Annotated in this window: 51 protein-coding genes (1 of these 51 running past the window's edge); 41 read left to right on the top strand and 10 right to left on the bottom strand. The window is 33.5% G+C overall.

Annotated elements, in window-relative coordinates; genetic code table 11:
• Positions 1-151 precede the first annotated feature (151 nt).
• The 21 genes from ACT3CE_RS12695 (at position 152) to uvrC (ending at position 27,721) form a co-directional block, all read left to right on the top strand.
• Entirely contained in the window at positions 152-325 is a 174-nt protein-coding gene (locus ACT3CE_RS12695; protein WP_444710142.1) for a hypothetical protein, read from the top strand.
• A 58-nt stretch (positions 326-383) separates the two neighbouring features.
• On the top strand, positions 384-1,556 hold the full coding sequence (locus tag ACT3CE_RS12700; protein ID WP_444710143.1) for a hypothetical protein: 1,173 nt from the start codon (positions 384-386) through the stop codon (positions 1,554-1,556).
• 135 nt (positions 1,557-1,691) lie between these two features.
• Positions 1,692-3,962: an outer membrane beta-barrel protein gene (locus ACT3CE_RS12705; RefSeq protein WP_444710144.1), complete on the top strand. Its 2,271-nt coding sequence runs from the start codon at positions 1,692-1,694 to the stop codon at positions 3,960-3,962.
• A gap of 173 nt (positions 3,963-4,135) precedes the next feature.
• Positions 4,136-6,343: a peptidase domain-containing ABC transporter gene (locus ACT3CE_RS12710; protein WP_444710145.1), complete on the top strand. Its 2,208-nt coding sequence runs from the start codon at positions 4,136-4,138 to the stop codon at positions 6,341-6,343.
• Between the two features lie 153 nt (positions 6,344-6,496).
• Entirely contained in the window at positions 6,497-6,748 is a 252-nt protein-coding gene (locus ACT3CE_RS12715; RefSeq protein WP_444710320.1) for a four helix bundle protein, read from the top strand.
• 64 nt (positions 6,749-6,812) lie between these two features.
• Positions 6,813-8,102 (top strand): HlyD family secretion protein, encoded by a 1,290-nt coding sequence (locus tag ACT3CE_RS12720; RefSeq protein WP_444710146.1) that lies wholly within the window; start codon positions 6,813-6,815, stop codon positions 8,100-8,102.
• Positions 8,103-8,135: 33 nt separating this feature from the next.
• Complete coding sequence (locus tag ACT3CE_RS12725) at positions 8,136-9,092, top strand: ROK family protein (protein WP_444710147.1); 957 nt, start codon at positions 8,136-8,138, stop codon at positions 9,090-9,092.
• Between the two features lie 103 nt (positions 9,093-9,195).
• Positions 9,196-10,185: a DUF3187 family protein gene (locus tag ACT3CE_RS12730; RefSeq protein WP_444710148.1), complete on the top strand. Its 990-nt coding sequence runs from the start codon at positions 9,196-9,198 to the stop codon at positions 10,183-10,185.
• 11 nt (positions 10,186-10,196) lie between these two features.
• Positions 10,197-10,565 carry a YccF domain-containing protein gene (locus ACT3CE_RS12735; RefSeq protein ID WP_444710149.1) on the top strand — a complete coding sequence of 123 codons (369 nt, stop codon included), beginning with the start codon at positions 10,197-10,199 and terminating at the stop codon, positions 10,563-10,565.
• A 383-nt stretch (positions 10,566-10,948) separates the two neighbouring features.
• Positions 10,949-12,433, top strand: coding sequence for a lipopolysaccharide biosynthesis protein (locus ACT3CE_RS12740; RefSeq protein WP_444710150.1), 1,485 nt, complete (start codon positions 10,949-10,951; stop codon positions 12,431-12,433).
• A 98-nt stretch (positions 12,434-12,531) separates the two neighbouring features.
• Positions 12,532-12,963, top strand: a complete 432-nt coding sequence (dut, locus tag ACT3CE_RS12745) for a dUTP diphosphatase (protein ID WP_444710151.1) — start codon at positions 12,532-12,534, stop codon at positions 12,961-12,963.
• Between the two features lie 105 nt (positions 12,964-13,068).
• Positions 13,069-14,073, top strand: a complete 1,005-nt coding sequence (locus tag ACT3CE_RS12750) for a sugar phosphate nucleotidyltransferase (RefSeq protein WP_444710152.1) — start codon at positions 13,069-13,071, stop codon at positions 14,071-14,073.
• 7 nt (positions 14,074-14,080) lie between these two features.
• Complete coding sequence (locus tag ACT3CE_RS12755) at positions 14,081-15,859, top strand: tetratricopeptide repeat protein (RefSeq protein ID WP_444710153.1); 1,779 nt, start codon at positions 14,081-14,083, stop codon at positions 15,857-15,859.
• Entirely contained in the window at positions 15,849-16,715 is an 867-nt protein-coding gene (locus ACT3CE_RS12760; protein WP_444710154.1) for a DUF4292 domain-containing protein, read from the top strand. The genes ACT3CE_RS12755 and ACT3CE_RS12760 overlap by 11 nt, the downstream gene beginning before the upstream one ends.
• Before the next feature lie 8 nt (positions 16,716-16,723).
• Entirely contained in the window at positions 16,724-17,950 is a 1,227-nt protein-coding gene (locus ACT3CE_RS12765) for a murein hydrolase activator EnvC family protein (RefSeq protein WP_444710155.1), read from the top strand.
• 22 nt (positions 17,951-17,972) lie between these two features.
• A complete protein-coding gene (locus ACT3CE_RS12770; RefSeq protein WP_444710156.1) occupies positions 17,973-21,266 on the top strand; it encodes a hypothetical protein in 3,294 nt (1,097 codons plus the stop codon).
• Complete coding sequence (locus ACT3CE_RS12775; RefSeq protein ID WP_444710157.1) at positions 21,259-21,666, top strand: ATP-binding protein; 408 nt, start codon at positions 21,259-21,261, stop codon at positions 21,664-21,666. Before ACT3CE_RS12770 ends, ACT3CE_RS12775 begins: the two co-directional genes overlap by 8 nt.
• On the top strand, positions 21,667-22,092 hold the full coding sequence (gene ybeY / locus ACT3CE_RS12780) for an rRNA maturation RNase YbeY (RefSeq protein ID WP_444710158.1): 426 nt from the start codon (positions 21,667-21,669) through the stop codon (positions 22,090-22,092).
• Positions 22,093-22,242: 150 nt separating this feature from the next.
• Positions 22,243-24,120: a tRNA uridine-5-carboxymethylaminomethyl(34) synthesis enzyme MnmG gene (gene mnmG / locus ACT3CE_RS12785; protein WP_444710159.1), complete on the top strand. Its 1,878-nt coding sequence runs from the start codon at positions 22,243-22,245 to the stop codon at positions 24,118-24,120.
• Positions 24,121-24,251: 131 nt separating this feature from the next.
• On the top strand, positions 24,252-25,892 hold the full coding sequence (ade, locus tag ACT3CE_RS12790) for an adenine deaminase (RefSeq protein WP_444710160.1): 1,641 nt from the start codon (positions 24,252-24,254) through the stop codon (positions 25,890-25,892).
• Positions 25,893-25,918: 26 nt separating this feature from the next.
• Positions 25,919-27,721: an excinuclease ABC subunit UvrC gene (uvrC, locus tag ACT3CE_RS12795; RefSeq protein ID WP_444710161.1), complete on the top strand. Its 1,803-nt coding sequence runs from the start codon at positions 25,919-25,921 to the stop codon at positions 27,719-27,721.
• A gap of 49 nt (positions 27,722-27,770) precedes the next feature.
• Here uvrC and ACT3CE_RS12800 read toward each other — a convergent pair whose 3' ends face one another.
• Positions 27,771-28,754 carry a lipoate--protein ligase gene (locus ACT3CE_RS12800; protein WP_444710162.1) on the bottom strand — a complete coding sequence of 328 codons (984 nt, stop codon included), beginning with the start codon at positions 28,752-28,754 and terminating at the stop codon, positions 27,771-27,773.
• A 159-nt stretch (positions 28,755-28,913) separates the two neighbouring features.
• Between ACT3CE_RS12800 and dtd the strand changes: the two genes are divergently transcribed.
• The 6 genes from dtd to ACT3CE_RS12830 all read left to right on the top strand — a co-directional run bounded on the left by dtd (position 28,914) and on the right by ACT3CE_RS12830 (position 34,079).
• The gene (gene dtd, locus ACT3CE_RS12805; protein ID WP_444710163.1) at positions 28,914-29,366 is read left to right on the top strand and encodes a D-aminoacyl-tRNA deacylase; all 453 of its coding nucleotides are present in this window, start codon (positions 28,914-28,916) and stop codon (positions 29,364-29,366) included.
• Positions 29,366-29,698, top strand: a complete 333-nt coding sequence (locus ACT3CE_RS12810) for a nucleotide pyrophosphohydrolase (RefSeq protein ID WP_444710164.1) — start codon at positions 29,366-29,368, stop codon at positions 29,696-29,698. The genes dtd and ACT3CE_RS12810 overlap by 1 nt, the downstream gene beginning before the upstream one ends.
• Positions 29,699-30,513: 815 nt before the next feature.
• Positions 30,514-30,663 (top strand): hypothetical protein, encoded by a 150-nt coding sequence (locus ACT3CE_RS12815; RefSeq protein ID WP_444710165.1) that lies wholly within the window; start codon positions 30,514-30,516, stop codon positions 30,661-30,663.
• A 45-nt stretch (positions 30,664-30,708) separates the two neighbouring features.
• Positions 30,709-30,876, top strand: a complete 168-nt coding sequence (locus ACT3CE_RS12820) for a T9SS type A sorting domain-containing protein (RefSeq protein ID WP_444710321.1) — start codon at positions 30,709-30,711, stop codon at positions 30,874-30,876.
• 278 nt (positions 30,877-31,154) lie between these two features.
• A complete protein-coding gene (gene deoC / locus ACT3CE_RS12825) occupies positions 31,155-32,054 on the top strand; it encodes a deoxyribose-phosphate aldolase (RefSeq protein WP_444710166.1) in 900 nt (299 codons plus the stop codon).
• Between the two features lie 138 nt (positions 32,055-32,192).
• Positions 32,193-34,079, top strand: coding sequence for a PAS domain S-box protein (locus ACT3CE_RS12830; RefSeq protein ID WP_444710167.1), 1,887 nt, complete (start codon positions 32,193-32,195; stop codon positions 34,077-34,079).
• Between the two features lies 1 nt (position 34,080).
• On the opposite strand, the gene ACT3CE_RS12835 is transcribed toward ACT3CE_RS12830, so the two are convergent.
• On the bottom strand, positions 34,081-35,067 hold the full coding sequence (locus ACT3CE_RS12835) for a polyprenyl synthetase family protein (RefSeq protein ID WP_444710168.1): 987 nt from the start codon (positions 35,065-35,067) through the stop codon (positions 34,081-34,083).
• 201 nt (positions 35,068-35,268) lie between these two features.
• On the opposite strand from ACT3CE_RS12835, the gene ACT3CE_RS12840 reads away from it, so the two are divergent.
• From ACT3CE_RS12840 to polA, 3 genes are all read left to right on the top strand, one after another.
• Positions 35,269-35,568, top strand: coding sequence for an ArsR/SmtB family transcription factor (locus tag ACT3CE_RS12840; RefSeq protein ID WP_444710169.1), 300 nt, complete (start codon positions 35,269-35,271; stop codon positions 35,566-35,568).
• Between the two features lie 45 nt (positions 35,569-35,613).
• Complete coding sequence (locus ACT3CE_RS12845) at positions 35,614-36,060, top strand: 6-pyruvoyl trahydropterin synthase family protein (protein ID WP_444710170.1); 447 nt, start codon at positions 35,614-35,616, stop codon at positions 36,058-36,060.
• Between the two features lie 153 nt (positions 36,061-36,213).
• Positions 36,214-38,985 (top strand): DNA polymerase I, encoded by a 2,772-nt coding sequence (gene polA, locus ACT3CE_RS12850; protein ID WP_444710171.1) that lies wholly within the window; start codon positions 36,214-36,216, stop codon positions 38,983-38,985.
• A 441-nt stretch (positions 38,986-39,426) separates the two neighbouring features.
• Here polA and ACT3CE_RS12855 read toward each other — a convergent pair whose 3' ends face one another.
• Entirely contained in the window at positions 39,427-39,807 is a 381-nt protein-coding gene (locus tag ACT3CE_RS12855; RefSeq protein ID WP_444710172.1) for a MotA/TolQ/ExbB proton channel family protein, read from the bottom strand.
• 234 nt (positions 39,808-40,041) lie between these two features.
• Between ACT3CE_RS12855 and ACT3CE_RS12860 the strand changes: the two genes are divergently transcribed.
• Positions 40,042-40,806: a LytR/AlgR family response regulator transcription factor gene (locus ACT3CE_RS12860; RefSeq protein WP_444710173.1), complete on the top strand. Its 765-nt coding sequence runs from the start codon at positions 40,042-40,044 to the stop codon at positions 40,804-40,806.
• Positions 40,807-40,977: 171 nt separating this feature from the next.
• On the opposite strand, the gene ACT3CE_RS12865 is transcribed toward ACT3CE_RS12860, so the two are convergent.
• The 6 genes from ACT3CE_RS12865 to ACT3CE_RS12890 form a co-directional block, all read right to left on the bottom strand.
• The gene (locus tag ACT3CE_RS12865) at positions 40,978-42,663 is read right to left on the bottom strand and encodes a S41 family peptidase (RefSeq protein WP_444710174.1); all 1,686 of its coding nucleotides are present in this window, start codon (positions 42,661-42,663) and stop codon (positions 40,978-40,980) included.
• 282 nt (positions 42,664-42,945) lie between these two features.
• Positions 42,946-43,143 carry a membrane protein insertion efficiency factor YidD gene (yidD, locus tag ACT3CE_RS12870; protein ID WP_243421796.1) on the bottom strand — a complete coding sequence of 66 codons (198 nt, stop codon included), beginning with the start codon at positions 43,141-43,143 and terminating at the stop codon, positions 42,946-42,948.
• Positions 43,127-43,573 (bottom strand): ribonuclease P protein component, encoded by a 447-nt coding sequence (locus ACT3CE_RS12875; RefSeq protein ID WP_444710175.1) that lies wholly within the window; start codon positions 43,571-43,573, stop codon positions 43,127-43,129. Before ACT3CE_RS12875 ends, yidD begins: the two co-directional genes overlap by 17 nt.
• A gap of 103 nt (positions 43,574-43,676) precedes the next feature.
• Positions 43,677-44,435, bottom strand: coding sequence for a uroporphyrinogen-III synthase (locus ACT3CE_RS12880; protein ID WP_444710176.1), 759 nt, complete (start codon positions 44,433-44,435; stop codon positions 43,677-43,679).
• Positions 44,436-44,472: 37 nt separating this feature from the next.
• Positions 44,473-45,468: a DUF4271 domain-containing protein gene (locus ACT3CE_RS12885; RefSeq protein ID WP_444710177.1), complete on the bottom strand. Its 996-nt coding sequence runs from the start codon at positions 45,466-45,468 to the stop codon at positions 44,473-44,475.
• Between the two features lie 106 nt (positions 45,469-45,574).
• Complete coding sequence (locus tag ACT3CE_RS12890) at positions 45,575-46,378, bottom strand: 5'-nucleotidase, lipoprotein e(P4) family (protein WP_444710178.1); 804 nt, start codon at positions 46,376-46,378, stop codon at positions 45,575-45,577.
• Between the two features lie 152 nt (positions 46,379-46,530).
• On the opposite strand from ACT3CE_RS12890, the gene ACT3CE_RS12895 reads away from it, so the two are divergent.
• The 5 genes from ACT3CE_RS12895 to pepE all read left to right on the top strand — a co-directional run bounded on the left by ACT3CE_RS12895 (position 46,531) and on the right by pepE (position 52,107).
• Positions 46,531-47,016 carry an RNA polymerase sigma factor gene (locus ACT3CE_RS12895; RefSeq protein ID WP_444710179.1) on the top strand — a complete coding sequence of 162 codons (486 nt, stop codon included), beginning with the start codon at positions 46,531-46,533 and terminating at the stop codon, positions 47,014-47,016.
• 10 nt (positions 47,017-47,026) lie between these two features.
• Positions 47,027-48,079 (top strand): hypothetical protein, encoded by a 1,053-nt coding sequence (locus ACT3CE_RS12900; protein ID WP_444710180.1) that lies wholly within the window; start codon positions 47,027-47,029, stop codon positions 48,077-48,079.
• Positions 48,080-48,144: 65 nt separating this feature from the next.
• Positions 48,145-49,221, top strand: a complete 1,077-nt coding sequence (locus ACT3CE_RS12905; protein WP_444710181.1) for an outer membrane beta-barrel protein — start codon at positions 48,145-48,147, stop codon at positions 49,219-49,221.
• A 122-nt stretch (positions 49,222-49,343) separates the two neighbouring features.
• On the top strand, positions 49,344-51,338 hold the full coding sequence (locus ACT3CE_RS12910) for a tetratricopeptide repeat-containing sensor histidine kinase (protein WP_444710182.1): 1,995 nt from the start codon (positions 49,344-49,346) through the stop codon (positions 51,336-51,338).
• A 58-nt stretch (positions 51,339-51,396) separates the two neighbouring features.
• Positions 51,397-52,107, top strand: a complete 711-nt coding sequence (gene pepE / locus ACT3CE_RS12915; RefSeq protein WP_444710183.1) for a dipeptidase PepE — start codon at positions 51,397-51,399, stop codon at positions 52,105-52,107.
• A 55-nt stretch (positions 52,108-52,162) separates the two neighbouring features.
• Here pepE and ACT3CE_RS12920 read toward each other — a convergent pair whose 3' ends face one another.
• Positions 52,163-52,930: an exodeoxyribonuclease III gene (locus ACT3CE_RS12920; RefSeq protein ID WP_444710184.1), complete on the bottom strand. Its 768-nt coding sequence runs from the start codon at positions 52,928-52,930 to the stop codon at positions 52,163-52,165.
• A 147-nt stretch (positions 52,931-53,077) separates the two neighbouring features.
• Between ACT3CE_RS12920 and rsgA the strand changes: the two genes are divergently transcribed.
• From rsgA to ACT3CE_RS12945, 5 genes are all read left to right on the top strand, one after another.
• Complete coding sequence (gene rsgA / locus ACT3CE_RS12925; RefSeq protein WP_444710185.1) at positions 53,078-54,004, top strand: ribosome small subunit-dependent GTPase A; 927 nt, start codon at positions 53,078-53,080, stop codon at positions 54,002-54,004.
• Between the two features lie 25 nt (positions 54,005-54,029).
• Complete coding sequence (locus ACT3CE_RS12930; RefSeq protein WP_444710186.1) at positions 54,030-54,797, top strand: TIGR00266 family protein; 768 nt, start codon at positions 54,030-54,032, stop codon at positions 54,795-54,797.
• Positions 54,798-54,857: 60 nt separating this feature from the next.
• Complete coding sequence (gene mnmH / locus ACT3CE_RS12935; protein ID WP_444710187.1) at positions 54,858-55,889, top strand: tRNA 2-selenouridine(34) synthase MnmH; 1,032 nt, start codon at positions 54,858-54,860, stop codon at positions 55,887-55,889.
• Between the two features lie 341 nt (positions 55,890-56,230).
• The gene (locus ACT3CE_RS12940; RefSeq protein WP_444710188.1) at positions 56,231-57,328 is read left to right on the top strand and encodes a sensor histidine kinase; all 1,098 of its coding nucleotides are present in this window, start codon (positions 56,231-56,233) and stop codon (positions 57,326-57,328) included.
• 198 nt (positions 57,329-57,526) lie between these two features.
• Positions 57,527-57,671, top strand: the start of a protein-coding gene (locus ACT3CE_RS12945) for a YceD family protein (protein WP_444710189.1). Its footprint extends 383 nt past the window's final position; the window shows 145 of its 528 coding nt (coding positions 1-145); its start codon is at positions 57,527-57,529; its stop codon lies off the right edge, out of view.

The raw sequence follows: 57,671 nt of genomic DNA on the forward strand, positions 1-57,671 counted from the left end.
CACGAAACGAAGTTCGATGAAATCAATCCTTTCCCGTTCTCAACCCGGAACGATTTAGGTAGCTGAGCTACTCTGATTAAGGGCAAAATTAGCTAAACGGGAAGAACTATACAGGTTTGTGCGGGGAAGGGCTATTTTAAAATTTATTGAAATGAAAAATTTAGATTCTAAGTTGTTTGAGAAAAATCAGATTAAAAAAGAAGAATTAACACATGTTTATGGTGGAGGATGTTCAACTCCTGCTGGTCCTGCCTATAATGGTGATGTAAGATTTAAGGATTTTGTCTATGACAATGGTAAAATAGAATATACAAGAGTTAGTTAATATCTGTTTCAATCACCTGGTATTATATAATATCAGGTGATTATTAAAAAATATACTTATGAACAAATTTAATTTTTTCCTCTTCACTGTTGTTATTCTATTGTTTTTAGGATGCAAAGAAGAAAATTACATTACCTATCACCAGAATAAAATCAATGCTAACCTACATTTGATTAATAAGCAATTCGATTCGGCACAAATCGTTTTCGATGATATTTTCGATAAGTATCCAAAGCATTTTTATAAAGACATTCACAATGCATGTCTTTGTGCTATTCAACAAGGGAAATATGACAAGGCATTAGACTATGCAAAAGAGTTGGTATTACATGCTTACGAAATGAGTGACTTTGAAAAATATTATTTTACCAATTTTAGAAACAGCCAAGAGTGGAATGAATTTGAAGAGGAATACCCGGAATTAAGAAAAAAATATCTAAAGAAACAGGATTATAATTTACGGGATATCTACTACAAAATGTCTATAAATGACCAACAAGCTGCTAAAAAATATGGTACTACTGATGCGAATAAACTTTATAATGCTTACTATACTAATGCGAAAGAATTATATGATTTATATAAAGAGCATGGATTACCAAACTTTCTAAGAAATAATGATACTTTAAATGTTGGGTATATGGTGCTTTTTAGACATTATTTCGGAATGAAAAATGTCGTTAATAATTCCGATGAGTTAAAGATTAAATTTCAACACCTGAACTTTGATTCTTTAAGTTGGTCTGGAATCTTAAAGCAAGAACTACAGAAAGGGAATGTAAGTCCTGAATTCTATTCACAGGTTATAGCCTATCAAGACCCTAAAAAGCCTTTTGGAAAGTGTGCGATTCGATTGGATTTTAAGACAGAACGTGTTGAGTTGTTTGCTCCATTATCTGATGATAAAGCAGAGTGGGTTAATAAAAACCGTTATGAAATTGGACTGATGCCTTATGTAGAATCAAATAGTGATATGCTTAAATCCACTTGGTATGCGGAATATCCTTTTAAAGAAGTTAAGCAAGCATATGCAGAATGTGATTCTTGTAAGACCTTTACTGATTACATGGAGTTGAAGTATATTGTTGAAAATGAAATCAGGTTAAAATATGAAACTGAAGATATTTCTAATGGCTTTTTGTTTGAAAATTACAATGGTATAAACGAGGTTTATTTAGAAAATTTTAATGAGTACCAAAAAAACTTAGTTAGCAATGATATTGGTTATTAGTCAAAATTGTGATTTAAGTACAGATAAGGTTATAGAATGGTTCGGTTATTACCCAGTGCGGCAGCGTGGGGATTTCCCTGATCCAAGATGTCCTAAAGCACCCGCTATTGAAAATATATTTTATATAGATTAACTATGAAACGGACCTTAGTTTTATTACTCCTAATTTTACCTTTTTTTTGTATTTCCCAGAATGTTGAATTTACTGGAACAATTAAAGGGAATAAAATAGATATTGACTGTGCTACAATAAGTGTGTATAATCTACCAGATTCAGTTCTTGTAGGAAAGTATCTGTCCCAAAAAAATGGAGCATTTAATATTAAAATAGACAGTTTCACAGAGCAGGTTTTATTGGTTTTTGATCATGTAAGCTTTAAGAAAAAGATAATTACTTATGATATTGATAAAAAAACCATTGTTAAATTAGGGGTAATAAACTTAGAGTCTAAATTTTATAGAATAGATGAAGTAAATGTTAGCCCCGAAACTTCTTTCATTAGAAAATTAGATAGAGAAACTTATGTTTTTTCAGAGAATGATAAAATCAACTCTAACACAGTTTTGGATTTAATATCAAAAGTACCCTCTATTCAAACAAATAAATCTAGTAATTCAATACAAATAGAAGGTTCTAGCAGTGTTCAAGTATTTTATAATAATAAAAAGGTTGATTTTAAATTCATACAAGGAATAATGCCATCTACCATTGCAAAAATTGAAATACTAAACAATCCCTCCTCAAAGTATCTTTTCGAAAATAATACCGATAAGATTATAAATATTATTCCAATATCTGATATTAAATATGCGCATAATATTTTTCTCCAATTAAGTTCAGATCTCAATAACAGGTACAATAATTCTAATCTAAATATTGATGTCTATAAAAATAAATTTAGATTCTTTTTAAAAGGTAATTATTGGTACAGAAATGTTCCAACTAAAAAAACTGAAAGTATAAAATTATCTTCTGGAGAAAGGTTGACTTCATTAATCAATGTTAAAACCAAAAAAGAGAAGGATTATGAATACTGGTATGGGATGGATTATCTTCACAACCGAATTAGTATTAATATCACAGGATATTGTTCTAACTATCCAACAAAAACAAATAGTGAAGATAAAACATTCGATTCTTCTTCACTGACAAAAGATATCAATAATCAAATGAATAATAAGTTGCACACTTATAAATATTCATTATTTACAACATATAAGATAAATGATAACGGGGCAAAACTAAGTTCTGAGGTTAATGTTTATAACTCCGAGTCAAATTACAAGAATAGATTTTCTGATAATGCTATGCTCGAAGACAATTTGGTTGATCACAATAAAGAGAAAAAATCGTATAGTTATCAATTAGATTTTAATTACCCTATTGCACACTATTTGAGCTTAAAGTGTGGGAGTTCGTACTATAGTAATGAAGCGGAATTTAGGAGTATATTTTTAGAATCTAAAGATGAGAATAACCTCCAAAAATTCAACTCTTATATTGACTTTACCTATTTAATTAATCAAAAAATTAAAATTGGAATTGGAGGTAATTTCATGAAGAGATCATATGAGTATAATAGGATGGGTTATAATGATTCTTACTTTCTGAAAGGACTATTGCTTGAGTACCGAAATAGTAAAACGTCAAAACTCAACATACAATATAAAAATAGGATAAAAACTCCGGAATTATATCAATTAAATCCTAATCAAACATTGGAGGGTGAAGTGTTTACAAAGGGAGATCTTGGTTTAAAGCCAGAGAAACAAACTTCCTACAAGATTGGCTACACAAATCATAAAAATAGAAGTTATTATCTCTCCACAAGTATCTTCTATAAAAAGATGTCAGATCATCTATCGAAAACATTTTCTATGGAGGATAAAACTCTAATATTAAACTATAACAACATTCATAAAAGGGTTGATTACGGGTTAACGTTGTTTTATCGAAAAATATTTAGCAAAAGACTAAATATTGTTTTCAGGTCTAATATAGGTAAGCAGTCATTCTATACAAAAACAAATAAGTCGAACTCTGGCTATAGCTTAGGGTATAATATAAATTTGGAATATAACATTAAGAAATTAGAATGTTATTTTGGGTTTACTTCACAAAAGAAAAACTACTTAAATTTTGGTTCGATTACTAGTAGTTGTTTAATAGATGGTGGCATTACTAAATCAATTGGTCGCAGTACTTCTATAGGTGTTAATTTTTTAGCGCCAATTCCAAAGTATAAAACAAAATACAATTATAGTTCATCTGAATTGAAAATTAAATCTAAAACTACAAGTAAAATTGGTTTTATTTATGTGAAATTAAATTATAGAATATCCAAACTCAATAAAATTAGTAAGAAGATTAATCGCTCTTACAATTGGGATAAAGATATGTACTAGGTAAATGATATTTTTTAAATTGTGGATATGCAACAAAACCAATTGTAATAAAGTTTATTTGTAAGTTTGTCATATAGAATTCTTAAAATAAGGTTGAAAATTCAATTTTCAGCTTTTACTAAGTTCAAGTTTTATAATCAATTGATTTGTTTATAATTGACTGATCCTAATCTATGAAGAAAAAATTTCCTCACTTTCGCCAGTTGGATGCCATGGATTGTGGCCCGACTTGTTTGCGCATGATTGCCAAACATTATGGCAAGAGTTTTACCCTGCAAAATTTGCGCGATAAATCGCACATTACCCGCGAGGGAGTTTCCATGTTGGGCATTGCCGATGCGGCCGAAAGTATTGGTTTAAAAACAATGGGTGTTCGCATTTCGTTTGAACAATTAGAAAAAGATGCACCATTGCCGGCCATTTGTCATTGGGGACAAAATCACTTTGTGGTGGTACACAAGGTGGAAACAAAACGAGGAAAAACTACGGTTCATGTTGCCGACCCGGGTTCTGGTTTATTAAAATTTACCAAAGAGGAATTTTGTAAGCAATGGGCAAGTACACAAAGTCAGGGCGAACTAAAAGGTTTGTGTTTGTTAATAGAGACCACACCCGATTTTTACAAGCAGAGCAACGAGGATGTTTCCAACAAAAAGAGCATTGGATTTCTCTTGCGTTACCTAAAACCATACCGCAAATTCATGATTCAGTTGGTGCTGGGCATGCTGTTTGGATCTTTGTTGCAGCTTATTTTTCCGTTTCTCACACAATCGGTTGTCGATGTTGGTATCAATACCCAAAATTTGAATTTTATTTATTTGGTATTGATCGCTCAGCTGGTCCTGTTTATTTCCCGAATGTCGGTGGAGTTTATTCGTTCCTGGATATTACTGCATATTTCTACGCGGATTAATATTTCTTTGATATCCGATTTCCTGATTAAGTTGATGAAACTCCCAATTGGTTATTTCGATATCAAAATGATTGGGGATTTGTTGCAGCGAATTCAGGATCATACACGAATTGAGGATTTTCTTACTTCTTCAACCTTAAATGTACTGTTCTCGATGATTAATCTGGTGATTTTTGGTGTTGTTTTGGCAATATACGATTTGCAGATATTCCTGGTTTTTGTTTTAGGTTCAGCTTTATATATTATTTGGGTGAATCTGTTTTTACGAAAGCGAAGAGAGTTAGATGGTAAGCGATTTGCACAACTATCGAACAATCAGAATACTTTGGTTCAGCTAATTACCGGAATGCAGGAAATTAAGCTTAACAATTGCGAAAAGCAGAAACGTTGGGAGTGGGAACAAATTCAGGCCGAACTCTTTCAGGTTCGTACCAAAGGTTTGGCGCTGAATCAGTATCAGGTTTCGGGCTCGGTATTTTTTAACGAAACCAAAAATATTATCATCACATTTTTGGCAGCCAAATCGGTTTTAGATGGAGGAATGACATTGGGTATGATGTTGGCAGTTCAATATATTATTGGTCAGCTGAATTCTCCTCTCGATAATTTGGTGCAGGTAATTCACTCCTGGCAGGATGCTAAAATCTCGCTGGAGCGATTGGGCGAAATTCATGAAATGAAGGAGGAGGAAGATCTCTCAGATCAGAAGCTCACCGAAATACCAGAGGAAAAAAGCATAGATATTGAAAAAGTATGTTTCCAGTACGAAGGACCGCATTCCGATATGGTGCTGAACGATGTAAACCTGAAAGTAGAAGAGGGGAAAACAACTGCTATTGTTGGCGCATCGGGAAGTGGAAAAACCACCTTAATTAAGCTCATGTTAGGATTTTATCCAACAACAAAAGGCAGAATATCGCTGGGAGGAACAAGTATTGAGAATTACAGTTCGGCCATGTGGCGACAAAACTGTGGGGTGGTAATGCAGGATGGTTTCATTTTTTCGGATACAATTGCCAAGAACATTGCAGTAGGCGTAGAGCATATCGATAAAAAAAGATTGCTGTATGCGGTTCAGGTGGCCTGTATTGCCGAGTTTATAGAAAATTTACCATTGCGATACAATACCAACATCGGAGCTAATGGCCACGGTTTAAGTCAGGGACAAAAGCAACGAATCCTGATTGCACGTGCTGTTTATAAAAATCCGGAGTTCCTGTTCTTCGATGAGGCTACCAATGCTCTGGATGCCAACAACGAGATGGCAATTATGAAAAAACTTGATGAGTTTAACAAAGGAAGAACAGTTCTGGTTGTGGCTCATCGCTTAAGTACAGTGCGCAATGCCGATAAAATTATAGTCCTTGAAAAAGGCGAAATTGTTGAGGAAGGAAACCATGAAGAGCTAACTAAACTGCAGGGAAAATACTATCAGCTGGTAAAGAATCAGCTGGAATTAGGGAACTAGCAAATAATTAAGAATTAATAATGAGTAATTAATAATTTAAATTTCATGAAACAGAATATTGTTCAAGATAAATCTTATCAGTTTAGTATTCGAATTATTAATCTATATAAATTCTTAAGAAAGGATAAAAATGAATAAGTTTTATCCAAACAAATTTTAAGATGTGGTACTTCTATTGGAGCAAATATAGAAGAAGCAATTGGTGGCTTTTCGAAAAAGGATTTTATTGCTAAAATGCAAATTTCCTATAAAGAAGCCAGAGAAACACATTATTGGTTGCGTTTATTAAACGATACCGAATTTATTGATGAAAATATGTTTCAATCTTTGATTCAAGACTGTGAAGAAGTTTTAAAGCTTTTGTCTAAAATTTTAGAAACATCAAAAAATAATATGAGTAAGTAGCTTATTAGGTGGATAATAGTATTTTTTGTAATTATTAATTACTCATTCTTAATTATTAATTGAAATGGATAATATTGAACTTCGGTCGGATGAAGTAAAAGAAATACTCGGAAGAGTACCTAACTGGATTATTCGTAGCGGAACGAGCCTGTTTTTTGTTGTGATATTTGTTGTGCTGGTGGGGAGTTGGTTTTTCCGTTATCCGGATATTATTAACTCACGATTGGTTTTAACAACATTAAATCCACCGGCCGATCTTCTTGCGCGTACATCGGGTAAAATACAAAATTTGTACGTTAGCGATAATGCTGATGTAAAAGAAGGTAGTTTGCTGGCGATTATCGAAAATCCGGCAGTAAACGAAGATGTATTTCTCCTAAAAAAACGACTTGAATTTTTTCAGGACCATTTAAGTGTACAAGAAAGTTTAGATTCTAATTTTTTAGATACTAACTTCCGACTTGGTGAAATACAATCATATTACAACTCATTTTTAAAATCTTATGTCGATTATACTCGTTTTATTGAGCTAGGATATTACGATAGAAAAATAGAATCTTATAAAGATCAAATTCGAAAATACAATATGTATTACGAGCGACAATATCAGCAAAAAAAGATTTTAGAAAGCGAGTTGACTATCATAGAAAAACAATACCTGCGCGATTCTTCCTTGTTTACGAAAGAAGTAATCTCCTTGTCTGATTTTCAGGATGCCAAAAAGAAATTTCTTCAGCAATCTTATTCGTTTCATGGTGCCCGATCGGCATTGGCAGCTACAAAAATAGAGATCGCAGAAGTTAATCAGCAAATTATCGATTTAGAGCTTACGAAAGAAAATGAACGAAAGGAACTACAAAACCTACTCACTCAGTCTTTTGACAATCTGAAGGCACAAATAGATATTTGGGAGCAACAATATCTTATTAAAACCCCAATTAATGGAAGAGTGAGTTTCAATAAATATTACAGTTTAAATCAGAATGTAGAGCAGGGAAAACGCGTGTTTACGGTTCTGCCAAACGACTCAACCAAAATTGTTGCCCGACTCGAATTGGGAATTGTGGGTGCCGGAAAAGTAAAAGTGGGTCAACGCGTAAATATTAAACTGGATAATTATCCTTATCTCGAATATGGTATGTTGGAAGGTCGGATACAATCTATATCTAAAATTCCCGAAGATCAGAAATATACTTTAGATGTTGATTTTCCCAATGGATTAATTACAAATTATGGTCTCGAGCTCGATTTTTCACAAAAAATTGAAGGCGATGCCGAAATTATTACTGAAGATTTACGATTGCTGCAAAGAATTTTTAATCCTATTCGCTCTCTTATAAAAGAAAGATTATAGCTTATTTTCATAATTTTATTTTATATTGCTAGTATGAAAAAGCTGGCAGTGGGTATCGATATTGGTGGAACTCATACTGTTTTTGGTTTGGTAGACAGGGATGGGAATAATTTGGTGCAGGATTCTATTTTTACTAAAGATTTTCTGCTGTTTGATGATTTTGTTCAGGAAATAGTTCAGCGAATTAAAAAGCTTCAACTCAAAAACGGAAGTGATTTTCAAATTGTAGGCCTTGGAGTGGGTGCTCCCAATGCTAACTTTAACGATGGCTGTATTCAAGAAGCTTCGAATCTACCCTGGACCGGGAAATTACATTTAGGACAACAGCTAAGAGATGGATTTTCGCTTCCCGTCTACGTAACCAACGATGCAAATGCGTCGGCATTGGCCGAAATGCTTTATGGAGGTGCTGTGGGAATGAAAAATTTTATGGTCTTAACGCTTGGTACCGGTCTTGGAAGTGGAATTGTTGTGAACAATGAATTGGTTTACGGACATAGCGGTTTAGCAGGAGAGATGGGACATATTATTGTTAGACCCGATGGCCGGCAATGTGGCTGCGGACGAAATGGATGTCTGGAAACCTATGTTTCCGCTACAGGTATTAAAAGAACTGTTAGCAAGCTTTTGGCAAAGTATTCCTACAAAAGCGACTTAAGAAGTATTCCATTTAATAAAATGAGCGCAAAAAGATTGGCTCATGCTGCTTATGCTGGCGATATTATTGCCATTGAAGCCTTCGAATTTACGGGTAAAATATTAGGAATCGCACTCGCAAATGCTGTCGCATTAAATAATCCGCAAGCTATTTTTTTAGCGGGTGGACTTTCCAAAGCTGGCGATCTACTACTTAAGCCAACTCAATACCACATGGAGGAAAATATGCTTTCGGTGTTTAAAGGAAAAACCATACTTAAAATTACTTCGGTAACAGGAAATTCTGGTATTTTGGGTTCTGCTGCTATGGTTTGGAAATTAATTGACGGATAAGTTTTATTGCACTTGTTTTGGGCTTATTACAGCCCTTTATTTGTAATGCCTGTTATAATTAGTAGATTTGATTCTATTTTACCTTAAAAACTGGCATTTATCCATGAAATTCATCCTAAGTTTGTGTCTTGTTCTTTTGATCAGTGTAAATATTTCTCTGGCTCAAAAATTAGTAGAACCTTTCCCTACACACAATCAGAGTCCTTTGATACACTTTTTTGGATTACAGGTAAATAGTGGGGGTGTGCTTCTTCACAAAAACGAGTTTATTTTTAGCAATTATCTAAGTATTGCTAATAATGCCACCATCTCACAATTCAGCGATGAGCTGGTGTATTTTGATGGAGAAATGTATCGCAACGATATAAGACTTCGATATGGGCTTTCAGATAGATTTGAATTATCACTATGTTTACCATTGGTGCGACATTCTGGTGGAATGATGGACTCCTTTATTAGTAATTGGCACGAAGCTTTTGGTTTGCCGGGTAAAGCGCGCGAAACCATGCAAAATTATAATCTTACCTATTTGTATCAGGAAAACAATCGAACCATTGTTTCCATGAGCGAAGGAAAACTTAAAATTGGTGATATTTCTCTCGGTATTGGAACTTCTTTGTTCAAAACCAAAAATCATTATCTCGCTTTACGCGGATTTGTAAAGCTACCTACAGGAAAAAAAGAAGATTTGGTGGGTAGCGGTACTTGCGATTTTGGTCTGCAAATAAACGGTACAATTTATCCTGAAAGGAGAGAGAATAAATTTAGCTGGTTTTATTCGCTTGCATACTTAAGAATTGGTGCTGGAGCGCTTTTAGAAGATCGAATTACCAGAAATATAGCATTTGGAAATTGTGGATTTGCCTGGTATTTAGGAAAGCGATTTATCCCAAAATTACAATTCGATTTTCATTCTGCCTTTTATAAGGATTCCATTACCAAACAGTTGGGGGATAGTTCTGTTCAATTGGTTTTAGGTAGCGATTATTGTATTTCTAAAAAGTTAATTTTGTCCGCTTCGTTTACCGAAGATTTAATCGTGAATACTTCCCCCGATTTTGTCTTGCAATTTGGACTTTCATATCAATTATAAAATAGTATAAAATGAGTATCATAGGAAATTTAATTTGGATTGTATTTGGTGGAATATTTATTTTTCTGGAATACCTTATTGCTGGATTATTAATGTGTTTTACCATTGTAGGTATTCCTTTCGGGATAAAAATTATTCAGTTATCAGTACTGGCTTTGTTTCCTTTCGGTCAAAAAGTAGAGCATAACGAGCACGCAGGCGGATGTCTTAGTATTATCTTGAATATTATCTGGATATTTATTGGAGGAATTTGGATTGCCTTAACACATGTACTATTTGCTTTATTATTTGCAATTACAATTATTGGAATTCCTTTCGCCGCACAGCACATGAAATTGGCAGGATTTGCTTTAACACCTTTTGGTAAAAGTATTCGGTAGATTTAAAACACTAAAGTCTATAAAAAGAAATATCCCGGCCGGAGAGGCACGGGATTTTCACAAAATACTTAAACAACAAACACTAACATAAACGTTCCTTAACGCGTATGGTGAGCAAAAATGAGAAAAATAAACGGGATATAAAAGTGTTTCAAGCAGATATAATCTCTGAATTATCAAATACATGCATCGAAAACGTTTGTGTGGTGCTTATTTATTCTCGATATAAATACTGAAAGGTCTTTTTTATAGATATTTATCAATATTGCTTCACGTGGAACATGAAAAAAAATGTTCATATTTCATTTTCAGATACTTTCTGAAATGAACGAACCATAAAAATCTCATATCTTTGCAGATCTTAACTTAAAAATTCATAAAAATTGAATCCATTAAAAAAATTAGCAGGTGAAACTGCAATTTACGGTTTAAGCTCTATTTTGGGCCGTTTTTTAAATTGGTTGCTGGTACCCTTGTATACCTATGTTTTTGTTCCCGAACAGTACGGTATTGTTACCAATCTAATGTCTTATGTTGCAATTTTACTGGTCCTGCTAACCTACGGTATGGAAACTGGTTTTTTTCGTTTCGCAAGCGATAAAAAAAATACCGATCTGACTTTTTCAACAGGATTCATAAGTTTAATTTTTACCAGCTTTTGTTTCTGGATTCTGGTTTTTGTATTTCTAAATCCATTAGCCGATTTTCTCGATATCGCTCAAAATAAGGAGTATATAGTTTTGCTATCAGTAACACTTGGTTTTGATGCCATTACAGCACTTCCATTTGCCAAATTACGTTTGCTAAATAGAGCATTTCGATATGCAGGTTTAAAACTTATAAATATATTTTCTAATCTTGGTATTAACCTTTTCTTTCTTGTCTTATGTCCATGGATTAATACACATTATCCTGATAGTCCCATTCGTGCAATATGGAATCCAGAAATAGGAATTGGTTATATATTTATTGCATTTGCCGTATCATCTGTAATAAATTTCCTATTACTCATACCCGATTTTTATCAGATAAAATTCAAACTAGACTGGACACTTTTAAAGAAAATTTTGTCTTATACCTGGCCAATTTTAATTGTTAGTATTTGCGGAATGATAAATATTAACATGGATAAAATGTTAATGCCATATTTAATTCCAGAGGATATGGATCCTTTTTATCAAACCGGAATCTATGGTGCCAACTATAAGCTAGCAGTAGTTATGACTCTATTTATACAAGCCTTTCGATATGCCTTCGAACCCTTTTTCTTTAATCAGGCTAAGCAAAAAAACTCCAAACAAACCTATGCCGATGTGCTCAAGTATTTTGTTGTATTTGGCTTGTTTATATTCCTGGGGGTTATGTTTTATATTGATATTGTAAAACTACTTATTAAATCGAGTTATCACGAGGGAATTGGAATTGTTCCCTATGTGCTCTTAGGGAATTTATTTTTTGGTGTATTCTTTTCTCTTTCTCTGTGGTACAAGTTGGCCGATAAAACCCGAATGGGAGCAAAAATTGCTTTTTTAGGTTCACTCATTACAGTTGTTTTAAATGTAATACTGGTTCCGCGCCTCGGCTATTATGGTTCAGCCTATGCAGTTTTGGTTTGTTTTGCCCTTATGATGATTGTGTCATACATACTTGGACAAAAGTACTATCCTGTTCCTTACGATTTAAAGCGAATCTTTATGTACTTTATTTCGGCCATGCTGCTCTATGCAATAAGTACATATATTCAGTTCGATAATCAATGGATTAAGATGGCAGCTAAAACGCCTTTGCTACTTGTTTTTTTGCTTCTGATTATTCAAAAGGAGAATTTATGGAATCCTGTTTTTCACTTACTGCGTTTACGTAAGTAGTCGATATTCATTCATAATTTTATCTTTTATAAGAAGAATGAAAAATGTACCTTAGCAAATTGTAAAATTACAAGATTAACTAAATAAATTATATAGTGATGAAAGTAAAAATCGTAAATAAATCGAAACACGATTTACCAAAATATAGTACAGAACTATCTGCTGGTATGGATTTAAGAGCTAACTTATCCGAACCGGTTTTTCTGCAATCGCTCGAAAGAAGATTAATTAAAACAGGTTTGTTTATTGAGTTGCCTGCAGGTTACGAGGCACAAATTAGACCCCGAAGTGGAATGGCCCTAAAAGAAGGTATTACAGTATTAAATACACCTGGAACTATCGATGCAGATTACCGTGGAGAAATTGGTGTGATTCTTGCCAATCTATCGAATCAGATTGTTGAAATAAAAGATGGCGAAAGAATTTGTCAAATGGTGATTGCTAGTCATGAAACAGTTAAGTGGGAGCCTGTTGAAGAGCTTGAAAACTCGGAACGTGGGGCCGGGGGTTTTGGCCACACCGGAAAATAAGAAAGCGTTAAAAAATATTAATTTGGATTAAAATAATTTTGTAAAGATTACATTTGGACCTCATTACATCTATTTTATACATTACTACTACAAAATAACAAGTAAATGAAAATTATTGTACCAATGGCAGGTATGGGGAAACGCATGCGTCCGCATACACTCACTGTACCAAAACCATTAATTCCTATAGCAGGAAAACCTATTGTTCAGCGTTTGGTTGAAGAAATTGCAAAAGTATCGAACGATAAGATCGATGAAATTGCATTTATTATTGGTGATTTTGGCAAGGAAGTTGAGCAAACATTATGCGAAATTGCCGAAAATATTGGCGCAAAAGCTAGTATTTATTATCAGACCGAAGCTTTGGGAACTGCCCATGCAATTCATTGTGCAGCAAAATCCTTATCCGATAAGGTAGTTGTTGCTTTCGCAGATACTTTGTTTAAAGCCGATTTTGTTTTAGATGCCGAAGCTGATAGCGTTATTTGGGTGCAAAAGGTTGAAGATCCTTCGGCTTTTGGGGTTGTAAAACTTGGTGAGGATAATAAAATTACCGATTTTGTAGAAAAGCCACTGGATTTTGTTTCCGATTTGGCAATTATTGGTATTTACTATTTTAAAGATGGTGAAAACCTTAGAAACGAATTACAGTATTTGTTAGATAATAAAGTATTGGTTAATGGAGAATATCAGTTAACCGACGCTTTGGAAAATATGAAGAATAAAGGTTTGGTGTTTAAACCAGGCCAGGTAATTGAGTGGATGGATTGTGGTAATAAAGATGCTACTGTTCACACCAATCAAAGAATTTTAGAATATCATAAAAACGACGAATTGGCTTGTTCTTCGGCAAAATATGAGAATTCTATTATTATTCCTCCGTGTTATATCGGAAAGGATGTTAAAATTGTTAATTCGGTTGTTGGGCCACACGTTTCGGTTGGCGCAGGAACTACAGTAAGTAATACATTGGTTCGCAATTCTATTATTCAGCGAAATTCTATTCTTGAAAATTTAAATCTTGATAATTCAATGATTGGTAATCATGTAGAGATTCAGGGAGATGTTTCGGAAATGAATGTTGGAGATTTTGCAAGTTTCTCAAAATAAGTAGTGGATGAAAGCAGGAAGTAGATTTATTATAGCAATGTTAACTGGAGGTTTTTTATTATCAGGAACTCCAGTAATGGCAAAGAATATGAATTTTGCACCTAAAAAAGATAAGGTGCAGAAAGAGGTGATATTGACTGAACAACAAAAACTTGAGTTCGATTTTGCATTTGCAGAAGCAACAAAAGCTGTGTTGTTAGGTGAGGTAGAGAAGGGTATTTCTTTGTATGCTTCCTGTATTAAAATTGATCCATCGAGTGCTGTGGTTCGTTATGAACTGGCTAATATTTATTTGAGTCAGGGGAATTTAAACAGTGCTTTAGAATTATCTAGAGGAGCTGTTAAACTGCGTCCTCAAAATCTATGGTATCAGATCCAACTGGCGAATATTTACCAGAAAAAATCGATGATAGATCAGGCTTGTAAAGTTTATAGCGATTTAATCGAGATGAATCCTGATAGAAACGACTTCTATTACTTGCAAGCTTCATTATTAGCTTCGGTTGAAAAATTCGAAGAGGCCATAGAAGTGTACAATCGCTTAGAGAAGAAAATAGGCTTACAGGAAGGTGTATCGCTCGAAAAAGAAAGATTGTACATAAAGCTTGGCAACAAGAAAATGGCTTATGCCGAGGTTCAGAATTTGATTAAAAAGTATCCATACAGGGCCGATTTTTACGGAATGCTTGCCGATCTTTACTTGGCGGACAATCAGGAAGATAAGGCTTTTAAACAGTATCAGGAAATATTAAAAATAGATCCTAACAATGGTTTGGTTCACTTTTATTTATCCGATTTTTATCGTAAAAAAGGCGAAATAGAAAAAAGTAATGAATCATTAGCAAAGGCCTTTGAACAGAAAGAGGTGGAATCCGATCAGAAAATTCAATATTTAATTGCTTTGTTAATGAATCCTGATAATGAAAAATTGTCGGATGACTATCTAAAATCACTATTGGATATTCTAGTGAAAGTCCATCCTGGAAATGTAAGGGTTCATGCTCTTTATGCTGATTTTTTGCGTAAAAGAGACGATAATGAAGGTGCAAAATACCATCTCGAAAAAGTATTGGAAGAGGAAAAATCAAATTACGTGGTTTGGGAAGAACTTCTTTTAATTCATAATCAATTACTCGATTTTGATAGTATGCTAACTGTTAGCAGCGAGGCTTTACAATATTTTCCAGCTCAGCCTTTGTTATATATATTCAAAGGTGTTGCAGCTGCCCAAAAAGAAGATTATAAAACCGCAATAGACGCTTTCGAGAGTGGAATGAATTATATTGGTGATAATGTAAAATTGCGCGTTCAGTTTAAGACGTATATGGGTGATGCCTACTATCAAATCGGAGATTCGAAGAAAGCTTTTAAAGCCTACGATGAAGTTTTACTTTTTGAACCCAACAATGTTATTGTGCTGAATAATTATAGTTATTATTTGTCGGTAAAAGGTGAAAAACTTGAAAAAGCAAAAGACATGAGCTCTATTTGTGTGAAGCTTGAACCTGAAAATTCTACCTATTTAGATACACATGCTTGGGTACTATATCAGCTCGGAAAATATGAGGAGGCGCGAGTTTTTATGGAGAAAGCAATTAAGTTTGGAAACGAAGAATCGGCGGTTGTTGTCGAACATTATGGTGATATTTTATTCCGCTTAGGTAATAATGAGAAGGCTTTACAAGAGTGGAAAAAAGCCATGGAAATTGGCGAAGGTTCAAAATATCTTGCCGAAAAAGTAAAAACCGGGGCTATTCCTGAACAGATACAAAAGGATGAAAACTAAACCAATATCAAGATTTTTTTTCGGGGCTTTACTTCTGATTATGGCCCTTTTTCAGTTTTCATGTCGATCTGTTCAAGAGTTGGGAATTGTTAAGGCGAAACCCATATCCGATGGTAAATTATATAGAAATTTATTGGATAGTAGTTTGCATTACAATAGTTTTTATGTGAAAAAATTTACGGCTAATTTTACAATTAAAGATGTAAAAAAGAGCTTTAAAGGAGCCATAAAAATTCAAAAAGATAGTTTAATATGGATTAGTATTACTGCTCCGGTGGGAGGTATCGAAGTGGCCAGGCTATTAATTAGTAAAGATTCTGTTAAGATGATTGACAGAATGAAAAAGAAATATTTTATTGATGACTTTAACTTTTTTAATGAACGTTTAAATGTGGATTTAAACTTTGAATCTCTTCAAAGTATTCTTACAAATTCTGTTTTTACAGCCGTAAATAGCGAAAAAGAAAAGTCATTTGTTCGTGGATTTAATGCTAGAATTATAAACAATATGTATGTGTTTATATCGGAAAAATCGCGTAAGGTCGATCGTAAATTAAGAAAAGATAAGCTAAGAAAATTAAATAGATTTGGATATCAAAAAATTGATATTGACCCTGCCTTAATGAGAATTACCGATGTTTTGGTAAAAGATTTTGAAGACGCCCGGGATATAAGTGTAAAATATCGTGATTTTAAATCCTATGATAACAATAAATTTCCGCAACGCTTAAGCTTTCAGGTTAAGGATCCAAAACATTTATTATCTTGTAGCTTAAAGTTTAATAAGATTTCTTTCGATGAGAAATTAAGATTTAGTTTCAAAATCTCAAGTAAATACGAAAGAATTTATCCGTAAATCTAAATATGGGCATTTTAAGGTTTTCAAGTAAAAAAATATTATTCTATCTGTCGGTTCTACTGATATTTGTATCGGTAGAGGCTTTCTCGCAAACCAAGGTGTCAAGCCTAAAACAACGCAAGCAGCAAAACGAAAAAGACATTGCCTATACCAGTACCCTGCTAAAAAATACAGTAAAAAATAAAGAGGTTAGTATGGGGCGATTAAATATTTTGAATCGACGAATTAACGCTCGACAAGCTCTTATTAAATCTATCGAGAATGAGATTTCATATATTGGCACGCAAATAACAAAAATTAATAAGGAAGTAAAAAAGTTAGAGGATGAGTTAACGAAGCTTAAGCAACAATATGCTAAGGTTATTGTTTATGCTCACAAGCAAAAAAATTCGTATGAAAAGCTACTCTTTCTTTTGTCATCAAAAGATTTTAATCAGGCCTATAAACGATATAAATACCTGCAGCAATTTTCTGAATATAGCAGAAAGCAAGGAAAAACCATTGGCGAAAAACGAACTGATTTAAACGAAAAAGCACTGGAACTAAACAAAGTTAAGGCTGAAAAAGTAAATCTGCTAAGCGAAAAAACCAGTGAAAGTGTAAAATTGTCCTCAGAGAAAAGTCAGCAATCGGCTCTGCTCGCTAAACTTAAGAAAAAAGAACGACAGTTAAGGGAAGATCTGCGGAAACAAAAAAGGTATGCACAGAAGCTGGAAAAAGAGATTCAAAAAATAATTGCAAAACAGGCTAAATTAGCTTCTAAATCGAAAGGTGGAAGTGGAAAATACGGATTGACTCCTGAGGAAAAAGTGCTTTCTGAAACATTTGGCAATAATAAAGGAAAACTACCATGGCCTACAAAAACTGGTTTTATATCAGAGAAATTTGGTGAGCATGCACATGCGGTGCTTAAGCATGTAAGAGTGCGTAACGATGGTGTTAATATCACTACCGATGTAAATTCCGACTGCCGTTCTATTTTTAAAGGTGAAGTCACTCATATTTTATCCATGCCCGGACTTAATAATGTTATTATTATTCGCCACGGAGAGTATTTTTCAGTTTACTCTAATTTAGCTACTGTTAGTGTTAAAAAAGGTGATGTTGTTTCTTCGAAAGAAAAAATAGGTACGGTTTACACCGATAAATCTAAAAACCAGACAGTACTTAAATTTCAACTTTGGAAAGGCAGTACAAAGCTTAATCCTGCACTTTGGTTGTATCGAAACTAATCATTTGTCGTAATAAGATAGCATGGAGAATAATCGAGATATTTTTATTGCGAAACTAGATCGCTTTATAAGAAAATACTATCAAAATCAGCTTTTGAGAGGTGTTCTTCTTAGTCTTGTGTTGTTTCTTACCTACTTTTTATTTGTCAGTTTCTCGGAGTATTATCTTTATTTATCGGTAGCTGCCCGAACCATTTTATTTATTGTATCGCTGCTATTTTTTGCTTTGGTAGTTTTCTTTTTAATTCTTAATCCGATTATTGGTTTATCGAGAATAGGAAAGAAAATTACATATCGACAAGCCATTGCTATTATTAGCAAGCATTTTCCACATTTGCAGGATCGATTATTAAATACCCTGGAATTAACAGAACTTTCTAATAAATCCGAACTAGAGGACAACTCACTCTTACTGGCAAGTATTAACCAGAGAATCGAGTCGGTTCGTTTGCTTCAATTTCGAAAAGCAATTTCCTTTAAAGACAGCTTACTCTATTTAAAATATCTTATTGCTGTTCTTTTTGTTATTGGATCTGTTTATTTTCTGATTCCTGATTTGTATTCTGATAGTACCGATCGACTGGTGCATTTTAACAAGAAATACCTTCCCCCAGCCGATTTTTATTTTGTTTTGGATTCATTACCTGCAGGAATTGAAAAAGGCTCCGATTTCACATTAAAAGTGCAAACAAAAGGAAAGTATGCTCCCAAAGAAGTGAATGTTCTTTTTGGGAATGCTAAGTTTTTAATGAAAAAAGAATCGGACGGAAGTTTTACTTATTTGTTTCGAAATGTAAATACAGATATACGTTTTTTTCTGGAATCAGATAAAGTTAGTTCCGAAATTTATCAAATTAAAGTTTTATCTAAACCAGGAGTTCGAAATATGTCTCTTTCGATTATTTCGCCGGCCTATACAAAACAAGAAAAAAGGGTAGAAAATAATCTTGGGGATATCAGTGTATCAGAAGGTTCTGTTGTTTCCTGGATTGTGAAAACCGAGTTCGCAAGTGCAGGAGAATTGGTTTTTTCTGATTCGGTGACTAGTGGTACGCAAATATCAGATTCAAATAGCCTTAAATTTTCCAGAAAAGTTCATAAAAAATTATCGTACCAGATATTTTTAGAAAATAATGAATTTCCGCGCAATTTATTTGCTCAATACAATATTGATGTGATTCCTGATTTGTATCCACAAATTAATGTGAGTGCAATTCAAGATTCATTACTAAACTCTGCTTATTATTTTAGAGGAATAATTAAAGACGATTACGGATTTTCAAAATTGAGATTTGTTTATGAAAGTGAAAATTATCCTTCAGTATATATTCCAATTTCTATTCAGAAGAATTTGAGTTCTCAGGAATTTTATTTTGCATTCGACTTTTCGACTGTCGATTTTACCGAGGGCAGTAATGTAAAATACCATTTCGAAATTTTTGATAACGATAAAATAAACGGAGCTAAAAAATCAAATTCTCAGCAATTCAATTATTATATTCCCGATTCAAAACAATTGTACGATTTAAATACGACTGTTCAGGATAGTATAAGTAATCAAATTGAAAAAGGGATAGACCTTAGTCAATCTATCCAAAAAGACATTTTACGACTACAAAAAAATGCAGTAGATGCTTCGGCAGATAAATGGCAACAAAAACAATTAATGCAGCAAATCTCTTCCAAGAAAAATCAGCTTGACGATTTATTGAAAAATATTGCAAAAGAGAATCAGCGCAAAAATAATCTCATGAATAGTACAGGATTGGAAGATCCTGCCATGCTTGAAAAACAAAAGCAAATAGAAGATCTGCTAAAAAAAGTAATGGATCCTGAACTTGAAAAACTCTTCGAAGAATTTAATAAATTGGCTGAGGATTTAAAATCGGAGGATTTGAATAAACTTGGAAATCAATTAAAAATGTCGGTTAATGATTTTCAAAAACAGTTAGATAGAAATCTACAATTGCTCGAGAGATACGAAATTGAGCTTCGTACAAAACAACTTTCAGATAGAATTGAAAAGCTGGCTTCCGAACAGGATATGGCCGCGAATAAATATAAAAAAGATGAAGAATCTTTAAAGTCTAAACAAGAATCAGGAAAAGAGAAGTGGCAGGATATCGAAGAAGATTTAGAACAATTATTCGATAAGAATTCTGAAATTCAAAAGCCTTATGATTTTGATAATACCGATGACCTCAGACAGGAGATAGGCGATATGATTGATAATTCTGGCAATCATTTGGAGAATGGAAAATCCGGTAAAGCAGCTAAAAATATGAAGGAAACTTCCAAAAAACAGCGCAATTTAGCCCAAAAGCTCTCGGATAATATTGCACAAAGCAGTTCTGCCCAAATGAGTACCAATATCGATCATCTTATTCGCCTTATGAATAATTTAATCGAATTTTCCTTTCAGCAGGAAAATGTTTTAAATCAGTTACGGTTAACTAACTATAGAAATCCATTGTATGTTAAAGTAATAGAACAACAGGGTGAGCTTAAAGAGGAATATGCTTTAATTCAGGACTCTTTATTTGCATTATCTGCTCAATCGCCGCAGGTAGCAACATTAATTGGGAATAAAATATTCGAAATAGAAACTGAGTTGGATAAGGTGATTAACGAAGCAAATGAAAGAAGAAGATTTCAGGCCAATACAGCACAGCAGAAAGTATTAAGCGAGACAAATGAGCTAAGTGTATTCCTTTCGGAGGCATTAAAGCAATTAATGGAGCAGATGGCCAATGCAATGCCCGGAGATCAGCTCGGAGATAAAAAAGGTAGTAAATCTTCTTTTCCTGGACTAAAAGATGGTCAAAAATCCTTAAAAAAGATGATGGAAGAATTAATTTCTGACATGAAAGAGGGGAAGACAAAACCAGGAACAAAACAGAAGCTTGGTGAGTTCCTTCAAAAGCAGGAGATGTATAGACATAACTTAAGCGAAATGTTAAAAAATGGAGGTTTAGGTAACGAAAGTGAAAAAATATTACGTGAAGTAATGAAAATGATTGATAAAATTGAAACCGACGTATCTAATTTTTCAATAAATTCGTCTATTACTTTTCGGCAGAATAGAATTTTAACAAGATTGCTGGAAGCTGAGAAAGCTCATAGGGAAAAAGATTTTGATAAGAAACGTGAAAGTAAATCAGGAAAATTATTGAAATTGAGTAACCTTAAAGAGATATTTGAGTATAAAAGAGTACGAACAGATTATGATGGAGTATTTTATGACTCAAATGTAAAAATGTTCGAATATTATAATAAGCTGTACCTGGATTATATGATAAAATTAAATGATGACTAAATCTACAAACTTATTGGTGTTTCCATCCGAACTAGAAAATATTAGTAGGGTTGAGAAATTAATAGACGATATTACCTGTTCCCATAATATTAGCTCAGAAGTTTACGGTAAAATTTCTGTTGCTATCATAGAAGCAGTAAATAATGCTATCTTGCACGGAAATCGATTAGATGTATCAAAACAAGTAAAAGTAGAATATAATATAGACGAGGAGGCAATTCAATTTATTATTGAAGATGAAGGTACTGGATTTGATTTTGCTAATATTCCAGATCCTACATTGCCTGAAAATTTAGAAAAAACACATGGCCGTGGAATTTTCTTAATGAATCATCTTGCAGATGATATTGAGTTTAACGAAAACGGCACTTTAGTAGAAATGATATTTAGATTTGGATAAATGTTGATAACTTATAATTCGTGCGAAGCTGAAATTCCCGCGATTGATCAAAAGCGTATTAGCGATTGGGTCAATCGCGTTGTCGTTAATAATGGAGGAGAAGTAGGAGAAATTAATTACTATTTTTGTTCCGACGATTACTTACTGAAAATGAATCGTGAACACCTTAATCACGACTATTTTACCGATATCATAACCTTTGATTATACCGTTGCTAATATTATTTCCGGCGATCTTTTTATTAGTATAGATACCGTTAGAGATAATGCAGAAGAATATAAATGCACTTTTTTTGATGAACTTCATCGTGTAATTATTCATGGAATCCTACATCTGTTGGAAATTGATGATAAAACAGATGAAGATCAGAAGATAATGACACAAAAGGAAGACGAATCATTAGCATTACTTTCCGAGATTGATTAAATTTGTGAAATTTTTTAGGTTATTTGACTGAATACCAAATAATTAGACTTTGCAATATTAGGTCTAGCGTATTGTTATACAGCATATTAGACTAAAATATTTATCTTTGTGTATAAATAAGGAAAAAAGAATACAAATATCTTATATAGTATGTTGCCTAAATATGATGTAATAGTAGTAGGAGCCGGACATGCAGGATGCGAAGCAGCAACAGCTGCAGCAAATCTTGGATCATCTGTTTTATTAATTACAATGGACATGAACAAAATTGCTCAAATGTCATGTAATCCGGCCATTGGAGGAATTGCAAAGGGGCAAATCGTGCGCGAAATTGATGCTTTAGGCGGTTTTACAGGTATTGTAACCGATCGTTCTTCTATTCAGTTTAGAATGTTAAATCGTTCGAAAGGACCAGCAATGTGGAGTCCTCGTGCACAGTGCGATAGAATGATTTTTTCGGCAGAATGGCGAAAAATTGTTGAAAATACTGATAATCTCGACATGTGGCAGGATGCTGTTGTTGGGATAATAGTAAAAGATGGAAAAGTAGAAGGAGTAACCACGAAACTAGGCATTGATATTTTTGCCAAAACAGTTGTGTTAACCAATGGAACTTTTCTTAATGGTTTAATGCATATAGGTAAAAATCAGGAAACTGGAGGCCGTTCGGCTGAACCAGCCTCTTTTGGTATCAGTGAGCAATTAAAATCATTAGGTTTTGAAGTAGGTAGAATGAAAACAGGAACCCCAGCTCGTTTAGATGGAAGAAGCATTGACTTTTCTGTTATGAGAAAACAGGTGGGGGAAGATAGTTTCTATAAATTCTCGTACTTAAATAACCATACCGATAAGACTCTTCGTCAGCGTCCATGTTATATTGTTTATACCAATCTCGAAGTACACGATAGTTTGCGCGAAGGTTTCGAAGATTCTCCAATGTATAATGGAACGATTCAAAGTACAGGTCCAAGATATTGTCCAAGTATTGAGTCAAAACTATCCACTTTTGCCGAAAAAAATGAGCATTTATTGTTTTTGGAGCCCGAAGGAGAAGATACTCATGAATATTATATAAACGGATTTTCATCTAGCTTACCATGGGATGTGCAGTTAAAAGCACTGAAAAAAGTTCCGGGATTAGAGAATGTAAAAATGTATCGTCCAGGTTATGCAATCGAGTATGACTATTTTGATCCAACAGGTTTGTATCATACCTTGGAGACTAAATTGGTTTCAAACCTATATTTTGCTGGTCAAATTAACGGTACTACCGGATATGAAGAAGCAGGTGCACAGGGTATGATTGCAGGTATAAATGCAAGCTTAACGGTTCAGGGAAAACCTGAATTTACACTAAAAAGAGATGAAGCATATATTGGGGTTTTAATCGACGATTTGGTAACTAAAGGAGTTGATGAGCCTTATCGAATGTTTACTTCCAGAGCCGAATATCGAATTTTATTACGCCAGGACGACGCGGATGTTAGATTAACACCTAAGGCTTATGAGTTAGGTTTAGCCAGCAAAGAGAGATTGGATTTGCTAGAGGAGAAAATCATTTATAGAGATAAATTGTTTAACTTTTGTAAAGAATTTAGCTGTAAACCAAAATTTCTTAACCCTGTTCTGGAAAGATTAGGCACATCACCTTTAAAGCAAGGAGTAAAATTATATGATATAATATTACGACCACAGGTCGGGATTCACGATTTAATAGAAGACGTAAGTCCTCTTAAAAGTGTGATAGAAGAAATTCCAAATAGAAGGGAAGAGATCATTGAAGCAGCTGAGGTACTAATAAAGTATAGTGGCTATATTGATCGTGAAAAATTGATCGCTGACAAGCTAACTCGCTTGGAAAATATTAATATAAAAGGTAGATTTGAATATAGCAGTTTACAGTCTATTTCAACTGAGGCAAGGCAAAAGTTAGATAAAATTCAACCTCAAACTATTGGGCAGGCATCACGAATATCTGGTGTTTCCCCTAGCGATATAAACGTTCTTTTGGTCCTTATGGGACGATAGTGTTCCACGTGGAACCAAGGAGTATTTTTAAATAGTTTACTCCTTAAAACGCCCGGAATTGCCTTTTCTTAAAAGAAAATGTCGATTCCGGGCGTTTTTGAAAACTATATTTTAAGAGTAAAAATAAAGGTATGGAAAAGAGTTTCACAATATCAGGTAAGGTAGTAGATGTAATATCAAGAAGTATTACGAATGCAGAAATTGTAGTTAAAGATGGATTTATTAGTGCCATAAATCCTTGCGAACATGTAAAGGATTGCTATATTTTACCAGGCTTGGTCGACTCACATATGCACATCGAAAGTTCCTTATTAATTCCAAGTAGGTTTGCTGCAAGTGCAGTTCAGTATGGTACCATTGGCTTGGTAAGTGATCCCCACGAAATAGCCAACGTATTGGGCGAGATTGGTGTTGATTTCATGATTAACGATGCTAAAAAAGTTCCCTTGGAAATAAGGTTCGGCGTTCCTTCTTGTGTGCCGGCAACTAAACATGAGACTTCAGGTTTTGTTTTAGATAGTAATATTGTAGAGAGTTTGCTTAAAAGGGAAGAAGTGGTTTGTCTTGCAGAGGTGATGGATTTTGTTGGAGTGGTTAAGGGTGATTTGGAAGTGTTAAAAAAAATAGTTGCCTGTAAGAAACTAGGAAAAAAAATAGATGGACATGCACCTGGATTAAAAGGTGCAGATCTTAAAAAGTATGTGGCTGCTGGAATTTCGGCAGATCATGAATGTTCTACTTTAGAGGAAGCGCTTGAGAAAATCTCTTTAGGAATGATGATACAAATTAGAGAGGGTAGTGCTGCAAAAGACTTCGAAGCTCTGTCTTCTCTTTTGAAAACTCATCCCGAAAAGGTAATGCTTTGCACAGATGATTTGCATCCTGATGATATGGCAGAATATGGACATATTAATTCCTTAATTAAACGTGGTCTTAAGAAAGGATATGATTTATTTTCTCTGTTAAGAGCAGCCAGTTATAACCCAATACAACATTACGGATTAGATCTGGGTTTGCTGCAGATCGGTGATTCGGCCGACTTTATTACAATAGATAATCCTAGCTCATTTTTGGTACAGGAAGTCTATAGAAAAGGGGAGTGTATTTATAAAGATGGAAAGGCAAGTTTTGAAGTAAACAATGAAATTTTATTGAATAATTTTAGCCGTAAACCTGTTAGTCTTGCTGATATTTGCGTAGCTCCACAAAAGGGAAAAATACATGTTATGGAGGCTTGTGATGGAGATTTAATTACCGATTCGATTTTGTATGAACCAAAAATCGAAAATGATAATTTGGTTTCTGATACAGATCGGGACATTTTAAAAATGGTTGTCATGAGCCGTTATGACAATGGAAAACCAGCTGTAGGATTTGTAAAAGGATTTGGTTTTAAGAAAGGAGCAATTGCTGAAAGTATAGCTCATGATAGTCACAATGTAATTGCCATAGGCACTAGCGACAAAGAAATTATTCATGCCATTAATACATTAATTGATTTAAAAGGTGGAATTGTTGCAGTAAATAACGGTGGACATAGATCTGTAAAATTGGAAGTAGCCGGTTTGATGTCGAACAAAACAGGGGAGGAATTACTTTCGGATTACAATAAACTAAGTAGTTTTACATCGGAATTAGGATCTGATTTTCAATCTCCATTCATGACTTTAGCTTTTATGTCACTATTAGTGATTCCAAAACTAAAATTATCTGATAAGGGTTTGTTTGATGTGAATAATTTTCGAGTTATAAATTTATTTGAAAACAAATAGATTTACATTTTTATACGTTTTAGATAGTGATAAAAAATAAGAATATAGATTATTTAAAATCTTTGGTTGCAGCTTTACCCGAAGAACCTGGAGTTTATCAGTTTTTTGATGAGAACGAAAAGATTATATATGTAGGAAAAGCCAAGCGTTTAAAAAGGAGAGTAGCTTCCTACTTTAATAAAGTTCATGATACAGCTAAAACCAATATCCTAGTTCGTAAAATTTCAGGTATTCGGCATATTGTTGTAAACTCTGAAGAAGATGCCTTACTTCTCGAGAATAATTTAATAAAAAAGCATCAGCCTCGTTATAATGTTTTACTAAAAGATGATAAATCTTTTCCGTGGATATGTATAAAAAAGGAGAGATTCCCCCGAGTTTTTGTGACGCGACATTTACTTAAAGATGGTTCAGAATATTTTGGTCCTTATACCAGCGTAATGATGGTTCGGACATTAATGGATATGATTCGTTCATTATATAAGTTGCGCAATTGTAATTTAAGCTTATCGGAAGAAGGAATAAAAAATGGAAAGTTTAAAGTTTGTCTCGAATATCATATAGGAAATTGTAAAGCGCCGTGTATAGGAAAAATATCAGTAGAGGAGTATGAAGAAACCATACAAATCATTCGTAATATTCTGAAGGGAAATATTGGTATGGTAACTTCTCATTTAAAAGAAAAAATGAATGAGTTTGCTCAGGATTTTAAATTCGAAGAAGCTCATCAGGTTAAAGAAAAGCTTGAATTACTAAGTAAGTATCAAAGTAAATCTACTATTGTAAATCCATCCATCAATAATATTGATGTCTATTCGATATTAGATGATGAGGATTCGGCTTATGTCAATTTTCTTAAAATTGTAAATGGTGCAATAATACAGGCTCACACTATAGAGTTAAAAAAGAAGATGGATGAAAGTAAAGAAGACTTACTTCTTCTTGCCATTACTGATATAAGGCAAAAAATATTTAGCACTGCTAAAGAAATAGTATTGCCATTCGATCTTGAATTGCCATTTGATGGAGTTAAATGTTTGGTCCCTCAACGTGGCGACAAACGAAAATTACTGGACCTTTCGCTTCGTAATGTCAAATACTTCCGTCTAGAGAAGTTAAAACATGGCGATAAATCATTAAAACAGTCTCATTCCGATAGAATTGTTGAGAAAATGAAGACCGATTTACGATTGAAAGATGCTCCGGTTCACATAGAATGTTTTGATAATTCTAATATACAGGGTACAAATCCAGTAGCATCCTGTGTAGTTTTTCGAAATGCTCGCCCTTATAAAAAAGACTATCGTCATTTTAATATTAAAACTGTAGTAGGGGCTAACGATTTTGCTTCTATGGAAGAAATAATATATCGGCGATACAAAAGACTTTTGGAGGAAGATAAATCATTGCCGCAATTAATAGTTATTGATGGGGGAAAAGGGCAGTTGGGAGCAGCCTTAAATAGTTTGAATAAATTAAACTTAAGAGGTGTTATTTCGGTTATTGGGATTGCAAAAAAGTTAGAAGAGATCTATTTTCCTGGTGATCCTTATCCATTATATCTCGATAAAAATTCTGAAACCTTAAAAACCATTCAGCATTTGCGAAATGAATCGCATCGTTTTGCCATTACCTTTCATAAGCAAAAACGATCGAAAGCTTTTATTGGATCCGAGCTTGATAAAATAGATGGGATTGGTCCTAAAACCGTTCAAAAGTTAATTCAAAGGTTTAAGTCTGTCGAAAATATAAAGAAACTTGCCCGAGCAGACTTAGAGTTAGAAGTTGGTAAATCTAAAGCTGAAATTATTTTTAAATATTTTAATTAGGAATTTTTCACTTTTGAAGGCCTATTCTTCAATTGTTTTTTTGTGAAATCTAGAAAAATGCTTTAATGAGCTGATTGGAAGTCATATTATTAAAGTATAAGTCTAGGTTTATTTCGTTAAGTGTCTTCAATACAGCTGACTTATCATGATACAAACCTTTTAACTTGTTTGTAAAGTCTGAAATTGCCTTAGGATGGATACAATTGCCATTTAATTTTAGATTTTGAATTCTGCCTTTTTCGATATTTAATTCAACTTCCAGAATAGAACCTCCGGCTAAATTGCTTAGTTTTTCAAACCTATAATTGGGAGAGTAGCCATAGTTCCATTCCCAATTGTTATATTTTTCTTGCATTAGAATTTCTATTTGCTCGTTGTCTTGTGCAGTTAGCAGAAATTCTTTAGCTGTTGGGAAAGTTGCTTTAACTTGCAGAATAAGCTTCTTACTAAATTCAGAAAGATTTATTGGATCGGAAAGATAATCAGAGATGTTTGTTACCTTACTTCTAATGGATCTTACACCTCTATCTTTAAACTTTAAGGGATTAACCTTCAACAATTGGTTTAAGCGTTTTAAATCGCTTGAAAATAGCATTGTTCCATGTTGCATGACTTTATTCTTGTATACATGAGAGGCATTACCCGAAAATTTCTTTCCATCAATCGTTAAATCGCTTTTCCCTTCAAATTTTGCATCTATCTGCATGTTCTGGAGAGTATCAATAATAGGTTGACTGTATTTTTGAAAATCAACTAATTTACCTTTTTCTCCTTTTTTGATAAAGCAATAGTTTAAGTTGCCTTCATCGTGAAAAACAGTTCCGCCACCAGATAATCTTCTGTGTACAGGAATATTTTCTTTTTCGGTTTTTTCCAGATTAATCTCAGCAAGCGTGTTTTGATGTTTACCTACTATTAGGGTAGGCGTATTGCTATACAAAAAAAAGAAATCATCTTCGTAATTTTTCAGCAAATATTCTTCTGTTGCCAGATTAAAAGCAGGATTGTGAGAGGAACTTATGAAATATAGCATTTTGTTTGTATTTTTTGATTTACAAATATGACTATAATTTGTTAATAGTTTTAATTTAGATTTTAGGAATGTTTTTATTGTAGGTATTAAAAATCACTTTTCTTCAAAAGTAAAATAGTATATTTGAATTAAATTTATGTACCTAATAAATATTTAGTTATGAAAGTTGTTGTTCAGCGAGTTACTGAAGCCGCTGTAAAAGTAGATTTGGAAGTGGTTGGTGAAATTAAAAAAGGATTGATGGTACTCGTTGGAATCGAAAATGCCGATTCGATTGATGATGCCCAATGGTTAAGCAAGAAAATTTGTAACCTGAGAATATTTGATGATCAACATGGAGTAATGAATAAATCATTGTTGGATGTAGAAGGCGATATTCTTGCAATTAGTCAGTTTACTCTTCACGCAAAAACTAAAAAAGGTAATCGTCCTTCCTATATTCATGCGGCAAAACCTGATATTTCAATTCCTTTGTATGAGAGTTTTGTGGCTTGTTTAGAGCAAGAATCAGGAAAAAAAGTAGAAACGGGTAAATTTGGTGCAGAAATGCAGGTTTCTCTGATTAACGACGGACCAGTTACCATTGTAATGGATACAAAAAACAAAGAATAATGGATCAGATTGGAATTAAAGAAGCTCAGGAAATGGTAGATCAATGGATCAAAAAATATGGAGTGCGCTATTTTAATGAACTTACTAATATGGCTATTCTTACTGAAGAAGTAGGAGAGGTTGCTCGAATTGTTTCGAGAAAATATGGAGAACAATCTTTCAAAGAAAGCGATAAGAAAGTAGATTTAGCTGATGAAATGGCTGATGTTTTATGGGTTTTGATGTGTTTGGCAAATCAGACAGGAGTCGATTTAGACGAAGCTTTTCAAAAAAATATAGAGAAGAAAACGAAGCGAGACTCAACTCGACATAAAAACAATGAAAAACTGTAATAAATACACCATTTTTGATGATACAATTATAGCCGCTTGTCTACGAAACATTCTATTTGTTCAAAAAACCTGACAATCATTTATAGAGAATGTATCATACAATAATATTTGTTTAGTTTTGTTAGCTGCGAATAAAGCTGTTTAAATGAAACTGACACAATTTTTTTTTCATATTATTTCCACTTTTTTCTTATTCTCAAGCAAATGAGAATTTTGAGCAAATCTATCAAAAAGGAGAAGAGCTCCTTTTTTCCAGTTGCGATTCTTGTTTAAGCTCGGTTCAAGAATTAAAAACACTTCGGAATATAAATGCCCTTCAGAAAATCAGAATTAAGCTTTTAGAGACTGAATCCAAATGTCAGTTGCAGAGTATTGATTCCACAAAGCTAATTCTTACCAATTGTTTGGATACTATTAAACAGACTTTTCCAAAAAATATAATAGTTAAAGTAAAAATATTATTACTATTGGGTAGTATTAATTCATCTAATTCAAATGTTGATGAAGGAATACCTGAACTACTTAAGGCCTTAGAACTATTTGAAAATTAGGAAAATAAAGATCTGAAGTACTATTGCATTCTTAAGATAGCTGAAGCACATCGTATAAAAAACAGTTTGATTGTGAGGATAAAAACAGCTATTAAGTTGAAATAACAGTTACTAATTAAGATGGCTTTAGTCATACCGAACACTTCACCATTGAAATAGGTGATGCAATGAAGCACCTTTTGACATTTAATTACTTGTTTTGTAAGTTCATTTGAAATTTCAGTCTGGTTAACATTAGTAGATCATGAAGATGGAAGTGCAAGTTTGGCGTGTATACCAAATGAAGCAGGTAGTTTTAACCTGGCTTTGGAAGTTTCGGATAATAAATTAAGCGAAACACAGGAATTTGTCATTGAGGTTGGCATTTCAACAGGAATTAACGATGTGTTTGCTGAGCCAGAGGTAAGTATTTAGTGATTTGCACATTGATTTATCAGATTTGGAAATCGTGATTTTACGATTTACTTGTATAGCATAACCGGTAGTTTGTTGTTTAAAGAACAACACCGAAGTAGTAGCGGAAAAGCCCGAATTACAAAATCAGTACAGCAATTAGGAAGCGGAGTTTATTTGCTGGTAATTGAATTGGATGGCTACCGAAAAAGCTACAAAGTTCTAAAACAATAATAACAAGATATACATTTAGTTAAAGCCAAAGTCATTATTGCAATGACTTTGGCTTTTCTTTTTATCTTAAGTTCAAATAAATTAATGATATAGAAATAGGGGAAGAGTTAAAATTATTTTAGTTTTGTGCTTTAATCGTTAAGATATACATAAAAGTGATTTTATGTATTTATGGAAAAATCAGCGGAAACGTCCGCAACTGGTTAATTATTATTTATTTACATTGTGTAGCGACAAATATTGGATTTGACGCTCCATCCTAATTAAAATTTAGAAGGATGAAGAAAGACATTTTAGAAATCTTGAAATCGTACAATTTAGAATTAAATGATCAAGAGGTTAGCAATCAGGTAAAAGCGATTTTAGCTTCCGATTTTAATTCTTTGTACACTGTTGAGAATTTAAAGAAAAATTTCTCGTTAATCGATTTAACAACTTTAAATTCTACCGACACCCACGCAAGAGCAAAAAGTTTTGCAGAAAATGTAAATAACTTCCAGAATGATTTTGACATGCCGAATGTTGCAGCAATATGCGTATATCCATACCAGGTGCCAACATTAAATGAAAACTTAAAAGCAGAAGGCGTAAAAATTGCTTCTGTTGCCGGTGTTTTCCCATCTTCTCAATCTTTCATAGAAGTTAAGGCATTAGAATGTAAAATGGCTGTTGAAAAAGGAGCCAATGAAATTGACATTGTCATTTCGATTGGGGCTTTTTTAGAGGGGGATTATCAAACTGTGTTTGAGGAAATTGTAGCACAAAAAGAAGCTTGCGGAAAAGGGCACTTAAAAGTGATTTTGGAAACAGGGGAGTTGAAAACTGCAACAAACATTCGTACCGCATCAATTATTGCGATGGAAGCAGGCGCCGATTTTATTAAAACATCAACTGGGAAGGTGCCTGTGAATGCTACATTAGAAGCAGCTCACATCATGACACAGGCCATTAAAGAGTATTTTGATAAAACAGGTAGAATGGTTGGATTTAAACCTGCAGGAGGGATCTCAACATCCAAAGATGCAATTGAGTTCTTCGCAATATCGCATCATAATCTCGAAGATAATTGGTTAAACAATAATTACCTTAGAATTGGGGCATCTAGTTTGGCTAATAACTTACTAAGCGAGATTTATAAGATCGAAACAGGAGAAAATAAGAAGATTACATATTTTTAGTATTGTTTATTAAAAGTTTTAAAAAAAAGTCGGAAATTTTTCCGGCTTTTTGCATTTAAACGAATAAAATATTTAACTTCGGTTAATTATTGATAACAGCACAAATTTTAACGATCGAGTTATTAAATGTATTCAGATTTGCCTGACAATTTAAATGACAGAATTCAAGAATTGGAAAATGAACTCCAGGAGCTCAAACAATTACTTGGTACTAAATCGACATTACTTCAACATTTGTTGCAGAATTCGAAAAAGGATACCCTGTTTTCTGTTATCGATACAAAGTTTAATTTAATCGAGATAAACGATAAAAGATTAAATCAAATTGGAAAAAAAAGATCGGAGATACTTGGCGAAAAATGTTACAAAGTTTTTTACGGATTAAATAAGGAGTGTAAGGAATGTACTGTTCGAAAATCAATTATACATAAAAAACAAAGTAGATTTTTAAAATCATACAGCGATAACGGCATTATAAAATTCGAAGAAAAAATAATAACTCCAATTGCAAACAGTATTGGAGATATAGAACGTCTTACTGTCGAAAGTGAAGACATTACAGGTTATTATCAATTAATAGATAAGGCAGGACAGAGAGATAATTTTTTTAGAAATATTTTTGAATCTTCGGGTGATGCCTATTTTATTCATGATGAAAAAGGAAAAATACTTGAATTTGGTTCGCAGTTACCTGTTTTATTAGGATATACAGAAGAGGAATTTAAATATTTATCAGTTCATGATATCGATGATCCGAAAAATTCCAAAGAATTTGATAAAAGGCTAAGAGACTTTAAACAAGGTAATAATTTACTATTCGAAACTGATATTATTAAGAAATCGGGTGGTAGAGTTCCGGTTGAATTAAGTGCCAATTTAATTCCATTGCAAGATCATCCCATTTATTTTATTGCACTTAGAAATCTTGAAAAAAGAAGAAAAGCAGAGGAAGATTTGCGGAGAAGTGAGAAAACTTTTCGAACATTAGTAGAAAATGCCCCCGATTTAATTATGCGTTTCGATCGGGAGTTTAAACACCTGTTTGTTAATTCGGCATCTATACCACTTTTAGGTATTGAGCCACAAAAATTTATTGGAAAAACTCACGAAGATCTCAATTTTCCACATGAACTTTGTAAATTTTGGGAGCAGGAAATGCAAAAAGTTTTTGACTCTTCAAAAGCACGAACTGTCGAGTTTATGCTACCCGCTGATGGGAAAGATTATTATTTCGAATGGCAACTAATTCCGGAATTTGAATCCAATGGCGAAACTGTAACACTAATGGCTATTGCTCGTGATATTACCGAAAGTAAACTAAACGAGATAGCCTTAAAAGAAGCGATCCAAACCAAAGATAAATTCTTTTCAATTATTGCTCACGATCTTAAAAATCCTTTTAATGTGATGATTCCTATTGTTGGAGTTTTAAAAGAGGAATTGCATAGTATGAGTAAGGAGAACCTAAGCGAAATGGTAGATCTCATAAGCTCATCGGTACAACAGGAATATAATCTTTTGGAGAGTTTACTGGAATGGTCAAGGGCTCAATCCGGAAGAATAAAACGAGAACCTAAGCAAATCGACCTTAGAATAATTACCGAGGCTAATATCAATCTTCATAAAGCAAAATTTCAGGAGAAAAATATATCTATCGAATTCTTTTTTAATGGAAATAATGAGGTATTTGCCGACGAATATATGATTAGTACAGTAATTCGAAACCTAATTTCAAACGCTCTAAAATTCACACATAATAATGGAATAATAAAAATAGGAATTGAATCTAATCAATCTGAAATTCAGTTTTATGTGCAAGATAATGGAGTTGGAATTAGCACAGAGAATCAAAAAAAACTATTTAGAATAGATATCAATTTTAATTGTGTAGGAACCTGCGAAGAAGTAGGAACAGGAATAGGGTTAATATTATGTAAGGAATTTATAGAGCAGAATAAGGGTAAAATAAAAGTAGATAGCAAAATAGGAGAGGGTAGTAAATTTACATTTACCTTACCTGCTTAAATTACTTTGTCCTTGAAATAGTGTATTCAACCAATTCTATTAATGCCAGTTTAGCTTCTGAATCAGGAAAATCAGATAGGCAGTTAATTGCTTTTTCCTTGTATTTCATCATTTTACTGCGTGTATATTCAATGCCTCCATTTTCCTTTACAAATTGAATTAAGCTGTTTACTTTATCATTATTTTTATTGTGCTTTTTTATAATTCTTAATGCCCAGCGTTTATTTTTATCAGATATATTACGAAGTACATAAATAAGGGGAAGAGTTAATTTTTTTTCTTTAATATCATTACCTGTGGGTTTACCAATATTTCCTTGTTTATCGTAATCGAACAAGTCATCTTTCATCTGAAAAGCAATTCCCAGGTTTTCGCCAAATTTCTTTAATTTTTCTTGTTCAGCCTCGTTGGCACCAGCCGAAATAGCACCTAAATGTGTACAGGAGGCAATCAAACTAGCTGTTTTCTTGTAAATAATATCAAAATATACTTCTTCGGTAATATTTAATTTTCTCGATTTTTCCAGCTGTAACAATTCTCCTTCACTCATTTCACGTACAGCATTCGAAACAACCTGCAGCTGATCATATTCCTTATTTTCGAGCGCAATTAGTAAGCCTTTCGAAAGTAAAAAATCACCGACCAATACAGCAGCTTTCGATTTCCAAAGTGCATTTACCGAGAAAAATCCTCTTCGTTCGTATGCTTCGTCAACCACATCATCATGAATTAAAGTTGCAGTATGTAACAATTGGGTAAGCGATGCTGCAGTATAAGTTGCTGGTGTAACTTTATCGATTAATTTGGCACTAAGAAAAACAAGAATAGGTCTTATTTCCTTTCCTTTTCGTTTTATGATGTAGTTATTAATAATATCTAGCAATCGAATCTTACTTTTCATCGATTGCTTAAAGAAGAATTCAAATTCCTTCATCTCGGCCTGCACAGGTGCTTTAATCTCTTTAATTTTACTTTTTTTAGAACTCATAGCAACCAAAGTTAGTAATTTATATTAGTCTGGAAAGTCAAGGAATTAGGAAATTTAAGATGCAAAGAACCTCCTTTTATGAAGACTATTGGTAAATCATCTAAAAACTTATAAATTTAAATATTTCGATATGAAGGTGTTGAGTATTTACAAATATATTTATATATTTGCATTTGTTATTAAATTGATCAACCTAAGTATATGAAAATAAAAGATCTTGAACCTGAGAAGTTAGAGCAGGCGGCAAATATGCTAAAAGCAATTGCTCATCCAATGAGAATAGCAATTTTAGGATATCTTGAGGATGGGAAAAAACTTACGGTTACCGAAATTCACGAATTATTAAAGATAGAACAATCTACTACCTCTCATCATCTGGGAATTTTAAAAGATAAAGGAGTTTTATCGTCTAAAAGAGATGGGAAAAATACGTACTACTTTTTAAAACATTGTAGCTTAAGTAATATTGTCGATTGTATAAGTAAATGCACACAAGGATAAGAAATTAAAAACCGGATACGACCGGTTTTTTTTATGATACGAAATATGGCAAAAATAAGATTAACCAAAGAGTTCCATTTCGAAATGGCTCATGCCTTATGGAACTACGATGGATTGTGTAAAAATATTCACGGACATTCATATATTTTATTCGTTACCGTAATAGGAGAACCTATTAAGGACATATCGAATCCTAAATTGGGAATGGTAATGGATTTTGGAGAAGTAAAAAAAATTGTTTCAGAGGAAATTGTTGATCGCTTAGATCATGCTTTGGTTTTAAATAAAGCAGTTCCAAATGCCGAGAATTTTAATATTCCAGAAATGTTTGAACGCTTTTATGTGACAGAATATCAGCCAACCTGCGAAAATATGATTGCAGATTTTGCAGATAGAATTAAGGCACGACTTCCAAAAAGAGTTAAGCTTCATTCGCTTAAATTACACGAAACAGCAAGCTCATTTGCAGAGTGGTATGCAGAAGATAACTAAAGTATAAATAGAAAATAGTAGTAAACCCGGGGTAATGTTCGGGTTTTTTTATGCTTTTAAATTTTGTCAATTCTGTAATAATTATAGATTGATAATTGCTCTTGCGTGATTATCTTGTACTTTTGTTTGAATACATTAAATATTAAAAATATTATGCACTCATCAGCTAACAATTCTGGTAAAAAGCTATTCTTATTAGATGCTTTTGCCTTGATATACAGATCATACTATGCATTTATTAAAAATCCAAGGTTTACCTCAACAGGAATTAATTCTTCCGCCATGCTTGGATTTACAAACACACTTTTAGAAGTACTCGAGAAGGAGAAACCATCTCATATCGCTGTTGTTTTCGATCCCATAGGACCAACTTTCCGACATGATATGTTTAAGGAATACAAAGCACAACGTCCGCCAATGCCCGACGATTTGCGTAAGTCTATTCCTTATATCAAATCTATTATTCAGGGATTTAATATTCCGGAATTAGATGTGGAAGGATACGAAGCTGATGATGTAATTGGAACGCTTGCAAAAAAAGCCGAAAAACAAGGTTTTACTGTTTACATGATGACACCTGATAAGGATTATGCTCAATTGGTGAGTGATAATATTTTCATGTACAAACCCAAACGTTCCGGAAAAGAAGTGGAAGTGTGGGGATTACCCGAAGTGCAGGAAAATTTTGGTGTAGAAACAGCCGATCAGATTGTAGATTATCTGGGATTAATGGGTGATGCGGCCGATAATATACCTGGCTGTCCGGGAATTGGTCCGAAAACTGCACAAAAATTAATTGCTTTGTATAAATCGATCGATGGACTCTATGAGAACACCGATCAGTTAAAAGGTAAGCAAAAAGAGAAAGTTATCGAATCGGAAGAACAAGTTCGTTTTTCGAAAGTATTGGCAAAAATTGCATTGGATGCACCAATAGATTTCGATGAAGAGAATTTTAAATTGATAGATTTTGATGAAGATAAATTAAAGGCCATTTTTAAAGAGCTAGAGTTTTTTACTCTTGCCGAGAGAGTTTTTAAAAATCAAACCAAACTTTTTACCGACGAGAGTACAGAATTTACCGACAAGGATGCAGGCAATGAAGAACAAGTAATTCTGAGAGACATTAGCACCTTAGGTTGTGACTTTTTTGTGCTTGATAATGAGCAGGTAAGGGCCGATTTAAAAGCAGAACTTTGTACTCAAAAAGAATTTGCATTTAGAACAGTTTTATCTGATTCTGATCCAAATACATCAAAATTGCTGGGTTTGGCATTTTCTTTTAAAAGTGACAAGTCTTTTTTTGTTCCTTTCCCGGAAAATTCCGACCAAGCAAAAAAAGTAGCTCAGGAATTCAAATTTATTTTCGAAGACGAAAAAATTTTGAAAATTGGTCATAATTGTAAAAAAGACATTTTAGCATTGCGATGGTTGGGCGTAGAAGTAAATGGAAATATTTTTGATACCATGCTTGCTCACTACTTAATTCAACCCGAATTAAAGCATGAATTTCCTTTTATTGCCAATTCGGTGATTAATTACAATACTATAAAGGAAGAAAAAGTAAAAGGCAAAAAAGCGCAGTTAAGTTTAATGCTCGAACAAGAGCCAATTAATCACGATCCTTTTTGCGAAGAAGTGGTTCTTGGTCTGGAATTAAAAGATGAACTTGAAAAACAGATGAAAGAGAACCATCTGATTGATTTATTCTATAATGTCGAGATTCCATTAATGAGTATTTTGGCAGATATGGAATTTACAGGTGTTAGCATTGATGTTCCTGCGTTAAAAGAATATGCAACGCTTCTGAATCAAGAAGTAGATGGCATTGAAAAAGAGATAAAGGAGATGGCCGGAGTTGATTTTAATGTAGCTTCGCCAAAACAATTAGGAGAGGTACTCTTCGAGAAAATGGAGCTTGATAGCAAAGCCAAAAAGACCAAGTCCGGGCAGTTTTCGACTTCAGAAGCTGTGCTTGCAAAATTAAAAGGCAAACACGAAATTATTCAGAAAATATTGGATTTTAGATCGCTGAAAAAGCTCATATCAACTTATGTGGAAGCTTTGCCAACTTATATTAATCCAGCATCAGGAAAAATCCATACCTCTTTTAATCAGGCCGAAGCCGCTACCGGACGATTAAGCTCAACCAATCCAAACCTGCAGAATATTCCAATTAGAACCAAGCAGGGAAGATATATTCGTAAAGCATTTATTCCTTCATCCGCAGAGCATACTTTTCTCTCTGCCGATTACTCGCAGGTTGAATTAAGGCTAATGGCTCACATGAGTGAAGATCAAAACATGATTGATGCATTTAATCACGAAGCAGATTTCCATACGGCAACAGCAGCTAAAATTTACAAATTGCCAATCGTGGAGGTAAGCAAGGACATGCGTAGTCGCGCCAAAACTGCGAACTTTGGAATTATTTATGGTATTTCGGCCTGGGGATTAGCCGAACGATTGGATATTTCGCGTAAAGAGGGAAAAGAGCTGATTACAGGCTATTTTGAGTCCTATCCAAGAGTGAAGGAGTTCATGGACGAAAGTGTAGAGAAAGCGCGTAAGGATGAGTTTGTGGAAACCTTAATGAAACGTCGTCGTTATTTGAAAGATATTAATTCAAGCAATGCCATTGTACGTGGTGTAGCCGAGCGAAATGCAATTAATGCACCTATACAAGGTTCGGCTGCCGATGTTATTAAAATTGCCATGATAAATATCTACAAACGCATGAAGTCGGAAGGTATGAAATCAAAAATGTTGATCCAGGTGCACGATGAATTGAACTTCGATTGTTTAAAATCTGAATTAGATCAGATGAAAGTAATTCTTCGCGAAGAAATGGAAAATGCAGTTCAGCTTTCTGTACCACTTACCGTGGATATGGGAGTAGGAGAGAACTGGTTGGAAGCGCATTAAAGGCTAGTTAAAAATATTTGAAGTGCCGAACTCAAGTTAATTCTTTAGTTCGGCATTTTTATGTAGAAAGTAATCGTTAAAAATTGTTGGATGTTGTAGTTAGTACCGTTTCAGAACAAAATTGATTGCACAATTATTGTTATGAATTGTTAAATGTAAAGGACCATTTGAAATTTCAGGACAGATAATAAAAGTTGGATCAACATATTACAATTTAAATAAATTGACTAAATATAAAGTCGTTGAAGAAGATGGTTATAATCACTTATATCTTTCATTTTCAAGGGTGTGTGATTAGTAATATAGGTCTATAAAGTTTAAATATAAACCTCATTCTTCAACAGAAGAATGAGGTTTTTCTATACATGATGGTACTTTGTTCATTTAAATTAAAATATCTACATCATAGTATAGAAGCAGCGTACTGTAATAAGAAGTAAACTATTCCATATTTTTCTCAATTATAACGCTACTAATAAAATACAATAGAAGAGAAATGAGGAAAATAATGATTCCATAAAGTGTTGGTATCATCGAAACTTTTATACCACCATATATCAAATTTGGTGATATACTTCCAGCTTGTTCAATTACCGAAAATGCCTGATAGAGCCCAATTAATTGTCCGAGTATCCCAAATATCATGGCAAATAAACCAATAGATTTTCCATAGCTTATCTTTCGAAGTACTTTTTCAAAATTTGTATTATTCGAAAACAAAACACCAATAAAATGATACGCTATCCACGAAACCATAACAATTAAAAGTAGGCTAAGGATTCCCATAAATAGTGGGCCACCCATAAAAAAGAAGTCTTTCATATTTTTACTTTTTAAAGATTAAACTGATACCTTCAAAGTAATGCGATCAAGGCTTTTTGGGCAAGGTCGAATACAGTTCTAAGCATGTCGTTTACCGATTTTGTTTAGGTATATTTAATTTCTAGGCTAAATTAGCCGAAAATTAATGAAAGTAGATTGCAATTTTGTAATTGAAATTACAGAAACGTATTTGGAAGTTGTAGTAATTGAATTTTAAAATTTAAGTGTAGAAAAATGAATAGAAAATCGTCAAATCCATATTATCATATTTTTTACTGGATTTTTGTGCTTCTAATTTTAACGGTAGTTTTTGGCCTTTCGTGGGGAAATAATATGGCAGCATTTTATTTTATAAGCATGCTTTTGCCAATTGTTCTGGGTACTTCCTACTTCTTCAATTATTTTTTGGTTCCTCGATATTATATGCAAAAGAAATATATACAATTCGCCTTTTATTCCTTCTATACGGCAATTGTGTCCATGTACCTCGAGATGATTGTGTTGATGTTTTCTTATATCTATCTGGGGAATTTTAATTTTAAAAACCTGGGCCCCAATGCTTCCAATATATTTTTGTTGGCAGCTTTACTGTATTTACTGGTTTTTATAGGTTCTTTCCTGTTAATGAGTCAACAGATAAGGGAAAATCAGCAAATGATTCAGAATCTTTTGATTGAAAAAGAAAAGAGGAAACAAGCTTTTCTTGAAATTATATCGAATCGTAAAACCATTAAAATTTTATATTCTGATATCCTTTATATTGAGAGTTTATCGGATTTTATAAAAATACACACCCTCAGAGGGCAAATAAGTAGTAAAGAGAAAATTAGCAGGTTAGAAGAGGTATTACCCGATAATTTTATAAGAATTCACCGTTCTTTTATCATTAATAAAGACAAGCTAAACAGTTTTTCTTCCGATCATGTTTTTGTTAACGAGACACAGCTAAATATTGGAAGAACTTACAGAAAACGAGTAAAAGAGTCCTTGAAAAGATAAATGTAAAAAGCAGTTTTTTATATGGGCGAATAGAACAAAACTTTCTGATTGTCAAACAAAAAAAAAGCTCATTCCCTCCAGCGAAAGAATGAGCTTTTTTATATCAATTTAATTGCAAGTTTTGGTAGTTGACTTTATATTTTAGTCTTTCTACTTTTAACTTGAACTTTATTACTTGTTAATGGCATGTAAACCTGTGCTACCATCTAAAATACTTTTATATTCATTAGGATCCTGCAATACTTCAATGGCTTTGTTTAGTGTTTTATCTTCGCGCAAGCTGTACTCAATACCACCTTTTTGGTAATGATATCTCTTTACAATTTCGTGTGCTAATAAATCAGAAATTTCATCTTTAAATCTTTTTAAATCACGATCTAAATTAGGAGCCAATTTGGCTTCTAAAGCTGCAAATTCTTCGTTAGAAACCTCAAAGTATTTTTCTTCTTTTGCCGATTTTTTAAGAGCATCAAGAATTTCGGTACTTTCCGATTTGTAATCGAATTTTTGCTCTTTAATGTATTTGGTAAATTCGGCAAATTCTTCATCGCTTAGCTTAAACTCTTTGGCCGAAGCAATATTCTCTTTTTTGTTTGCATACAATGTTGCGTAATTAAAAATCATAAAGTTGCGAATCAGATTAACAGACAGGCTACTGTATAATTCCGAATCCATTTTGATGTCAGGAAGAATTCCACCACCATCGTAAACCGAACGGCCATTTTTGGTATGATATTCTGTCATTAGTGAATCGGCAATTTTACCAACGCTGCCATCTTCGTTTCTGTGGCTGTAATCCAAAGCCTGAATACATCTTCCGCTAGGAATGTAATATTTGGCTGTGGTTACCTTTAATTTGGCATTATAGGTTAGGTTTCGTGTTGTTTGTACCAATCCCTTACCAAAGGTTCTTTTACCAATTACAACGCCTCTGTCGAGATCCTGAATAGCACCCGAAACAATTTCCGAAGCAGAAGCCGATCCCTGATTTACCAATACGGCAATTGGAATTTCAGCATCCATAGGAGTTTTGGTTGCTTTATAGCTTTTGTCCCATTTCGAAACTTTTCCTTTAGTACTTACAATATCTTCACCTTTGTTTACAAAAAGGTTTACAATATCAATGGCCTGATCGAGTAATCCTCCTGGATTTCCTCTTAAATCCAAGACTAATGACTTTGCGTTTTGTGCTTTTAGTTCTTTTAACGCAGCTTTAATTTCTCCGGAAGCTTTATCGGTAAATTGGTTTAAGTGAATATATCCAATTGAGTCGGCAACCATTCCGTAGTAAGGCACCGATTTTAGTTGGATTTTTTCACGTACCAGTTTTTTGTCCATAGTTTTGTTAATTCCCGGGCGCTTAATTTTAATGGTAAGCGGAACATTAGGTTGTCCTTTTAACAGATTACTTACATCTTCGGTACTTTTGGTAGTAACCTTTGTTCCATTAATTTCGAGCATTATATCACCAGCTTTTAAGCCAGCTTTAAAAGCCGGAAATCCTTCGTAAGGTTCTGCAATAATAACATTATCTTTTTGTTTGCTGATTAATGCGCCAATACCAGCATATTCGCCGGTTGTCATCAATTTAAAATCTTCAATTTCCGATTCAGAAATATAGGTTGTGTATGGGTCGAGAGTTTTAAGCATGGCATCCATACTCTTTTTTACCAAATCACCCGGATCAATTTCATCCACATAAAAGAGGTTTAATTCTCTAAATAGTGTGTAATAAATATTTAGGTTTTTACTGATTTCAAAATTTCTCTCATCTCTGCTAAATCCCCAGAATGCGGCACTACAAAAAAGTAGTAAAGCAAGCATCCACACGGCTCCTCTTTTTCCTTGAAGCTTCATATATTTTCTTTTAAATTGATATTTTTAATTTTCTTGTGCTAAGTTTTATCAGCACGAATTTACTAATTCGAAGTAAACAAAATCCCTGATAAGCGAAACAAATATAATTAATCCACCTGTAATTTTGCGTGCTTTAACATTTCTTAACCCTATATCATTGGTTTGCAATTGTTATACCAAAAATTATTACGAAATCTATTAATAATAGTTCCGAATAGATTGGTTTTTGGATATTTTCTTTCTTTTTGGGATTTGACTTTTGAAGTTTTAATTTTTCGGTATTTAAGGAACCGGATCATGACCATGACCTCCCCAGGGATTGCACGATAGAATTCTTTTTATAGCAAGATACGATCCTTTAAAAGGACCATGTTTTTTTAAGGCCTGTATTGCATAAGAAGAGCAGGTTGGTGTGTACCTGCATGCCGATGGGGTAAGGGGAGAAATAAAATACTGATAGAATTTAATCGGCAGTATCATGATGAATAGAATCATCTTTTTTAGACCGTTTAGAATGTTTGTCATATTCTTTGGGTATTCGTTGTAAAGCTTGTTGCAATTTAGCTTCCATCTTGTTGCTTTCCAAAATATTTTTGGGGAGATAAAGAATCATAAAAGCAATTTGAGTATTTCTTAGCTCTAGTTCTTTGTACAAATTGTGTTTGTTCAATCGGTAAATTTCTCGAATTCGGCGTTTCAATAAATTTCGTGTAACTGCATGTTTAAAGCTGCGTTTCGAAACTGTAATTGCTACCTGAGCAGGATAATCGCTATGCAATGTAAACTCTTTCCATACAATTCTAAATGGATAGCAGGTAAAGCCATTTCCTTCAGAGAATAATCTGCTAATAAGAATTTTATGGGTTAACCTTTCCGCTTTTTCAAAAGTGAAACGAATTTCGCGAGTCATATTTATACCATTTATGTATCAAATTGAATAGTTGCAGCTACTACAAAAATCAACAAAAAAAGGGGAAATATTTTCCCCCTTTCAAGTTTATATTTTTAAAAGACTATTTGTCTTTATGTTCTTTGTTATATTTTTTAATGAACTGATCCAAAGCCATTGTCATTGATGGAGCTTGTGGCATTGGCGCCTGAATATCAAGTCGTAGCTTAGCATCGCTTACTGCTTTTGATGTTGCAGGACCAAATGCTGCCATAATGGTATTGTTCTGTTCAAAATCAGGAAAATTTTGCAATAAAGAAGCAATTCCCGAAGGACTATAAAATGCTAAAATATCATAGTTAACATCAGCTAAATCCGACAAGTCACTGCTTACTGTTCTGTATAAGATAGCTTTGGTATACTTAATCTTGTTCTTATCGAGAAGAGCAGGAATTGATTGTTTATGAATATCAGAAAGTGGAATCAGAAATTTTTCCGATTTGTGTTTAACAATGATATCCATTAATTCTTCAAATCGTCTTTCTCCAAAGAAAATTTTTCTTTTTCGATACACAATGTATTTCTGTAAATAAAATGCTGTTGATTCAGAAATACAGAAATATTTCATGTCATCAGGAACTGTAATTCTAAGATCTTCACATACTCTAAAAAAGTGATCAATAGCAGTTCTGCTTGTAAAAATTACAGCAGTATGATCCAATATGTTGATCCGCTCCTGTCTAAAGTCTTTGGACGAAACTCCTTCTACTTGAATAAAAGGACGAAAATCAATTTTTAAATTGTATTTTTCGGCCAAATCAAAATAAGGTGACTTTTCGGTTTGTGGTTTAGGCTGTGAAACCAGTATAGTCTTGATTCTCAAAATACTAAGGTTTAGTTCAACAATTTGTTACACCGCCTCAAGCTATCGATATTAATAGTTTGTAAATCACTAGCAAGGGCAAAATTTCCAAGGCACAAAGGTACAAAATCATATAAAATATTGAAACATGTTTGCGAAATAATATTTTAATACCTCTAAATAGTCTGAAAATATAAAAAATAAGGGCGATAACTAAGCCGATATTTAGTAGTAGAGCCGAGGAAAATTCGGCAATAAAAGGAACGCTTAATGTAATTAGCAATAGTATTATTCCTAAATTTTTGTTGTAGATAAATACAGTATGAAGATACTCTTTGGCTTCATTTGTTCCGTTAAAAATGTAGCCCATACTTCGAATTGTGATTATTTTACCCAAATAAAGTCCCATAATCCCCAGCAAAGTGTACAAATAAGTTGAAAATGGTATTTCGGTATTTTCGGGTGAGAAAAAACAGTTAGAATACTGGACAAGAAATAAGCTAATATTGATAATAAATAAGGTGTTAAGAAAAATGCTTCCCCTAATGTTTCTCATGTTTTTTTCGAGAAACAGATTGTTTGAACTCTGGTAATTTAAAACAGAATCGATTACCCGAAATAAATATTTACCAAAGGAGAATCGTGTGATTGCCATTAATACCAGAAGAAATAAGCTAATACCAATCATCCACTCGTTTTGTGCTTTCTGAATTAAGTTGCCATGTTCGCCCAAAGGTTTTATCTGTTCGCTGCTGGCTGATATTGATTCGCTGCTATCGACAATTGTGGAATAGACAGGTGAAATTAGATTTTTAGTGAATGCAGAAATAGAATCCTGATTATTTTTATTGCTTGTAATATCCTCGATGAGAATAGGCCTTACTTGTTGTGCTTCACTTTTTAAATCAACTTTTGCAGTATCCCTAAAATTTTCGTTTTGATCAATAACAATTTTACCTGTATTTAATAGTTTAGAACTTAAATCTATTTTTACAGGCGATATTTCAAGAGTACTTGAATCGGCAAATGAATAAGTTGTGTGGTAAACGGCCATAACTATATTGGGTACTGTTACAATAGTTTTGCAAAGATAATTTTATTTTTCGAGCCTATGGGAAAGAAAAAAAGAAAGCTCGTAAAAAATTACGAGCTCATAAAGATTATAGTTGTTCGTATCCTATTAGTTTTTGCTTACGCAAAGCTTCTTTTTCTTGGGTAGATAATTTTTTATCGCTTTTTAGAATTGGTTTTTCCCAGGAGCCATACATGGGATTAGGGAGAATAATAAATTTTTCTCCAAATTTATTTTTCATCGAATCTACTTTCGAAAATCCATAGTTTTCTGTTCTATCTTCCAGAAATTCATCGAAATCGCCCACATTATCGCCAGCAAAAATCAATATGTTATGTGTTTTACTGACAGTATTTCTGCGTTCAGTTTTAGTACTGGTATTAGTTTTAAGTAGTAGGTGTTCTTTATCGGCAAAAGGAAAGCCCAGCATTTTTAAATTTTCTAAAGTTTTAGCTGTAGCAGATGTGTCGCGATTAGAAATATAGAAAGTTTCAACTCCTTTCGAAGCGGCATATTTTAAAAATTCAAGAGAACCTGGCGTGGCTTGTGCTTTAGCTTTATCGGTCCATTCTTTCCAGGCTGCCGGAGTAAAAGTTTTTTCAGTTCTAATGCAGTTGGTTTCGAAAGGACTATTGTCCAGTACTGTTTCATCAATATCAACAACAACAGCTTTTGCTTTATCGCTGCAGTTTGCCAATTGTTTATCTAACGATAATTTGGCCATATTAAACGCCTGATAATATAGCGCTCTGCATTCCGAAGCTCTTTGAAACCAAAGAGTCGACATTACTAAATGTTCATTTGGATTTTGAGTGTTAACTTGTGAACTTTGGCTATTCTGACAGGAAAATAAGCCAATGGAAATTAATAATGTAAAAAATATTTTTCTCATTTCGGATAGTGTTATAAATTTAATATTTCTATTTGAAATACTTATGAATAATAATTCAGAGTGGAGATAAAATGGAAATTAATTCGAAGATAATAAAAAATGCTTGTAACATTTCGTATTAGCAAATCGTCTTAGAATCGAAATTGACCTAGATGAATTCAGAACAGTATAACGAAAGTGTAGACTTATATGCCGATGGCATGTTTCGCTTTATCCTCAAAAATATTAAAGATGAGGATAAAGCGAGAGATATTATACAAGATAGTTTTGAAAAATTATGGCGAAATATCGAAAATGTAAATCATCAGAAAGTGAAATCGTATTTGTTTACTACAGCTTATCATACCATGATCGATTTGATAAGAAGAGAAAAACGAAAGGAAGATTTTGAGAATGTTGATGTTAAAATGTATTCACACTCTGATCAATACAGCGATGTAAAAGAAATTTTAGATGCTGCTCTTGAGAAATTATCAGACATTCAGCGTTCGGTGATATTACTAAGAGATTATGAGGGATATTCTTATGCCGAAATAGCCAGTATAACAGATTTAACTGAATCGCAGGTGAAGGTATATATTTATCGGGCAAGAAAACATTTGAAACAATACATTGGTAGCATAGAAACATTGGTATAGTAAAGCAAGGATGAGAGATATTAATCTAAATACTTATGAAGAGTTCTTCCTCGATTTTATGGAAGGAAATCTGAGTACCTCAGAATTAACTGCTTTGGAGAAATTTCTTGAATTACATGCCGAATTAAAAGAAGAATTTGAAGAGATAAGTTGTCTTCAACTGGAGTCGGAAACTGTATCTATTAGTAAAACTTCAATTAAGGAAATTCCTTTTCGAAATGATTTTGATCATTTCTGTATTGCTAAATTAGAAGGCGATTTAGGGTCTAAAGAAGAAGAAAGTTTCGATAAGTTTCTTAGCAGTAGGGAAATAAGTTTAGCACAGTTTAAACAGTATGAAAAAACAAAACTTAAAGCCGATTTAATTCTCATATATTCTGAAAAAGAAAAGTTAAAAAAACGCAGAATTTTACCATATTGGTTGTTTACTACAGCACGAATTGCTGCCTCAATTTTATTGTTGATTTCAATTTTCACCATATCTGATAATAATGACTTTTCAGGTAAAGAGAACCCATTAGTAAGAAGCTCGAAAAAGAACATTGAGGTAGTGGATGAAATTAAATTGAACGAACATACAGAAATAAAAGTGGCTGCCAATATCGAGCCGAAAAATACTCTTGTTAAAAAAGTTAGTGTAAATCCTGTTGTAAAGGATCAAATAGTTAAGCATGTTACTAAGCTTGAGTATTCGAAAAATAATATTGCTGATGAGGAACAGTTTGTAAAAGTAAGTCTTCCAGAATTTTCTGCTCAGTCGAAACTCAAATTAATTGCCAATGTAACTCCAGTGGCAGATTTGAATATCAAAATTCAGCAAGCAGAAAAAGTAAGTACAGAGACCTCAAACAGTGGATTATCAAATTTGGGAATGACCTGGACATCGAGTGTGCCAAAAAAGAAAAATTCTTTATTGTATGCTCTTGCTAAAAAGGGGGTAGATAAACTTGGAGTAATTGCAGGTAAAAATATACAACTGGAAAAAAAATACGATTCAAAGACTGAAAAAACGCGTTTAAATTTTAATTCTCCAGGTTTAGGATTCTCAAAAACAGTAAAATAATTTATAGGCTGTAACTATTTTGCAGGTACTTCGTCTTACCACCACAACACAGAAAAATTGATACTATGAAAAGACTATTTATAATTAGTTTAGCTATTTCCCTTTGTTTTGGAGCTTTTGCTCAAAATACGACTGACACTTTAAAAAACGATACTATTAAAAAGAAAATTATCGTAAAGGATAGTTGGTCTAATAAAAAAGAGAAGAAACATGTAGAGGAAAAAGAATCAGAAAAGCAGAATGTATTTATTCGTAAAGTTGACCAGGATACGGTAAAGGTTGAATTTATGAATAAAGATTTAATAAAGGCCGTTGAAGATGGAAACGGAGCTAAAGTAAAGGTCGGTAAAATAGGGAAATTTGCGTATAAAGAAGATAGAGATACCACCAAAATTAGGTTGGGAGGAAAGCAAATTAATATTATTGATGGCTGGAATGGAACAAGAATAAAAGTTCAAAAAGTGCATCCTTGGGATCCTAATCAGGATGAGTTTTTTGTAGAAAAGGAACCCGATTTTAGAGGACATTGGGCAGGTTTCGAAATGGGAATAAATGCATTCGATAAGGAAGATTATACTGGATACCCAAACGACTTTATGGAACTTGATGTGATAAAATCCATTGCAGTAAATTTAAATTTTCTACAGTACGATATTAGTTTACAAAAAAATAGAAATACAATTGGTTTGGTAACAGGTCTTGGCCTGGAATGGAATAATTACCGATTCGATAATGACATAACACTGGCAAAAGAGGCCGGACAAATTCTACCTGTAGATTTACAGGCTGCATATCCCGATTGGGATATCAAAAAAACCAAGCTTACATCGCTTTATCTTACTGTTCCTTTATTACTGGAATTTCAAATTCCTGTAAAATATAATCAACGAAGAGTGCATTTATCGGCAGGTCTTGTTGGAGGATTAAGACTTGGAACACATACTAAAATTAAACATAGTGGTAATAAAGACAAAGATCACGACGATTTTAATCTGAAAGCTTTTCGTTATTCAGCACAAGCTCGTATAGGCTATCGTTCCTTAAATCTGTTTGCAACCTACGGGTTAACAGAATTATTTGAAAGTAATAAAGGGCCCGAATTAACACCATTCACAGTTGGCATAACTTTAATTACGTTTTAAAGTACATTAACGAACTTATTGTAAGGCTGCTTGCTGACTATGTGTTACAGGCAGCTTTTTTTATGATTTTTACTACAAAATAGATTTTTGATATATCTAGCATAAAATTGTATATTAGGGGCATGAATAAAAAGCCCCTAATATTATTTATTCTAATTTATTTAAGTCTTGTTTTACCTGTAAAAGCTGAGTTTCAGACTAGCCTCGATAGCCTGAATAAACGATTTGGAATTACATCTGGACAGGAGAAATTAGAGACACTTCTTGAAATGAGTAAGGTCTACTGGAATATCGATCCGGTAGAAAGTATAGAGTTAGCTAAACACGCTTTAGGAACAGCACAATCGCTTGAAAGCGAAAAGGAAATTGCAAAAGCGATGTACTATTTGGGTGTTGCTTATTATGTAGATAACCAGCTTGATAATTCTCTTGATTATTTGCTAAAGGCCCATCGTTTTTCACAAACCCATAATTATAAAAAACAAACAGCAGACATCAGTCGACATTTGGCTACCGTATATTTCGAGGCAGATAAACTAGATAAAGCCTACACTCATACAATACAGGCATTAGAAATTTACAATTCCCAGAATGATGAATTGGGAATAGCACAGAGCAACAATTTATTGGGCTTGTATTACAAACAAATGGGGCAATACAGTAAAGCTGTTGAGTATTATGAAAATAGTTTGGATTTAGGACGTAAAATTTCTAAAAAGTCCTTAATTGGTGCTATTCTTAACGATATGGGAAGTATGTATGCCGAAATTGGGGATACAATAAAAGCAATTCGCATTTATAAAGAGGCTGTATCTTACCATAAATCGAATGGCCCTAATTTTAAAAGTGGTGCTTTTGAATTAAATTTAGCCGATTTATATGTTCAGAATGGGAAACTGAAAAAAGCCAAAATACATCTAAATCAGGGGGGGCTAATTGCAAAGAATTTAAATTCTAACAGGTTATTGAGAGATTATTACAAAGTAGTATCCAATTTTGAAATTAGAAGTGGGAATACAAACAAAGCTGTTCAGGCATTTCAAAAATTACAAGCCTATCAGGATTCTATTTCCAGTTGGCAACTGCGTAACAAGATTGATGAGTTAGATTTGCATCACTCGATGAGTATTTCTAACCAGGAAAATGAATTGTTGCGCAAACAAAATCAAAGTCAGCAACTTAATTTTACCCGTCAATATATAGTAGGATTATTAATTCTTTTGGTGCTTTTAATTGTTATTTTTTTACTCACAATAAGGTATAGAAATAATTTAAAAGACAACGAGTTACTTTATCTTAAAAATAGTTTGGTGCATCAACATCAGGAAGAATTAATGGATGCGGTAAAGCGGATTAAGATAAGCGAAGATAAATTGCGGGTAGCAAATAATACCAAGGATAAAATGTTTTCTTTAATTGCCCACGATTTAAGAGGTGCAATTGGAAATGTGAGTAATGGTCTAAGAATGTATCTTAGCGAAGAGGATTTAAACCTTAGCGAGAGTGATAAGGAAGAGTTTTTACAGGCTTTGTTTAATTCATCGGAAAGTGCGTATGAACTAATGGAAAACCTACTTTTTTGGGCTAAAAATCAAACTTCTACTTTATCGGCAAATAAACAAATGGTCGATGCAAGTTCTATTATTAGTTCTAATGTTGGCTTGTTTAACGACTTGGCTAAAATAAAATCTATAAATCTGTTTAGTTCTGAAAATCCTAATGTTGAGGTTTTTGTAGATTGGAATATGATCAATACAGTTCTTAGAAACTTAATTTCTAATGCGATAAAATTTACCAATAAAAATGGGAACATTGAAGTTAAATCGGAAGTAGGACAGTATTTTGTTAAAATTTCGGTTATTGATGATGGTATTGGAATGATGCCCGAGCAAATTGAAAATATTTACGAAGGAAAAACCACCGATGGAACAGCAGCCGAAAAAGGGACTGGATTAGGTTTAATGCTATGTCGTGATTTTTTAATTAAAAATCAGGGTAAAATGATGGTTGAAAGTGAGCTTGATAAGGGAAGTGTTTTTTCATTTATTATTCCAAAGCGACCTATGAACCACGAAAAATATTTGGAATTAGTAGAAAAAGAAACAGTTATTTCTTGACAAATAGTTAAATTTAGTGCTGATAATACACAATAGCTTAAACTAAATTTAAATACTAATGAGATTATTATTAATCAGCAATTCAACTAATCCTGGTGAAGAGTATCTGGATTATCCCAAAAAAAATATCAAAGAGTTTTTGGGAGAAAAACCGGTAAAAGCACTTTTTATTCCTTACGCCGGAGTAACTGTTTCGTTCGACGATTACGAAGCAAAAGTAAAAGCCCGTTTTAACCAAGTAGGCCACGATGTGACTTCTATCCATCATTTCGAAAATCCTGTTAAAGCAGTAGAGGAGGCCGAAGCTATTGTTGTAGGGGGAGGTAATACATGGAATTTACTGCATTTAATTCACAAGTATAATTTAATCGAACCTATTCGCAATAAAATTATTAACGAGAAGGTACCTTATATTGGCTGGAGCGCTGGATCTAATCTTACATGCCCAACAATACAAACAACTAACGATATGCCTATTATCGATCCATTGGGATTCGATTCTCTAAACTTAATTCCTTTTCAAATCAATCCTCATTATCTGGATAAAAATCCGGCAGGTCATGGAGGCGAAACACGCGAAGACAGAATTAATGAATTTATGGTAGTTAATCCTGATATGTATATTGCAGGTTTGCGCGAAGCAACCATGTTTTTGGTGGAGAATGGCAATATCAGCTTAATTGGAGATAGAAATTGCAGGATATTTAAAAATGGGATTGATGCCTACGAATTAGGGGTTAATGATGATTTTAATTTCCTTTTAAAATAAGATTTAGCAACATAAAAAAAGCGGTTGAAAATAGAATCAGCCGCTTTTTAGTATTTTAAAAATCCATTTCAACTACAACTGGGCAGTGATCTGAATGAACAACATCGGCCAAAATTGAAGCACCTTTAAGTTTACTCTTAAGACTTTCGCTTACCATGTGATAATCAATTCGCCAGCCTAGATTTTTGCCGCGAGAACCTGCCCTGTAACTCCACCAGGAATATTTGTCGGGCGATTGATCAAATACACGAAATGAATCGATAAATCCACTTTTAATAAATTGGCTAACCCATTCACGTTCTTCGGGCAAAAAGCCGGATACATTTTTCTTTTTCTCGGGTCTGCTAATATCAATTGGTTTATGGCAAATGTTAAAATCGCCTCCAATAACCAGATTTGGACGTTCAGTTTTTAGTTTGTTAATGTATTCCTGAAAATAAGCCAGCCATTCCATTTTGTATTCCTGACGCGGTCCGCCCGTTGTTCCCGATGGATGGTAGGTGCTAAAAACCGAAATATCGCCAAAATCGGCTCTTATGGCTCTTCCTTCTATATCATAGATTGGATTATTAATTCCTGTAACAATCGCATCGGGTTTTTCTTTGCTAAGAATACCAACCCCGCTGTATCCTTTTTTCTCTGCAGAAAACCAGTAGCAATTGTAGCCTAACTCTTCGAATAGATGAGATTCGATTTGTTCGGGTTGAGCTTTTGTCTCCTGAATTAAAAGAACATCCGGATTTTCTTGTTTTAACCAGCCAACTAAGTCTTTACTTATGGCAGCCCTTATTCCGTTTACATTATAGCTTATAATTTTTTTCATATTTGTTATTTTGAAAGATTAAAGATAATAATCTGAAGCAAATTGTATCGATATTTATCAAATACTAACTTGCAAAAATCTTTCAGGCTTTATACTGACGATAATTCCTAAGAATCAACTATTTTTGTAAAAAAAAATAACGCGACATTGAAAGAAGGACTAGTAATTAAATCGACGGGAAGTTGGTATACAGTGAAAACCAACGATGGAGAAATTCACAATTGCCGAATAAAAGGGCGATTTAGAATGGATGGAATACGAACGACCAATCCGGTTGCAGTTGGTGATAGGGTAGATTTTGAAGAGGATAAAGAGTCAAAAGTGATTGTTAAAATTCACGATCGGAAGAATTACATCATCCGAAAATCATCAAATTTATCAAAGCACAGTCAAATTATAGCCTCAAATGTTGATCAGGCTTTTTTAATTGTAACAGTTAATTATCCACTTACAACAACCACTTTTATCGATCGGTTTTTAGCGGCTGCCGAAGCATATCGAATTCCTGTTCGTTTAATTTTTAATAAAATTGACCGGTACCGGCCTAACGATAAAGATCGTTTAGTTGAGCTAAAAGGGATCTATGAAAAAATAGGTTATAAATGTTTCGAAATTTCTGCCAAAAACGGAACTCATCTCGATACAATTCGTGAAGAATTAAAAGAAAAAATTAATCTTTTATCTGGTCATTCGGGAGTAGGAAAGTCGACTTTGATAAATGCCATTCAACCAGGTTTGGATTTAAAAACCGGTGAAATATCTGAAGCTCATTCGCAGGGAAAACACACCACAACTTTTTCGGAAATGTTCGAATTGGATTTTGAAGGTTATATTATTGATACTCCTGGAATTAGAGGGTTTGGAACTATCGATATGGAAAAAGAAGAGATGTCGCACTTTTTTCCAGAAATTTTCGAAACTTCAGAAAAATGTCAATTCAATAATTGTAGTCATATTCACGAACCTAAATGTGCCGTTAAAGCAGCAGTCGAAATAGGTGAAATTAGCATAACTCGATACGAAAGTTATTTGGGTATGGTTATGGAGGATGAGGACAATAAATACCGCATATAAAAATTGTGAATTATAATTTAAGTAAATGAGATCACACGAAGTAGATTATACTATTCTTGGGAATGATATTCAATTGGTCGAAATTGAGTTAGATCCTCAGGAAACGGTAATTGCCGAAGCAGGAGCTATGGCTTATATGGAAGAGGGAATCGAATTTGAAACCAAAATGGGCGATGGATCGGAACCGGAGCAAGGTTTGTTCGGAAAACTTTTATCTGCAGGTTCTCGATTAATTACTGGTGAATCTATTTTTCTTACTCATTTCACTCACCGTGGATATGGAAAATCTAAAGTCGCATTTTCGGCTCCTTACCCCGGAACAATTATGCCTGTAGATCTGCAAAAATCAGGCGGTTCTTTAATTGTTCAGAAAGATGGATTCCTGTGTGCCGCTTTGGGAACAAAAGTGAGTATTACATTTAATCAGAAAATTGGTTCTGCACTGTTTGGTGGTGAAGGTTTTATTTTGCAAAAACTGCAAGGCGATGGAATGGCTTTTGTACATGCTGGCGGAACCATTATCGAAAAAGAATTAAATAATCAGAAACTTAGGGTAGATACCGGATGTGTTGTTGCTTTTGAGGAAGGTATAGAGTTTTCGGTTGAGAAAGCAGGGGGTTTAAAATCTATGGTTTTTGGAGGAGAAGGTTTGTTTTTAGCAACTCTTAAGGGAACAGGAAAAGTTTGGCTGCAATCTATGCCCATCCGAAAATTAATAAAGGCAATTGCACCCCGAAGCGAAAACAGAGGAAAAGGCTCCAGTTCAATTCTTGGAGAATTTCTCGAAGATTAAAAAATATATTTCTGGCACGTAATTTATTACGTGCTTTTTTTAATATTACAACAATATAATATGGCTAAAATGCTTGACCCCAAAGAATTTCTAGAAATGGGGAAATCAATACCAATGGTTGATGTGAGAACTTCTGCTGAATTTGAGAATGGACATATTCCGGGAGCACTTAATTTACCAATATTTACTAACGAAGAGCGAGTAGTTGTAGGTACCAAATACAAAAGAGCAGGGAAGGATTCCGCCGTTTTGTTAGGCTTGGAATTGGTAGGACCCAAATTAGCAAGATTTGTTCAACAGGCGAAAAAAATTGCACCTCAAAAAGAAATTTTATTGCATTGCTGGAGAGGTGGAATGCGAAGTGGAAGTATGGCCTGGTTATTCGAAACGGCCGGATTTAAAGTGTATCTTTTAAAGGGTGGATACAAAGCTTATCGAGCCTTTAATCGAGAACAATTCAATAAGATACCTAAGCTTGTAATACTGGGTGGAATGACCGGCAGTGGAAAAACTGCAGTCCTTCACGAAATGCAAAAACTGGGGGCTCAGGTTGTCGATTTAGAGGGTTTGGCAAATCATAAAGGTTCGGTGTTTGGAGCTTTAGGACAGGCCAAGCAACCAACAAACGAGAATTTTGAAAATCAGCTGGCTCAGCTTTGGCAAACATTTGATGCCAATAAACCAATTTGGCTCGAAGATGAAAGTAAATCCATCGGATCGGTATGGATAAACGATATTCTTTTTGCTAAAATGAGAGCAGCAGAAGTTGTAAAATTAAACATCCCCAAAGAGGAGAGAATAAAAAGGCTGGTTAAAGAATATGCCTGCTTCGATATTGAAGTATTGGCCCTAATGGTTTCTAAAATTGAAAAACGCTTAGGCGGATTAAATGTAAAAAGAGCCTACGAGAGTCTGGAAAATAACGATTTTGCGACTGTGGCAGACATTACCCTCACATATTATGATAAGGCATACCTGCATGGGCAGCAAAAAAGGGAAGGACAAACAATTCATCAGCTCGAATTGCCTAAAGATATTCCTGCCGAAAATGCCAGAAAGGTTCTGGAATTTTATAATTCTTTGAATATGTAGTAGGTTTAAATCATGTTGTTTTAAGAGTTGCTAAGAGCTTTAAAAATTACGCAATCTAATTGTTAAGATTAAAATTGATATTGCTGTTTAGTGCTTAAAAATGCTTTAGCTATTATCTTTTGATAAGAACACCGGACCAGATTTAACGTTTTAGGATTCTATCACAAATAAAAAGTACTATCTTCGATACTATGCAATTGGAAAAATTACTTTGCGTAGATTTTTTTAACTCAATGAATAAGAATTAATTCGATTTGTCGTTACTTTTAATAGAAACCATTCAACTGTAAGCTTTGGAATTTTACTTCAAAAACCGGGACTGGAAATACCATTTCTTAATTGTGGCTATAATTATTATAGTCAGTTCGATATTGTATACCAATAATTTAGTTGGGAAGCTGGCTCATGAGGAAGCTAAAAAAGTAGAGCTTTGGGCAGTTGGTTTGCGTGAACTACATTTAAATCCAAATCAGGAAGTTGGTTTAATAAATCGAATTTTAGAACAGAACGAAACCATTCCGGTTATCCTGGTCGATGAAAACGATTCAATTGTTGATTACAGAAATATAAAGCTTGCTAAAGGTAAGGAGGAAAAGATATTAAAAGATCGATTTGCCGAAATGAAAAATGAAAATCGGTTCATCGAAATACAATTAGTAAATGGTAAAAATTACATTTATTACGACGATTCCAGTATTCTAAAAAAATTAGCCTGGTATCCGTTTATCCAATTGGGAGTTATCATTGTTTTTATAATTATTGCATTTTTGGCTTTTTCCTATTCAAAGTCAGCCGAACAAAATCGGGTTTGGGTGGGCATGTCGAAAGAAACAGCGCATCAGTTAGGTACGCCCATTAGTTCTTTAATGGCCTGGATGGAATTAATAAAATCAGGAAATACAGATCCTTCCTTAAATATTGAAATGAGTAAGGATGTAGATCGTTTACAGGTAATTGCAGAGCGTTTTTCCAAAATAGGTTCTAAGCCAGTACTAAAACCTGTAAATATTGAAGAGAGTTTGCAAAATAGTATTGAATATCTAAAAAAAAGAACCCCTGGAAAAGTAGAATTTATTTTTAACCGACCCGATGGCTTCGAGGGAAAAATTCCTTTGAATAAAGAGCTCTTTTCGTGGGTAATCGAAAACTTGTCGAAAAATGCTGTAGATGCAATGGAGGGAAGAGGGGGTTTAAAATTTGTGTTAAAAGAAAAGAATGATGATATAGTGTTGGATATAAGTGACACAGGTAGAGGACTTTCTAAAAATCAATACAAAACAATATTTAAGCCAGGTTATACTTCTAAGAAACGTGGATGGGGACTAGGATTGTCTTTGGCGAAAAGAATTATTGAAAATTATCATCAGGGAAAAATTTTTGTTTTAAGCTCGGAAGTAGGCAAAGGAACGGTTTTTAGAATTATTTTACCAACAAAGTGAACCAATTGGTTTTCAAATACTGCAAATTATTTTGAAAGCAAAAAAGAACTACGTACTTTTGCAGCCCGTTTTTCACGGAATTAGTTATTGAAACTGTATGTCAGTTCAGTAATTGCTTGAAATTGACAAAAAAGATATGCTTTTTTGTTAATTCGTAAGATTAATTTTTATACTTTTGCAAAGTTTTATTTGAATATTTTGGAAAATCTCACAAAATATACGATTCCTTTTAAAGGCTTAAAGGATGGTTTGCATGAATTTAAATTCGATGTAAATCCTGAGTTTTTTAAGTCTTTTCAGACGGAAGATGCTTATCAGGGAGAAGGTGCTGTAAAGGTTACTT

The sequence above is a fragment of the Marinifilum sp. RC60d5 genome (assembly GCF_052400665.1).
GTDB lineage: Bacteria > Bacteroidota > Bacteroidia > Bacteroidales > Marinifilaceae > JBQTGK01.

What these genes read in the sequence shown, in the direction of transcription:
- ACT3CE_RS12885 (WP_444710177.1), bottom strand. Translation starts at nt 45,468, where the DNA reads ATGGCCGTTTACCACACAACTTATTCATTTGCCGATTCAAGTACTCTT.
- ACT3CE_RS12695 (WP_444710142.1), top strand. Translation starts at nt 152, where the DNA reads ATGAAAAATTTAGATTCTAAGTTGTTTGAGAAAAATCAGATTAAAAAA.
- ACT3CE_RS12920 (WP_444710184.1), bottom strand. Translation starts at nt 52,930, where the DNA reads ATGAAAAAAATTATAAGCTATAATGTAAACGGAATAAGGGCTGCCATA.
- yidD (WP_243421796.1), bottom strand. Translation starts at nt 43,143, where the DNA reads ATGATACTGCCGATTAAATTCTATCAGTATTTTATTTCTCCCCTTACC.
- ACT3CE_RS12730 (WP_444710148.1), top strand. Translation starts at nt 9,196, where the DNA reads ATGAAATTCATCCTAAGTTTGTGTCTTGTTCTTTTGATCAGTGTAAAT.
- ACT3CE_RS12700 (WP_444710143.1), top strand. Translation starts at nt 384, where the DNA reads ATGAACAAATTTAATTTTTTCCTCTTCACTGTTGTTATTCTATTGTTT.
- ACT3CE_RS12800 (WP_444710162.1), bottom strand. Translation starts at nt 28,754, where the DNA reads ATGCTATATTTCATAAGTTCCTCTCACAATCCTGCTTTTAATCTGGCA.
- ACT3CE_RS12735 (WP_444710149.1), top strand. Translation starts at nt 10,197, where the DNA reads ATGAGTATCATAGGAAATTTAATTTGGATTGTATTTGGTGGAATATTT.
- polA (WP_444710171.1), top strand. Translation starts at nt 36,214, where the DNA reads ATGCACTCATCAGCTAACAATTCTGGTAAAAAGCTATTCTTATTAGAT.
- ACT3CE_RS12845 (WP_444710170.1), top strand. Translation starts at nt 35,614, where the DNA reads ATGGCAAAAATAAGATTAACCAAAGAGTTCCATTTCGAAATGGCTCAT.
- ACT3CE_RS12710 (WP_444710145.1), top strand. Translation starts at nt 4,136, where the DNA reads ATGAAGAAAAAATTTCCTCACTTTCGCCAGTTGGATGCCATGGATTGT.
- ACT3CE_RS12775 (WP_444710157.1), top strand. Translation starts at nt 21,259, where the DNA reads ATGACTAAATCTACAAACTTATTGGTGTTTCCATCCGAACTAGAAAAT.
- ACT3CE_RS12860 (WP_444710173.1), top strand. Translation starts at nt 40,042, where the DNA reads ATGAATAGAAAATCGTCAAATCCATATTATCATATTTTTTACTGGATT.
- ACT3CE_RS12725 (WP_444710147.1), top strand. Translation starts at nt 8,136, where the DNA reads ATGAAAAAGCTGGCAGTGGGTATCGATATTGGTGGAACTCATACTGTT.
- dut (WP_444710151.1), top strand. Translation starts at nt 12,532, where the DNA reads ATGAAAGTAAAAATCGTAAATAAATCGAAACACGATTTACCAAAATAT.
- ACT3CE_RS12875 (WP_444710175.1), bottom strand. Translation starts at nt 43,573, where the DNA reads ATGACTCGCGAAATTCGTTTCACTTTTGAAAAAGCGGAAAGGTTAACC.
- ACT3CE_RS12835 (WP_444710168.1), bottom strand. Translation starts at nt 35,067, where the DNA reads ATGAGTTCTAAAAAAAGTAAAATTAAAGAGATTAAAGCACCTGTGCAG.
- ybeY (WP_444710158.1), top strand. Translation starts at nt 21,667, where the DNA reads ATGTTGATAACTTATAATTCGTGCGAAGCTGAAATTCCCGCGATTGAT.
- ACT3CE_RS12890 (WP_444710178.1), bottom strand. Translation starts at nt 46,378, where the DNA reads ATGAGAAAAATATTTTTTACATTATTAATTTCCATTGGCTTATTTTCC.
- dtd (WP_444710163.1), top strand. Translation starts at nt 28,914, where the DNA reads ATGAAAGTTGTTGTTCAGCGAGTTACTGAAGCCGCTGTAAAAGTAGAT.
- ACT3CE_RS12865 (WP_444710174.1), bottom strand. Translation starts at nt 42,663, where the DNA reads ATGAAGCTTCAAGGAAAAAGAGGAGCCGTGTGGATGCTTGCTTTACTA.
- ACT3CE_RS12855 (WP_444710172.1), bottom strand. Translation starts at nt 39,807, where the DNA reads ATGAAAGACTTCTTTTTTATGGGTGGCCCACTATTTATGGGAATCCTT.
- ACT3CE_RS12930 (WP_444710186.1), top strand. Translation starts at nt 54,030, where the DNA reads ATGAGATCACACGAAGTAGATTATACTATTCTTGGGAATGATATTCAA.
- ACT3CE_RS12810 (WP_444710164.1), top strand. Translation starts at nt 29,366, where the DNA reads ATGGATCAGATTGGAATTAAAGAAGCTCAGGAAATGGTAGATCAATGG.
- pepE (WP_444710183.1), top strand. Translation starts at nt 51,397, where the DNA reads ATGAGATTATTATTAATCAGCAATTCAACTAATCCTGGTGAAGAGTAT.
- ACT3CE_RS12770 (WP_444710156.1), top strand. Translation starts at nt 17,973, where the DNA reads ATGGAGAATAATCGAGATATTTTTATTGCGAAACTAGATCGCTTTATA.
- ACT3CE_RS12895 (WP_444710179.1), top strand. Translation starts at nt 46,531, where the DNA reads ATGAATTCAGAACAGTATAACGAAAGTGTAGACTTATATGCCGATGGC.
- ACT3CE_RS12765 (WP_444710155.1), top strand. Translation starts at nt 16,724, where the DNA reads ATGGGCATTTTAAGGTTTTCAAGTAAAAAAATATTATTCTATCTGTCG.
- ACT3CE_RS12905 (WP_444710181.1), top strand. Translation starts at nt 48,145, where the DNA reads ATGAAAAGACTATTTATAATTAGTTTAGCTATTTCCCTTTGTTTTGGA.
- mnmG (WP_444710159.1), top strand. Translation starts at nt 22,243, where the DNA reads ATGTTGCCTAAATATGATGTAATAGTAGTAGGAGCCGGACATGCAGGA.
- mnmH (WP_444710187.1), top strand. Translation starts at nt 54,858, where the DNA reads ATGGCTAAAATGCTTGACCCCAAAGAATTTCTAGAAATGGGGAAATCA.
- ade (WP_444710160.1), top strand. Translation starts at nt 24,252, where the DNA reads ATGGAAAAGAGTTTCACAATATCAGGTAAGGTAGTAGATGTAATATCA.
- ACT3CE_RS12910 (WP_444710182.1), top strand. Translation starts at nt 49,344, where the DNA reads ATGAATAAAAAGCCCCTAATATTATTTATTCTAATTTATTTAAGTCTT.
- ACT3CE_RS12705 (WP_444710144.1), top strand. Translation starts at nt 1,692, where the DNA reads ATGAAACGGACCTTAGTTTTATTACTCCTAATTTTACCTTTTTTTTGT.
- ACT3CE_RS12900 (WP_444710180.1), top strand. Translation starts at nt 47,027, where the DNA reads ATGAGAGATATTAATCTAAATACTTATGAAGAGTTCTTCCTCGATTTT.
- ACT3CE_RS12755 (WP_444710153.1), top strand. Translation starts at nt 14,081, where the DNA reads ATGAAAGCAGGAAGTAGATTTATTATAGCAATGTTAACTGGAGGTTTT.
- deoC (WP_444710166.1), top strand. Translation starts at nt 31,155, where the DNA reads ATGAAGAAAGACATTTTAGAAATCTTGAAATCGTACAATTTAGAATTA.
- ACT3CE_RS12760 (WP_444710154.1), top strand. Translation starts at nt 15,849, where the DNA reads ATGAAAACTAAACCAATATCAAGATTTTTTTTCGGGGCTTTACTTCTG.
- ACT3CE_RS12750 (WP_444710152.1), top strand. Translation starts at nt 13,069, where the DNA reads ATGAAAATTATTGTACCAATGGCAGGTATGGGGAAACGCATGCGTCCG.
- ACT3CE_RS12720 (WP_444710146.1), top strand. Translation starts at nt 6,813, where the DNA reads ATGGATAATATTGAACTTCGGTCGGATGAAGTAAAAGAAATACTCGGA.
- ACT3CE_RS12840 (WP_444710169.1), top strand. Translation starts at nt 35,269, where the DNA reads ATGAAAATAAAAGATCTTGAACCTGAGAAGTTAGAGCAGGCGGCAAAT.